We start from the raw sequence: 57,671 nt of genomic DNA on the forward strand, positions 1-57,671 counted from the left end.
GGGGCCAAAGTCGATCTCACCGACCACCCGGACGAGACCCTCAACCGGGACTGGCTGCTGGTCCAGGTCACCCACACCGGCCAACAGCCCCAGGCGCTGGAAGAGGAAGGCGGCACGGAACCGACCACCTACCACAACGCCTTCACCGCCGTGCCCGGCGACACCCCCTGGCGACCGACCACACCGCACCGTCCGCTGATGGACGGCCCGCAGATGGCGATCGTCACCGGCCCCGAGGGCGAGGAGATCCACTGCGACGAGCACGGGCGGGTCAAGGTCCGGTTTCCCTGGGATCGCTACTCACAGAACGACGAGCACAGCAGCGCCTGGCTGCGGGTCAGCCAGGGCTGGGCCGGGGGCCAGTACGGGTTCTTCACCCTGCCGCGCATTGGCAACGAGGTGATTGTCTCCTTTCTGGATGGCGACCCCGACCAGCCGATCATCACCGGCCGGACGCACCACGCGACCAACACGCCGCCGGAGACGCTGCCCAAACACAAGACCCGCACCACGCTCAAAACCCAGACCCACAAGGGCGAAGGCCACAACGAGCTGCGCTTTGAGGACGAGGCGGACCAGCAGCAGATCTACGTCCACGCCCAGAAGGACCTGGACCTGCTCACCGAAAACGACCGCACGGAGGTGGTCAAGAACAACCAGCACCTGACCGTTCACACCGACCGCACCCAGCAGGTCAAAGGCAATGACCACCTCACCGTGGACGGGGAAAAACGCGAAAAGGTCGGCAAGGACCACAGCTTCGACGTCACCGGCAGCCTGCACCTTAAAGCCGGCACGGCCTGGCTCACCGACTCCGGCCAGGAACTGCACATCAAGGCCGGCCAGAAGGCCGTGATCGAAGCGGGCATGGAAATCACCCTCAAGGCCGGCGGCAGCTTCGTCAAAATCGACCCCAGCGGCGTCGCCCTCACCGGTCCCGCCATCAAGCTCAACATGGGCGGATCGCCGGGCAGCGGCACGGGGCAGTCCGTGCAGGCGCCGGCCATGCCAAAGACGGTGGGTGTGTCCGGGGAAGCGGTGGAGCCGGAGGCATTGGCGGAGACGGATCAACGACCGATGGCGGACCGTGTCAACCGGGATGAGTTGTTCAAGGCGGCGTCATCGCGATCTACGGCCACCAAGCTGTGTGAAAATGCCCCCGACGAGGTCTGTGATGTCCATGGTTGATGATTCGCGCATTCCCGTCGGCCAGCCGACGTTCCGGGACGGTCTGGCAGGTTCGCATGTCAGTCCCGGGGACCGGTGCCTTCTCGTTGTCGACGCCGCCCAGTACGACTCAAATGAGGTATTGGCAACCGTCTACGCGAATGACGACGATCCTCACTGGTGCTGGCTCTTTGAGAACAGCACCCTCAAGGATCACGCAACAGCGGGACCACTGGTCGTGGAAACCACCGCGGATTCCAAGCTCGTCACGGCGGTGAACGAGCACTACGCTGACAGCGGTCTTCTGTACCTGTTCACGCGTCTTCCCACGACCGAAGCGCTGGCCGGATGGCGGACGGCCTTGCATGGAGACCTGCCCGAGCGAGGCTCCTGCGCACTGCGCTCGTATGATTCCCGGTTTCTGACGGTGATCAACAGAGTCTGGCCGGACTGGCTGGCTTCGCTGATACCGATGGACATGAAATGCCTCTGGTCAGTGGACTGGCACGACGATCTTCACTGGGTGCAGGGTCTTGTCTCAGCAGGAGACAAAGCGCGACCAGAGCCCGTATGGAACGAGCGGTTGGAAATGAGCCTGGGCTGGGCCGATGCCTGGAGTCGGATGCAGCAGCTGCCTGGATCGTCCTTCGAAGAGGGGCTGCGATTTATCCGGCATCAATGCGAGGCCATCGTGCCCTGTCCGGATCAGGACTCGGAGCTCATCGGTCAGTGGCAGGCCTATGTTGCTTATCAGACAACAGACGGCACGGAACGCCGTTCCCGCGGATTGAATGAAAAGGATGTCGAACCATGTCAACGGTAGAGCGATCGGAGTGCGCACCCTCGGCCAACATCTGGCTGGAGCTGATTGGCCAACAGTCCATGGCAAACCATCAATACCTGGTCGTTGAGCACGCTGAAGAAGGGGATTCCGAGACGCCAATGGCGGAGTGCCCTGATCATCAGGGGCGGCGTGGTCCGATTCTGCAGGCGTCGACCGGAAAGGTCAGAACGCGTTCCCTGATTCTCCGCCTGACAGGGGACAAGACCATTGATTTGCCGCTCACGGCGCCCGAGGACATGGGACCGCACGACCTCCGGCCACCCCAGCGGGAGCATCAGGATAACCTGATGGTGTCCGTTCATCCGACACTCTTCTGTGATGCGGGTGAACTCACACACCCCCGCCCGATCACGGGTTACGACGAGTCCGTTCCCGCGCCGATTCGGACGGGCTGGGTGTATGTCTTCTTCGGTGGCCGACTGTGGCGAGAGGTTGCCGTCATTGCCGATCCCGAGGCGACGCCCGTGTTTCAGGACAGCGATGTTGAGTCGGCACGGCAGACATCTGAGCCTGAGCATGAGCGTCTTGCGGTCGGTCCGGAACTGGACGTGCTCCATCTCCCCGCACGCATCCGGGGGAGGGATGTCTCCGGCAACCTCCAGCTCGCCTTCAGCGAGACCCAGTGGTCCTGGGATTACATTGAAGCATTGGAAACAGAGGACGATCTTCGTTCGGACCGTTGTCGCGATGCCCGGGCCATCAACGCGTTCGTTGAACGTCAGGCGGACGAGCTCTACAACGACTGGACCTACATTGACCACATGCGCAGCCTTCGGGGTCGCGATCACCCGGTGGAACGCGATGTCACCTGTCCGGGCCATTGGCTGCGGGATGTGGAAGGGACCAGAACGCAGGGCGATCAGCAGGAACTGGTGGAACAGCGCGATGCCATCGAGGCTGACGAGGATGTGGTGGAGGCCAGCTATTACGTGGGCGCGCCCACACTCTATCCCCGCTGGCGTCAGTCGCATCTCAACGGCGAGGCATTACCAGAAATTGGGGCGGGTGTTGATGTGCTGGCGCCACTTCGGGACCGGCACATCCTGACACTGCATCTTCGGGATCCGCTTTATGCGGCGCGACATCTGGTTGGGCAGGTCAATGCCTCCATGGCCCTGCTTCTGGACCTGGTGGACCACGTCAAGAAACGCCCCTTCGGCGTCACGGCCGAGTTGTTTCACAATAACTTCCGACGACAAACGTTGCCGGACGGCAGCACTAACCCGCTGTTCATTGAGGACGGCTGGCTCGATAACCGTCTGGACGAGAGCGATTCGGGCCGCCTGCTGCGGACAGTCTACGATGCGGAGCGGCGGGCCATCAGAGCCTTTGTCCGTGATGCCCAAATGGCATTGGTCCGGCTCCTGAACGATGGGCAGCCCGGCAACCTGACCGCCGTCCTACGGGATTTGTTTGCTTTGGAGATCGGCAATTCGGTTGCCGGCTATTTCCAGTCCGGGCCCATGCTTCAGGTGCTTTCACTGCCCGTGAATCGTGTTGACCCGCTGATCCTGCCTCAGGAATTCGATGCAAACAGTGGTGACGAGGCGGCCAGTCTCGCCCTGGCGATTGCCCGCGGTGAACACCTACTCGGCAAGCTGCTGTTGCCCTTCCAGGAAAACGTCGCCGAATGCCGGGCGGGTGATGCCACGGTGGCATCCCTGAAGGCCATGGCCGACGGGCTGAACGACCAGCAGAAAGAGCTGAGGGTGTTGGAAGCCAACGTCGTGCGGGAACTGGCGGCGCACCAGGACGACACCCAGGCGCCGGACGCTGCCGCCATAACGGGCGTCGCGCGGATCGGAAGTCATGCCTTCCAGTCGATTGCCGGTGAGCTGGGCCAATGGTGGCTGAGCACCGTTCAGAAAGAGCTCCAGCAGAAAGGCGCCGTGTTCACTGCAGAGGTGAACCGCATTAAGGGGGCGTTTGAAGGGTTTGCCGAGGCGGCTATCCCCGGTCGAACACAGGTCCAGCTTGAAGGTACTGAGGATGGTCGGGCCTTTGTTGTGCTGGAGGTCGTTGATGAGAGCGGGCAAACCCTGACCTCGGGGGCGGCGGCGGGAGCGTCCCTACGAGTGGCGGATGCGAATGCCTTTGACGGCACCGTCAAGCATCAGCCGGTTAAGCGCTGGTTTCACCAGGGCGCTACCAGTCCGATGGGCCTGCCGGGGCTTTTGGTGGTGTTCGATGTTTGGAATTTTCAGAATTCAGCTCAGAAACTAGAGACTCCGAACGCTCGAAATGTCGTGGGATTTTTGAGTGCGATGGCCGACTTAGGGATCAGCTCAGCGCAATTGGTTGCACTATTACCGAATCAACCCGAGCGGCTAGCATCCCAGGTGTCTGGCTGGAAACAGGACGCTAGGTGGTTTACCGCAATGAGCAATAAGGTGAAAGCCGCTGACGAACTGGCCGAGGAGGTTGTCCGCAGCAAAATCGAAGCAGCGGGCTGGGTCGCCGGTATGTTCACGACGGCCCTGATTGTGAGTGATTCGGTGAACTCTTTTCTGAACGGGCGCTGGGGCACGGGGTCCGCTCAGTTGATCCAGGCTGGCGGCGTGGCCACCATGACCAGTGCGGATGTTATTGCGGCCCGTGTGCTAACACCCATCGGCAGTCGAGCGGTCAAACATTCCTCAGTTCGAGCCACACAGGCTCTCATAGGACGAGCGATCCCGGCAGCAGCGCGATGGACTGGCACAGTGGCGTCCGGGTACGTCACTGCGCTTGGGTTTGCGATTTATGTGTTGGGGGAGGCCGCTTATTATCGTCTCAAGGACGACGACGTTAGTGAGTGGCTTCGGGCAGGGCCTTTTTCCGGAGACCGTGACGCGCAAACCGATGCGTTGAAGGATGAGTCGACAGCGTATCTGGAGTTGGTGAAAGCCATGACCCCGGTTGCCTTTACCCGTCTGCCGAGTCATCAGATGCAGGACTGGATGAAGCACCGTGAGCTGACCCAGTGGAGTGGTGAAGCCGAGAGTATTCTGACCTTTGCGAGCCCGGCCTTGGCCATTACCGGTGAGCCTAGTGAAGTGAAACTGGAGATTGAATACGAGCAGGTGCTTGAGCGACGCCTGGGGCCCAGCAAAGCCAGTGGCTGGAACACAGAAATACTGCAAACTCGTTCGGGAGTGATCGGAAAAGGGATCGAAGAGGCTTATGACGAACAGCGCCAGGCCATTGATTTCATGATTGGTGAAGCGCAGCTTCCCGGATTAAGACCCCGTGCGGGGAACGAACAGGTCACGACACGCTACAACGCCAAGGCTCTGGAACTGACTTATACCCTGCAGGTCTGGCAGCGGGACTCGCAGGACTATAAAAATGTAGAGATTACTCAAACGATGGAGAATCTGGATGTCCAGTGGAACAGCTGAGTCGTCTGCACCGGAGGGAAGCTACAGTGAGGCGGCGTTTCGGGCAGGCTCCATTCCTAAGCAAAAGCTACTGGAGGATCCTGGTCGGTTTGCGAAAGCGCTGGAGGGGGGAGACCTGATTGAGCGGCTTCCCTGGGGACATTATGCCCGGTTGAATATACACGAGCGCCCTAAATACGTGCGCTCCTATCAGGAGCGTCATACTGGGGGGGGGCAAAGCTTGGAGCCAGGGCGAGCGTGGACTCATGAGCATAAGCCAAAAGATTTAATCAAAACTCGTTGGCAGCTCGTGCTGATGTTTGCGGGCGCATTTGCAGATTACTCCATGTTTTGCTTTTGGATGTTCTGTGCCGTTGTTACTTTTTTGGCTGTTGCTGTACAGGCAGGCTTTGTTGAGGCACTAGTTCATGGGTCGTTCCCAATAGCGGGTATCGCACTCCTCCACCTCTTCTTCCGCTACCCCTTCACCTGGTTCCTCGAAAGCCACCCGGGCTTCATCGTCAAAGACCTCGGCTGTGGCTTCTTCCGCCCCACCGGCATGGTGAAATTCCGCACCTGGCGGGAGGAGACGTTCGAGGCACCATTTATCGAGTTCGATCCCTATATCTCGTTCCACGTTCAGCCGAAGGGGCCGACCAGTTGCAAGCTCCAGCTTCGGCACCGGTATACCGGCTGGCAGACGGTTGTGGCGTCGGTCCACTCCACCCTCAAGCACGAGCTTTACGCCCATTGGGACGAGCTGCAGCGGTACATGGACGTGAGCCAGCCGCTGCCGGACATCCCGGCGCTGGAGCCCTACCGTCATCTCGACCCGACCACCGCCGAATACGACGCGGCCGGCAAACGCGGCCGCCCGGCAGACTACTGGGCCACTCTGGATCTGGACTGGTGGGAAAAAGAGGGCTACCCCAAACACCAGCAGGCCATTCGCGATTTTCCCTGGGACACCCTGGAAGACCGAATGCAGTACAGCGTCGCCAACCTCAATGAGGCGGCGATGGTCTAGCCGAACGTCCTGATAGGCTGACAGTCAGGAGATGGCCCAAACGTGGATCCGAATGGGCCTTGGATGGAGAGACAAGTCATGGAAGATGGACTGGTATTGGCTGGCTGTGCTCGTTGGTGGCGCTGTTCGTGTTGTTGAAGTGGTTCAGCCGTGGGGATGTCTGGCCTGACCTGATTCTGCTGGTCATCGTCAGCCGGCTGTTGGCCTTTGGTGCGGTGGCCGCTTGGGCGTGGTCGTGATGGCCGAATTTAATAAAGACAGTCCCTATATCCCGCGACGCCCCGAAGCCGACGATTACTATCGCACCACCGATTACCTGTTTCGGGTTACGCCAGAGTCCGCCTATCCGGTTGATCCGGTCGATCAGGCACCGGCGGAAAAACCGATTTGGCGTCCCATTCGACAACCCTTGACGGCTCTGGAGCTGTATCCATGACCGAATCGAACGCGAAAGTGGCAGCCCCCCACGCGGGCAAAGTCGACGCCTTCCCAACCGGCCGGCTCACGTATCTGTCGCCCCGGCCTCTGCCCACGGGATATCCCCCCGTGGACCATGGCCATGCGATCGGTAAAGTGACCGGCCACTATCTGGACTTTGGTGTGGGGCACTCCAATGCATTTTCCTGGCAGCTTGTAATCGGCGGCTCGTTTGTGTTGTTTCTGATGTCGGCGGTAGTTGGCCCTCTACTCGGTTTTATTCTGGGGTATCACATCGATGGCTGGTCAGGCGCTAACATCGTGTGGCAGAAAACACAGGAGCCTGGGTTTTGGGTCGGTATTGGGGGCGCTTTACTTGTATTTTCAATTTCGATGTTGCCCGTCAGGAACACGTTCCAACAGGCTGAAAAAATCTATCCCACCCGGTTCCATCGCCAACGCCGAGAGGTGTGTTTTGTGCCTGAGGGTGAAGAGGACCCGATCTTCGTGCCCTGGGAACAGTTGCAGGCCTGGATTCTGGAGTCTCAGGGCGTGAGTGAGTACGGGGTGCGTCGCCAGTACGGGTTTGGCGTGGGCTTTCATCACCTAGAGACGGGGGAGCGATTCACGCTGGAGTTTGAAACCCACGGCCGCCCCCTGGCGATCAGCAACTGGGAGGCGCTGCGGGCGTATATGGAGTACGACGTCCACTCACTGGAGGAGATCCAGCCGCGGGCGGAGGGGATGGATTCGGAAGAGGCGCCGATGGAGGAGGGCGTTGCCTACTTCCACTACGCCCGGCGCAACCTGCGCCGCCGCCGTCAGGCCGGAGAGGTGGGTTGGATCCATACGTTCTTCTGGTACCTGTATCACCTGATGACCTTCTGGACGGTGCCAAACCGGCTGGTGGAGTGGGAGAACCGCAAACTGGCGCATCTGGTCAACCGTCGCCTGCCGCCGGCGATGGCCGAATGGTCCAAACCCCTGCCGGAGAGCGATTGGGCCAGACCGAGTGAGGAACTGGTTCGTCTGAGCGAACGGGTCCGAACGATTCTCAAGGCCCACCCCGAGCGGGACATTACCGAGGTACACGCGAGCGTGTATGAGCAGAGTGGTGACGCGGAGGCCTTGCGGGCCTGAGTGTTGGCTTTCCTAAAGTCCAAACACCAGCAGGCCATCCGCGACTTCCCCTGGGACACGCTGGAAGACCGGATGCAGTACAGTGTGGCGAATCTGAACGAGGCGGCGATGGTCTAGGCTGACCAGTGGGTATGGAGCCGCATGGATCAATGGGGCGTAGAGAGCCGCAACACACAGGGAGGCGTCAATGACACTGCGCGTGCTGACCTACAACATCCGGATGCTCGGTGCCCCGAGCAACATCAAGAACAAGGCCCGGGCGGATGAGATCAAGGACCGGATACGGGCGATGGATCCGTTGCCGGATGTGATCATTTTTCAGGAGCTGTTTGTGAACGCCGCCAGGACAATTCTTCTGGAGGGGCGTAAGCGGGGCTGGTTTGGTCCCCGTGAAGGCGGCCTTCTGGACGCCGGTTACACGGCAACCAATCGCCCGAACAAGCCGGGCCGGCTGCGCAACGGGGGTGTCATGATCCTGTCCCGGCATGGATTGGTGAACAGTGACACCGACGTGTTTGAACACGCCACCCTGGCTGCCCGCCGGCAGGCGAAAGGGGTTGTTCACGCAAGGGTCCGCAAGGACGGGCAGGATTATCATGTGTTCGGGACGCACACCCAGGGCGGCGGCTGTGGCGACAATGTGATTGAGGCACGGCGCAATCAGATCCGGGAGATGGGCCGCTATATCCGTCAACAGATCGGAAACAGTACCGACCCGGTCATTGTCGCCGGCGATCTGAACGTCGGTGGTTGCGCCGATATCGCCCTCACGGACGTTCCGGAGCTGATCCGGGAGACAGACCGGTCCGAGGTCACCGGTCCGGAGGTCCGGCATCTGCCACTACCGGACGGACAGGCCACCACGCTGGATGGTGAGGCGCTCGATCATTTCTTTGTGTCGGCACCGCATCATGCCCCTGAGCCGTCGACAGTCCGGCGGCTGGACTGGACGTCCGGCATCGCGACGCGCTCGCCGTTTGATGGGCGCACACTGGACGGCCACGACCGGCACTTCCTGTCCGATCATCACCCCGTACTGGCCGACCTGGTCTTCACTGATAGCGAAGAGCGCGCCTCGGGCCATTTGGCCGGCCGCGTCCGTCGGGGCAGCTGGAGCGACGAGCGGCGTTTTTGTGCTGCGTTGATCTTCACCCACGAGTCCGGCGACATTGAAAAGCGCGTGATGGCGTCCGACGGCCACTATGCGATGACGCTGCCCGAGGGGCGCTATCGGGTCGACGTTCTGACCACCGACGGGGAAACCCGGGTGACGGGAGACGGGTTCGTGGTGGTTCGCTCGGATGCTGAGAACACGACGTACAACATCCTGCTCGATGAGTCGTAATGGCGACCGTGTCCACGCTCCGATCGCCAAAAACCGCTACGCTCACATCATGAACAGGGAACGCTTCCGGCGGCCTCCTCGCCGCCGACCACCGCTCTGGAGGACGCTTATGGCGATGTTCACCGTCAACACGCATCGGTTCGATCCGTACCGGGATTTCAAGTTCACCGTGGTGCTGGATGGCAAGGTGATCCCGGGAGTGACCCGGGTCAGCCCGCTGATCCGGCGGACCGAAGCGCTGGAGAACCGCACCGGCACGTCACCGAGTCATCCCCGCGTCATGCCGGGGCAGACGCATTTCGAGCCGATCGAGATTGAGCGGGGGCTGACTCACGATCCGACGTTCGAGGAGTGGGCCGAATCGACGTTCTCTCTGCAGGGCGACGGGGCGGTGTCACTCAAGACCTACCGTCGTGACCTGACGATTCAGCTGCTGAACCTGCAGGGGCAGGTGGTGATGGCCTATCAGGTGTATCGGTGTTGGGTCAGCGAGTATCAGGCGCTGCCCGAGTTGGACGCCAACGGCAACACGGTGGCCATCGAGCGCATTGTGGTCGAACACGAGGGCTGGGAGCGGGATCGCGAGGTGACGGAGCCCGCCGAGACATGAGTCAGGGCGACCGGAGACGACTGGCCAGCCTCATCGACGCGAATGCGATTGACGCCGGCCGGATTGACCGGGCGCTGGCCGTCATCGGTATTCCGCCGACGGGCGCCGAGTGGGTCCGGTTTCTGGATCGCTGTCTGCTGTGGCTGGGTGTTCTGGCGCTGTCTGTCGCTGCTGTCTTCTTTATTGCCTACAACTGGGATGGCATGGGGCGCACCGGTCGTTTCGCCTTGCTGGAAGGCGGGCTGGTCGTGGTGATTGCCACGTATTGGACCCAGGCCCGGAAACCGCGTGTGGCGGCGGCGCTTCTCGCCATGGCCTGTCTTCTGGTCGGGGCGCTGCTGGCGCTGTTTGGCCAGACCTACCAGACCGGGGCCGATCCCTGGCAACTGTTTGCGCTCTGGGCGGCGGTGATCATCCCGTGGGTGGCCGTCGCCCGCAATGCCGGGCTCTGGCTGTTCTGGGTCGGCCTTTTGAATCTGTCGGTGGGGCTGTACTACGAATCCGGGGGCGGTTGGTTGTTCGGCGACTGGGGGCGGATCATCGCGGCCCAGTGGGCTCAGTTTCTGTTGAACGTGGCGGTACTGGTGCTCTGGGAGGGCGGATTGATGGTGACTCGTCGGGGGGCGCGCTGGCCGACCTGCGTGGTCGCCGTTTTTGCGGGCGTACCCGCGACCTGGCTGGCGGTGATGGGCGTTCTGTCTCTCGATCAGGGATGGGATGGCATCGTGGCCTGGGCGCTCTGGATGACCCTGTGCCTGGTCTTCTATCGGTGGGTCCGTCTGGATCGTTTCATGCTGGCCGGGTTCTGCCTCTCTGGCATTGTCGTGATCACAACGGCATTTGGCCGGTGGGTGCTTCAGGACACGGCAAGCGGTGGGTTCCTGGTGCTGGCGCTGTTCGTGCTGATTGCGGGCGCGGGCTCGGCCACCTGGTTGAAGGCTTTGAATCGGGAGGTCGAGGCATGATGCCTCTGGAAGATCGGCTCCGCGAGGCTGGCGTATCGGTTGCTGAACCGGAGGTGGGGAACCGGGATCCGGAAAGCCCCTGGTACATCCGTGGGTTGGCGGCCGTGTCCGGCTGGTTGGCGTCGTTGTTACTGATGGCATTTTTCGGTCTGTTTTTGACACAGGTGCTTGAGACGCCCCTGGGGTCGCTGATCACCGGTGTGTTGTTGGTTGCCGGCGCGTACTTTGTCATGCGAGCCGAGCACAACGACTTTCTGGAGCATGCCGGTCTGGCGATCAGCCTGGCGGGGCAGGGATTCGTGATCTGGTCCCTCTACCGTTTCCTCGGCGATGACTCCAGCGGCTTCTTTGCCGCCGTGGCCCTGCTTGAGCTGATCCTGACGGTGGTGATGCCTGTCACGGTGCACCGGTTTGTGACGACGGTGATCGCATCCCTGGCGGTGACCGCCTCGCTGGCGATGTGGGGTGAATGGTATCTGGCGTCGCCGCTCCTGCTGGTCGCGATGGTGCTCATCTGGTCGGTCGAGTTCCGTCGTCCCGGGCAGGTCCGTGCCCGTCAGGCCGTCGGTTATGGCATTGCCCTCTCTTTGATGGTCACGTCTTTTGGATTTTCCCGCGTGTCACCGATGGGCCTCGACAGTGTCGTCCGTCTTCAGGGGGAACCATTGATCGGATATTGGCTCGCATCGGCCCTGGCAGGGCTGGTTTTTGTGTCGATGCTCGTCCGGGTGGTTCGGGTGTTGCCGGAGTCGCTTTCGCCGGTCGCATTGGCTTTGGTAGGGGTGGGCATGATGGCCGCCTTTTTCGTCTCCCTGATGGTGCCCGGTCTGGTGGTGGGTCTGACTCTGCTGGTACTCGGCTTTGCCAGTGGGCACCGGGTTCTGCAGGGCCTGGGTATCCTCGCGCTGCTGAGTCATCTATCGGCCTATTATTATCAGCTCGATATTACCTTGCTCGACAAGGCGGGCCTGTTGCTGGTGGTCGGGGTGGTGTTGCTGGCCAGTCGCTGGGCCATGCGACGCCTTGTTGCGGCCTTGGAGGAGACTGCCCATGGATAGGTTCAGCCGTTGGGTGGCTGTGGTGGGGCTGGCGCTGGTTCTGGCCGTGGTCAATGTGGGTATCTACAGCAAGGAGCAACTCCGGGCCAAAGGTGAAGTGGTGTATCTGGCATTGGCGCCGGTGGACCCGCGCTCGCTCATCCAGGGTGACTATATGGCACTGCGGTTCGCGCTCACCCGGGCGATTCGTCAGGCTGTGCTTGCCCGGTATGAGCGGCATGCCCCGGAGCGTCAGGCACACGATGACGGTGCGGTCGTCGCGCTGGATGAGCGTGGGATCGCCCGGTTCGTCAGGTTGTCGGACGACGCGCCGTTGGCCCCGGATGAGCGTCGTATCGATTATCGCTGGCGCCAGGGCGAGGTGCGGGTGGCAACGGATGCGTTCTATTTCCAGGAAGGCACGGCCGAGCGCTATGAGGCCGCCGAATTCGGTCGTTTCCGGTTGAGCGACGACGGCGAGTTGCTGCTCACCGGCCTCGTCGATGAGAACCTGGAGCCGCTGACCTCCGGGGCGTCAGCGGCTCCCCTGTAACGTCGCCACCACCGAACGCCCTCCGGCACGGTCCCGGTGCTCGCAGAGATAGAGGCCCTGCCAGGTACCCAGGTTCAGGCGACCGTCCGTCACCGGAATGGTCAGTTCGGGGCCGATCAGTACCGTCTTGATGTGGGCCGGCATGTCATCCGGCCCCTCCAGCGTATGCGCATAGTGGGGCGCGTTCTCCGGCACCATCACGTTGAAATGCCGCTCGAGGTCGCCCCGTACATCCGGGTCCGCATTCTCGTTGACCGACAGCGACGCGGATGTATGCCGGATGAACAGGTGCAGCAGGCCAACGCGGCATCCGGACAGGTCCGGCGCACCCCGAAGGATGGCATCGGTCACCAGATGAAACCCGCGTGGCGCCGGGTCGAGTTGGATCGTTGTCTGCTCCCAGATCATGCTTGCCTCCTTCATCGCTGTGCCCCGATGATATCAGCCCGCCTTTCAGTCCCGGCGCTTGGGTGTCCAGGCCCAGGTCATCTGCGCCTCAATCGGCTCGCGGTCCTCGCTGTCGTAGAACGTCAGCGCGACAGCCACTTCGCCGCGGTCGTCCGTCACCATCCGCTGTCGCTGCTCTTCCGTCAGGTGGGCTACCACCCGCATGTCGCCTTTGGCCCGGCGGGTGTACTCGGCGTGCACCGTCTTGATGACCGGAATCTTGTCGTCCGGCACGTTCAGGCCCACCAGAAAGCCGGTGGCGGATTCGGCAAGCAGCAGCGAGGCCACCGCATGCACGCCCTTGATGTGGTTCTGGACGCGTCGGCGATTGGCGAGACGGATTTCGCAGTGCGACTGATTGAGGGATTCGATGCGGATGCCCGCGGTTCCGGTGAACGGGACGGCCTTGCCGAAGAACAGCGACAGCGCCCGGGGCCGCGCAAAAGCCGGGAGCTGATTGATGCGCTCGACCATGCCGGCGAGCCGGTTGGTGTGTGCCATGTTGAACTCTCCTGTCTGTGGTGAGCGAGCACCTTACCCGATTTCCCCGATGGACTGAACGGCCGGACCCGACAGGGTTCTGGCCCGGCCACCCATGGTGATGCCTGACCGCCTGTGGATAATGGGGCGCTTTTGAGAGAGTGTACGGGAGACTGGCATGGCAGGCGTGATCGCCCACGACGGTGCGAGACTGAGAGTGCGGGAAGTGGGTCGCGGCCCGGTGGTCATCCTGCTTCACGGGTTTGGGATGGAAAGCCGCCATTGGTTGCCCATCATCCTGCCACTGGCCCACCGGTTTCGCTTTGTCCTGCCGGATCTGCGCGGGTTTGGTGGCTCGTCCCACCTGAGCTGCAGTGAAGACTGCGTCCTGACCAGCCACGCCCGGGATCTTGATGCCGTGATCCGTCATTACAGCAACGGGGATCCCGTGGGGCTGGGCGGCATCTCCCTGGGCGCCAGCACGTCACTGCGCTACATGCAGCTGTTTGGTCTGCATGCCGTTCGTCACTATGTCCACATCGATCAGGCGCCTCGCATTGCCCAGGGCCCGGACTGGCCCTGGGGAATCTTCGGTAAGCAGGGCGCCCAGCGGTTGCAGTCCTGGTGGCCGATGCTTGAAAGGCTGGAGCGGACCGACCCGGAAACGCCGTTTGCGTCGCTTCCCATGGACCTGCGTCGCCAGTTCTACGACGATCTCGCCGGATTCATGCAAACCGCCCTGAGCAAGCGCTGGATGAAGTGGATGGCCGGGCGCCTCACCCGGGTTCCGGCACTGGCCCATCAGCTGGTGCCGGTTGATAACTGGTTCACGGTCTACCAGCACATGCGGGCCTATGCGGAGCGGGATTACGATTTCCGACCCTTTCTGTCGCTGGTGACCGTCCCCACCACGGTCGTGGCTGGTCGACACTCGGAAATGTACCCCTGGGAGGGGCAGGCCCGGATGACTGATCTGATGCCCCGCGCCCGGCTGGTCACGCTTGAGAAGAGTGGGCATGTGCCGCTGATCGACCAGCCACTGGCCTGCATGCGGACCCTCGCGAGGGCCTTTGCTCACGACTGACAGAGTGTCCATTGATCTTACACCGATGCCCCCTGACGCCGCCTGAATGGGGTTGCCAGAGTCAAAAAATTTTACAGGTAGTACATCTGTCCAATTTGTCGCACTTCTAACTTCTTGTTTTTCTGGACGGCCTTCAGTTGGCGCGTTGTTTGCGTTTCCAAGTGATGCCGAGCCCGGTGATGTCTGTCGTATCGGGCAAAGCTGACGGATTGAACACCAACCTGAACGAACAAACAAAAGGATGTGACGATGAAACGCATGAAACAGACACTGCTCCTGACGGGGCTCGTGTTCGCCAGCAGTCAGGCGGCCGCCCTGTCGATTACACCGACCAGCAGCGGATCCGATCTGGTCAACGAAATTCTTGGCTCCGGTGTCAGCGTTGATGGCGGCTCCATCAACTACATCGGTGCGGAAGGCCAGGCGGGTATCTTCACGGATGGCGTGTCGGCGGACATCGGCATCGACAGTGGCATCGTGATGACCAGTGGCCAGGCAGCGAACGCCATTGGGCCGAATGACAGTGATGGCGCAGGCTCCAACGTGGGTGGCGCCGGCGATGCCGATCTGGATGGCCTGGTCGGTGGTGGCACTCAGGATGCCAACGTGCTGGAGTTCGAGTTCGAGAGTACCGGTGGTGACCTCTTCTTCAACTATGCCTTCGGTTCGGAAGAGTACAACGAGTACATCGACTCGGCGTTTAATGATGTCTTTGCGTTCCTGGTTGACGGCGTCAATATCGCCACCGTCGGTCCCGATGACGACCCCGTATCCATCGATACGGTCAATTGCGGCGACCCCGTTGGCAGTGACGACGACAACTGCTCCAGCTTCAACAACAACGATCTGACCGATGGTCCTCCGTCGCTGAATATCCAGTATGACGGCATGACCGATGTCTTCACTGCGTCCATCCTGGGTTTGACTCCAGGGACCCACACCATGAAGCTGGCGATTGCGGACCGGGGTGATGGCATTCTGGACTCTGGTGTGTTCATCCAGGGCGGCACCTTCTCGGACGAGCCGACGCCGGTGCCGGAGCCGGGGACTCTGGCCCTGCTGGGTCTGGGGCTGGCCGGTCTGGGCGCTGCCCGTCGCCGCCGCGCCTGAATCCACCACAGACGCCTCTGGAAGCGCCCTTGCGGGGGCGCTTTTTTTATGTTGGTTGCTCAGACCGACCTGGCGGGTTCCCGCCATCCCCTCCGGATCTCTTTTGGATCTCTAAAGATTGTTTTAAAACGCTGGAAGCGCTCTCCCCCAATGCTCGCGCCAAATCCGAGGTGTGACCTGTCCGGGTCGCCATTTGATCTTTAGAGCTCGAATGATTAGGCTGTATTGAATACGTATTCAGGGAAATGAACATTTATTCAATACGGCGATTCACTCATGGCTAGAACCTCCATCGAAAGCATCCGGCGCCAGGAACTGATCGATGCCACGCTCCAGGTGATCGAAGAGCACGGTTTCCAGGCGACCACGATCGGCAAGATCAGTCAGGCGTCCGGTTTTTCGGTGGGGATAGTGAGTCACTATTTCGGGGGCAAACAGGGCCTGCTTGAGGCCGCCATGCGTCACCTGCTGTCGCTGTTGCAGCGTGACCTGTTGCGGTCGCTGGAGTTGCGGCCGAATGACCCCCGATCACGCCTGATGGCGATCGTGGATGCCAACTTCGCCGGCGCCCAGACGGAGATGCAGTCGGCCAAGACCTGGCTGGCGTTCTGGGCTCAGGCCATCCACCAGCCGGAACTCGCCCGGCTGCAACGGGTGAACGAACGCCGGTTGACCGCCAACCTTCGGTTTTACCTGCGCCAGCTCATTCCCGCAGACGAAGTGCGGGATACGGCGCAGACCATCGCCGCCCTGATTGATGGGTTCTGGCTCCGTGCCGCGCTGAGTGAGGGGCGACTGCGCTCCTCCGATGCTGAGCGGCTGTGCCGGAACTACATCGATCAGGCGCTGATTCGCTCAACGACATAACGACAGTGCGCAAATAAAGGAGACACCTATGAAACGCGTCACGACTGCCCTGGCCGGGCTGGTGCTGAGCACCTCGGCCGTCGCGGCCAATCAGGAATGTCAGACGGTTCGCTTTTCCGATGTCGGCTGGACGGACATCACGTCCACGACGGCACTGACCTCGGAAGTGCTGGAAGGCATGGGGTATGAGCCGGAAACCAAGGTGCTTTCAGTACCGGTAACCCTTCGTTCGATGAGCAATAATGACATCGACGTGTTCCTGGGGAACTGGATGCCGACAATGAAGGGCGACATTGAGCCCTATCTGGAGGATGGTTCAGTGGAGTCGGTCCGGACCAATCTGACCGGTGCCAAGTACACGCTGGCAGTGCCTGAGTATGTGCAGGAAGCGGGCGTCACCAACTTTGCTGACATCGCCGAGAATGCGGACAAGTTCAACGGTCGGATTTACGGCATTGAGCCGGGTAACGACGGTAACCGGCTGATCCAGGACATGATCGACCAGAACGCATTCGGGCTGGAGGACTTCCGTCTGGTGGAATCCAGCGAGGCCGGCATGCTGTCCCAGGTTAAGCGGGCAATCAAACGCGATGAGTGGATCGTCTTCCTCGCCTGGGAGCCGCATCCGATGAACGCCAACTTCGACATCGACTATCTTGCCGGTGGTGATGACTTCTTTGGCCCGAACTACGGTGGTGCGACCGTTCACACCAACGTCCGCGCGGGCTACCTCAATGAATGCCCCAATGTTGGCAAGCTGCTGAAGAACCTCGAGTTCTCCCTGCGCATGGAGAACGAAGTCATGGGCGCCATCCTGAACGATGGTAAAGACGCACGGGTCGCTGCCGAGCAATGGCTGAGCAACAATCCCGGTGTCCTCGACAAGTGGCTGGAGGGTGTGACCACGCTCAGTGGTGAGGCGGCGCTGCCCGCCGTCAAGAAGAGCCTGCAGTAATACGCCGCTGGCCGGCCGGTGCCTCCCACCGGCCGGCTGTTAACGGTGCTTTCCGACCGAGACTGTTTCAATGAGCTGGATTACCGAACACAAGCTTCCCTTCGGGGACGCCATGGAGGCGTTCGTCGATTTTCTCGTGGACCACGGTGGCGTTGTCTTTGACGCGATCTCCGAGAACCTGGGCGCGTTGATCCATGGCCTCACCGAAGGGCTCCTCTGGATTCACCCGGCGGTCCTGATCGCTGTGCTGACCGTGGCCGCCTTCCTAAGGCACCGTCGCTGGGGTATGCCCGTCTTTACCCTGCTGGCGTTTGGGCTGATCTGGAACCTGGGGTATTGGGAAACCACCATGGCGACGTTGTCGCTGGTGCTTTATGCGACCGTCATCTGCATCGCCATTGGCGTGCCGTTGGGCATCTTCGCGGCTCATCGCCCCTGGATCTACCGGCTGATGCAGCCGGTTCTGGATCTGATGCAGACCATTCCACCGTTCGTGTACCTGATCCCGACGCTGACGCTTTTCGGTCTGGGTGTGGTGCCCGGCGTCATCTCGACGGTGATCTTTGCCATCGCGGCGCCGATCCGGCTGACGTACCTCGGCATCTCCGAGGTGCCGAAAGAACTGCTGGAAGCGGGTAGGGCCTTTGGCTGCAAGCCGCGGCAACTGCTGTTCCGTGTGGAGCTGCCGGCGGCCATGGCCTCCATCGGGGCGGGTGTGACCCAATGCATCATGCTCTCCCTGTCCATGGTGGTCATCGCGGCCCTGGTGGGCGCGGAAGGGCTGGGCGTGCCCGTCGTCCGTGCGCTGAACACCGTGGATATCGCCAAAGGGTTCGAAGCCGGGCTGGCCATCGTGCTGGTCGCCATCTGGCTCGACCGTTTCTTCAAACAACGGCAGAGAACGGCAGGTTGAGATGATTGAGATTGAGAACGTCAACGTCGTGTTCGGCAAGCAGCCGGACCGGGCCCTGCCGCTCATCCGCAGCGGCGAAGGCCGTGATTCGATTCAGCGGGAGACGGGCCTGGTGGTCGGCGTTCAGGAGGCCAACCTGAAGGTCGAGAAGGGCGAAATCTGCGTCCTGATGGGGCTGTCCGGTTCGGGGAAATCCAGTCTGCTGCGCTGCCTGAACGGCCTCAACTCCGTGACCAGCGGTGCCATCCGAATCGATGACGATGGCGAGTCCATTGACTTCACCCGGGCCTCCGAGGCGGTGCAGCGCGATCTGCGCACGCGGCGGATCTCAATGGTGTTCCAGGGGTTTGCGCTGATGCCCTGGCTGACCGTTGAAGAGAACGTCGGCTTCGGTCTGGAGCTTCAGGGGCTGCCGAAAGCCGAGCGGCGCGAGAAGGTGCAAAAGCAGCTCGACCTGGTCGGTCTTACTGGCTGGGAAAAGCGCCGCCCGGATGAGCTGTCCGGCGGGATGCGTCAGCGGGTCGGCCTGGCCCGTGCGCTGGCCACCGAGTCGGACATCCTGTTGATGGATGAGCCTTTCTCCGCACTGGACCCCCTGATTCGTCAGCAGCTTCAGGACGAACTGCTGGCCCTGCAGGCCGAGCTGAACAAGACCATCGTGTTCGTCAGTCACGATCTGGACGAAGCGCTCAAGATCGGCTCGCGCATTGCCATCATGAAGGATGGCGAGATCGTCCAGCAGGGCCGCCCCCAGGACATCGTGCTGAATCCGGCCAACGAGTACGTGCGCAATTTCGTGGCCTCCACCAATCCGCTGAGTGTGCTCACAGTGGACGCGATCATGACTCCGGTCTCGGATCTGGCCCCGGACGATGACGGGCTGCTGCCCGTGAATGGCCCGTCGGGTGACCGGCTGGCCGTGACCGATCCGGTGGCACACAGCACCGTCCGTGTCCGGGGAGAGACGTGCGAGAGTCAGGCATGGCGGCCCGGGGACGCCATCAGCAAGCTGGCTTCGCGACCGACCCGGGTACCGGCACACACCCCCATGCGGGATGCGGTGGAAATCCGGTATCACACCGGCCATGGGCTGCTGATCGGGGACGATAGCGAGCTGAACGGGGTCGTCTTCGATCAGGAGCTGTACCACGCCCTGCTGAGCAAGCATCTGGATGATGGGTCGGCCGCCTGAGTGCGGGCGGGCCCATCCTGTCGATCACCAGAAGAAGGAACCGCAAGATGAGCTGGTTCAGGACACTTCGGACAACCGGCGGGATTGCCGTACTGGCAACCGCTATTGGAACAACGACCGCTTCGGCGGCCGTTGAGGTGACGCGTGGCGCCACCGCGCTGGAAAACGGCGATGCCACGGCCGCCGAGGACATCCAGCTGCGCAATGACGAGCTGGTGGCCTCCATCGCCGTGGACTCGGCGCCCCCCTGGGGTGTGGCCCCTGGTGGCATCATTGACGCGGCGCCGATCGTCGATGGCGAACCCCTGCGCGACAAGGTTTCGCTGATCGATTTCATCCCCAATAACTGGTCCAGCTGGCCGACCAGCTACCAGCGTTTTGAGGTGCTCGAAGACGGGCCGGACGAAGCGGCCATCCGCGTGACCCGGGACTGGGAAGAGGTCACCCTGACCACGACCTACCGCCTGGAGAGTGGGTCTGACCGGATTCACGTCGTGACGACAATGGACAACACCGGTGACAAGGCCTACGAGAGCATCCTCTCGGGCTACGTCATGTGGCCTGACGGCGGTAACCTCTTTGGCCCGGCGGGGATGCACGGCACGGAAGAAGGCGAGACGACCGATGCCTTCGCCGATTGGTCCGCCGCGTATGACGAGAACTGGGGGTTTGTCCTGCACGCCCCGTACATGGACCGGATCGACTACAGCGCCCGGGACCTGTACCTCAAGCACGATCTGGCACCGGGCGAGAGCCGCTCGTTTGAGGGCTGGGTTCAGGTGCTGGATGACGGCAGCCTGGCGCCGGCTGTTGAAGCCGAAGTGGCACGTAAAGGCCTGAAGGCTGGGGCTGTTTCCGGCGACGTGGCGACCGAATCCGGTGCCACAGTGGATCGGCCCGTGATTGTGGTCGAAAAGGACGGCGAGCCCTACACCTGGTCATTGGGCCGCAATGGCGCCTATCAACTTGATCTGCCGGAAGGCGACTACGAGCTTTATGCGACCGCCCGCGGGTTTGCCGATAGCGCACGCCAGTCCGTGTCGATTGGCAGTGAGCCGCTTGCCGTGGATTTTGACGATCTGAAAGCGCCGGGGCAGGTGGCGTTCGAGGTCACGGACAAGGCGACCGGTGAGCCGCTGGATGCCAAGATTCAGATTGCCGAGGGACAGACGCCGCTGGTCGGTTTCCTGGGGCGCAAGACCTTCTTCAGCGAGCTGGACGCGCCGGGCAAGCGCACGGTGTCCATCGCGCCGGGCGAGTATGTCTTTGAGGTGGCCCATGGCACACCGTTCCTCGCGACCAGCGAGAAAGTGTCCGTGACGGTTCCCAGCGGGGAAACGGTCACCGAGTCTGTCTCGGTCACGCGGACAACCACGCCGAATCACCGGGACTGGTTCGCCGCTGACATGCACCACCATTCCGACGTCCTGGACGGTTTCACCGGGCCGGAATACGTCGTGCGCTCCCAGTTGGCGGCGGGGCTGGACCTGACGCTGCTGTCCGATCACGACACCATGGCGAATCTCGACGAGATGGCGGCCCTGTCCGAACAGCGGAATGTTCCGTTCATCCCGTCCATCGAGATTTCCCCGTCCTGGGGCCACTTCAATGCCTATCCGGTTGAGATTGGTGCGGACTACGCGATCGATTCCGGCAAGGCACCGGTCCAGTCCATCATCGAGCAGCGTGACGCCCTGGGGGCCGAGGCGGTTCAGGTGAACCACCCCTACATCAAGTATGGGTACTACACCAACATCGAGAACGAGACGGCGACCGGTGGCTACTATCCGCGCCATGACCTGATGGAGGTCAATGCCGATGGTGAGTATGAGAAGACCCTGCGCAAGGCCTGGAACCACTGGAGCCGGGGTGAGCGGATCTATCTCAGTGCCGGCTCCGACGTGCATGACGTCTGGCAGTATGCCTCCGGCGAAGTGCGGGCCTATGCCCATGTGCCGGGGACGCTGGATGCCGATACGTTCGTCACCGCATTGAAGGGTGGCCACGCGTTCGTCACCTTTGGACCAATGGTGTATCCGGATCACACATTCGGGGATGACCTGAAGGTCGCGAAGGGCGAGACCGCCACGCTTGGTTTCGATCTGGAAGCGGCCAACGGCCTCAAGGCGATCCGGCTCGTCAGTGATGGCGGGAAGGTCGTTGAGAAGAGGGCGTTCGACGGTGCCGTCGAAGGGCGCGCCGAGTTCGAGGTCACGGCAACGAAGGATACATTCTATGCGGTGATCGTCGAGGATCAGGAGGGCAAAAAGGCCTATTCCAACCCCATCTGGCTGGATGCCATGAGCCATGTCCCGGCACCGGAAGCGGCTGACGCTGACGGCTGACCGGGCTGCCTGCCCCGTCCGGCCGGCGAACGAGCCGGATGGGGCGCGACTGTACCCGGGGCCGGTCTTTGCGACCCCGGAGCCTGCCTCTTACGACGGCTGATCCGTCTTGCCAATCTGCTCCGCTACCCGGATCAGTTCCCGGACGATGGTGGCCAGTGCCTGTTGCTGGTTGTCGTCCACCAGTTGTCCACTGTCACCGAATGCCTTCATCGCGCCCGGCACCGCCAGCTGGTTAGGTAGCACCTGCACGCCAATGTTGCTGAGCATCATCCGCAGCGGGACAAGACCGCGCAGTCCACCCAGCCCGCCCGGGGAAGTGGCTGTCAGTGCCGCGACCTTGCCCTGGAACGCCGATAGTGGCGGCTCGTCGGACGATGCCGGACGTGAGATCCAGTGCAGTGCGTTAACCAGAACCGGCGCGAGCGTGCTGTTGTACTCTGGCGAGGCAATCAGAAATCCGTGGTGGTCGCGGAAACGCTGTTTGAGTTGCCGGGCGGCCTCGGGCAGCCCCTCGCTGGACTCGAGATCGCCGTTGTAGATGGGCAGCTCATAGTCCGCCAGATCGATCCGGGTGACTTCGGCGGTCCCTTCTGACTCGGCGATGCGGGCAGCGGCCTCCGCCAGCTGTGCGTTGAATGAGCCGGTGCGCGTGCTACCGGCCAGGAAGAGCAGTTTCGGCGTCGTCATAGGTCGTCCTGTTGTTGATTGAGTCGGCTGTATCCTACGTTTTGCCGTGGGGTGGGTTCATCTCACGGGGACATCGTGTCCATGAATTCATCCAATGCGCTCAAGGCACCCGTTCTGTATTTTGTACCGCCCGGTTTCCCGGCCGCGGTCCTCATACACCCACCACTGACCGTCCCGGTGGTGGGGCGCTCCCAGAATATAGCGCACCTGCCCGGCACTCATGCCGGTTTGAACCCGTTCTTTCACGCGCAGGTGCCGCAGGCGCGTGGACTGGATATAGCCGGCAGGGCATCCGGTCTGGCCGGTTTCCGGGTCGGAGACGGTCTCGGGTTGGAAGGTGTCGATGTCCGTGCCCGTGTCGAGACGGCCGCCCACACGGGTCGTGGTGATGTCCACCGGTTCGCTGACACCGCCACAGGGCTGGTCGGAAAAGGTCGCCACACCGTCCCGGGTACACTGGTAAACATCGGCGACGAGTGGCATTGGGGAAGCCGCCAGCGTGACGGCCAGCATGATCGTTCGGTGCATCCTGCACTCCTTTTTGGTTCGTCCTTGAGAACAACGCTACTGTACGGATCCAGTGCGTCAATAGCGATGGACCCCATCTCGTTTCGATGGCGTCCCGGCGTTAGGATGTCGCAAAGCCGACGATGGAGATGTTAACAATGCGGTATCTGCACACCATGATCCGGGTCAGCGACCTGGACGAAACCCTCCACTTCTTCTGCGACCTGCTGGGGATGGTCGAAATCAGCCGTAAGGACAGCGAGCGGGGCCGTTTCACACTGGTCTTTCTGGCGGCCCCCGAAGATGAACAGCGGGCGCGCGACGACCGGGCGCCGATGATTGAGCTGACCTGGAACTGGGACCCCGAGGAATACACCGGCGGTCGCAACTTTGGGCATCTCGCTTACCGTGTAGACGATATCTACGCCCTGTGCGAGCACCTGCAGGCCAATGGCGTCACCATCAACCGGCCACCGCGGGATGGTCGCATGGCGTTCGTCCGCACGCCGGACCAGATTTCGATCGAGCTGCTCCAGAAAGGCGACGCGCTGCCGCCCAAAGAGCCCTGGGTCAGCATGGAAAACACCGGCACGTGGTAGGATAGGGCGCTTAGTGACCGTTCCGGAGCGCCACTATGGGCCTGCTTTTTGAGGAAATCGACACCCAGCCGTCGCCAATCGGCACGATTTCGCTGCGTCGGCGCCGCATCCCCGCCCTCGGTGATGACGACATCTACGAGGTGAAGCTCGGTGACGAGTTTCTCATGTCGAGTCTTTTCGTCGCGGCGGAAGAAGCACTGGCGGATCTGGGCCTGGCGGCGCTGGATCGCGACCATCTGTCGGTGGTTGTCGGGGGGGTGGGTCTGGGCTATACGGCCGCTCGCGCGCTGCGGGATTCACGGGTGACGAGACTGACGGTCGTGGAACTGCTGGGGCCGGTCATTCACTGGCATCAGTCCGGGCAGGTGCCTCTCGGCCCGGTCTTGAGCAACGATGAACGCTGCCGGCTCGTGGAGGGCGACTTCTTTGCCCGGGCCCGTGGTGAGCATGGCGGTCTGGACCCGGAATCGTCCGGGGTGGGTGTGGATGCCATCCTGCTGGACATTGATCATTCCCCCTCCGACTGGCTGGCGGATGGCAACGCCGCGTTCTACACCGAGGCCAGCCTGTCGCGACTGGCCGCACAGCTTCGCCCCGGTGGTGTGTTTGCACTCTGGTCCAACGAACCGCCTGAAACCGGCGTGCAGAAGCGGCTGTCGGAGGCGATTGGTCCGACACGGGCCGAGGTGGTGACCTTCTATAACCCCTTCCAGAACCGGGAGGCCACCAACACGGTGTACGTCAGCGCCCGAGAGGAGTGACATCCGCTAACCCAACCGCTACTGTCCGGACTGGACATGTGATGGCGAACAAGGAGTCCTGATGATGAGCGTGATACTGTTCCTGATCATTGGCGGCGTAGCGGGATGGCTCGCCGGACTGATCATGAAAGGGCGTGGCTTTGGCGTCCTGCCCAACATGGGCATCGGCATTGCCGGTTCACTGATTGGCGGGTTTCTGTTCAGCCTGTTGGGCCTGTCGTCCCACGGCCTGATTGGCTCGCTGGTGACCGCGACCGTCGGGGCCCTGGTGTTGTTGTGGGTCGTACAGAAAATCCGGAGTGGTTAGATGATCATCCCAGTAACCGCGGTATTCGCCGCCCTGACCGCCCTGCTGATGCTGTTTCTGGCCGCCCGGGTGGTGGCCTTCCGGCGTCGTCTCAAACTTGGCATGGGTGACGGCGGCGACCGTGACTGCCAGGTGGCTATCCGGGCCCACGCCAATCTGGTGGAATACGCCCCCATCATGCTGATTATGCTGGCGATCGGGGAACTCAACGGTGTCTCGGCGACCCTGATCTACATGGTCGGCATGATGTTCATTCTCGGCCGCTTTCTGCATGCCTGGGGCTTCATCCGCAGTCGGGGCGGCGCCCACATGGGGCGGATGGTGGGCGTGGCCCTGAACTGGCTTGCCATGCTGGCCATGGCAGCGCTGCTACTGATTAACGTGGGGCGCGTTGCTGCCTGACAGCGCGCGCCGGTACCCTGCGACGTTCAAGGATGACCGATGCTGATCCTGCCTGTTGAACGACGAATCGACTGGAAGCGCCCGCCCTGGGTGACTCTGGGCCTGATGCTGGCCTGCCTGTTTGTCTTTTTCTTCTGGCAATCGAACGATCCCCGCCTGATACACACCGCTATGGAAGAGTATCTGGAGGCGGACCTGGTCGAGGTGGAAGCCCCTGTCTATGAAACCTACCTGCAACGCCAGATCAATCTCGAAGGCGAAACGGACCGTGTTCACGAGCTGAAGGCGGTTCGCGATGCCATGGCATCGGACAATGCCCACTGGCTGGCCTCCCGGATGCTGGGGGATCAGGCGTTCTATCAGTACATGCTGGCGAATCAGGAGGTGATCTGGTCGCAGCAGCAGCGGGAAGCCTGGCGTTCGGTGCGTCAGCCGATTCAGCAGGACTACATCAGCCAGCTCAGCTCAAGCCGCCTCGGCCTGGTCCCGGCGGAACTGTCACTGGTGGACCTGATTGCTTACCAGTTCCTCCACGGTGGTATGGGGCACATCATCGGGAATCTGGTATTCCTTTTCATTCTGGGGTTCACGGTTGAGCGGGCATTGGGCCCCGGCCGGTACCTGGTGGCGTACCTGCTCTGCGGTGTGATCTCGGGGCTGGTATGGTCCGGGTTCCAGTGGGGGGCGCACACCCCGCTGGTTGGGGCGTCCGGTTCGATCTCCGGCCTGATGGGGATGTACGTGGCCATCTTTGGCCTCCAGCGAATCCGCTTCTTCTATTTTGTCGGGGTTTACTTCGATTACTTCCGGGCACCGGCGCTGGCCATGCTGCCGGTCTGGATTGGCAAAGAGGTCTATGACTACTGGTTTGCCGGCGCCACCGGCATTGCCTACCTCGCGCACGCCGGCGGTCTTGCCGGTGGTGCGGGGCTGGTGTGGTTGTTCGGCCGTAGTGTCCTGCAGGTCCGGGAGAGTTTCTTTGAGCCCGAAGAGGACGAGGAAGATCAGCGCTTCCGCCGGGCCTACGCCCGGGCGATGGAGAGCATCGGTCGACTGGACTTTGATCGCGCGTGGCAGCAGTTTGAGACCCTCCGCGAGCATTACCCGAAGCGTCCTGTGGTTCTGGAGCATCTCTATCAACTGGCCAAGCTTCGACCGCACGAGGTGCGTTATCGGGAGCTGGCCTGCGACATGATGGCGACCTATCTCGGCCAGCACCAACCCGAACGCATGATTGCGATCTGGGATGAGTATCAGAAAAAAGGGCAGTCTCACCATCCGCTTTCCGCCGAGGACCACAACCGGGTGTTTTTCGCCGCGTTGCGGTCTGGCGACCTGTCACGGGCGGAAAAGGTCTTCGAAAAGCTGCGTCACGCTGGCGATGAACTGCTGGCCTCGGAAGCCTGCCGCCTGCTGGCGGAGGAGTTCAGCAAGCGTGAGATGACGCCCAAAGCCAACCATTATCGTGGGCTCATGGATGCTCTGGGCTGATGCCTGTCAGCCCGGAGATGCGGTGTTCTGAAAGGGTTGCGGCGGCGTTCCCTGCAAGGGCTCGTGACGTTTGGCCTGGGCCAGGTAGGTATCGATGTCCGCCTGCAGGGGGTGCTCTTTGCAGCGCTTCTTGATGTAGTTCAGGAAGGCGGTGGCCTTCTCCCACCGATCAAACCCGTGAGCCAGCGACTGGGCGAGCAGCAGGCAGGCCGGTGCCAGCTGGTCACTGTCTGGATAGCGCTTGTGGCAGTCCTGTAACAGCCGGATGACGGCGGCGAACTCATCCCCGTGATACAGCGCGCGGGCGCAATCGACCTCAAGCGACGGGTCGTCGGGCCGGAAGCCCGGTTCGGCGGCAGACAGGCGTTCCAGCATGGCCTTGACGCCCGCCGCATCCCGCCGGTCCGCCAGCCATTGCAGGATGCGCGGATGATTGCGGTAGAGTTCACCCTCGTTGTCCATCGCGGTCAACAACCGGTAGAGCTGTTCCACCCGTTGCGGGTTCTGAGGCGCCTGTTTCAGGGCGCTTTGGATCAGGGACAGGGCCCGGTCGTACTCGCCGTCCTTGAGGTGCATGTCGAGGTCGGCATCGAAGCGCAGCCGGCGGTCCGGTTCCGGCAGGTCGATTTCGTCGCCTTCCGCGCTGTAACCCAGGGCATCCTGATACTGGTAGAGCAGGTAGCCCATCATGTGGAAGAAAATCAGCAGAAAGGTACTGCTGATGAAGCCGGCCGTCAGAGCCGCTACAGCCATTCCCATATGCTGGAACGCGAACTGCTGTGCCGCACCGCTGGCCATCGACAGCAGGATCAGGTGGGCATAGAGCACGAAATAGGGCCAGCCGATCCGGGCCATCAGTGAGCCCAGATTGATCGGGTTGACTGCCGGTAGGACGGACTGCTCCATTGCAAGAATCATGACGCTGGCTGGCAGTGCCAGCACCAGGAAGGCGATCATGACGATCGACAGAAATGCGCCGCCCACGAAGCCAGCCGCCCACACCAGGCCGCCCATCAGGAAAAAGACGGCGAGCTGCTGAAACGCCAGCGCAAACCCCTCGCCGGTAAAGGCCGTTGCCAGCGGTGGTGGTTCGAGGCGACCCTCGGCAGTCTCGCTGAGCGCCGTGTAGGCGTATTTGAACAGCGCCAGAAAAAGAAACAGCGAGACGATCAATGCCACCAGCGGCGTGGTGAGAATGGCCGGCACGAAGGTGCAGATGGCAATCACCAGCAGCGGGGCGGCGTGGAACGGGTAGCGGAAGAACTGCGGGATACGGTTCCAGAACGGCACGATCTGCTCGGATGCCCCCAGATACTGCAGGCGTTCCCCGCAGTGCGGGCAGAGCCCCTGACGCTGGCGAGGCCGGGCATCGGGCATGCAGCTGGAGCAATAACTGAGCTGGCAGTTGAGACATTGCCAGCGAGCCGTCGTATCCGGGTGGTAATGACAGTCCTGCTTCACGATGAGGTTTCCTTACCGCTGAGGAGAATCCGCATGATGCCAGATTCACCTGCGGGTCGTCCCGGGGGCGCGTCACGAATTGGGGTGGAGGCAGTCATGAACATGCGGGCTGCGGTATCATGGAAGCCGAGCCATTTCTCCCGAGTACCAACCTGAGGTCATGGTGAACGATCAACCCGAACTGACAAGCGTGCCCGAGGCGGGTCAGCCGCTGAGAGGGTACGACTGGCGCCGCATTGCCCGATTCGCGCTGGAGCACCGGCCCCGGCTGGTCCGGGCAAACCTCATTGCGATCCTGGCCACGGTGGTCAGTGTGCCGGTGCCACTGCTGCTGCCGGTGCTGGTCGACGAGGTGTTGCTCGAAAAAGACGGCCCGGTACTGCCGGTCATGAATGCCGTTCTCCCACAGGCCTGGCAGCTTCCGGTGATCTATATCGCGCTGATGGTACTGACCGCGCTGGCGATGCGGGTCATGGCACTGGCGTTCAATGTCCTGCAGTCCCGTGAATTCTCGGTTATCTCGAAGGACGTGGTGTACCGCATCCGTCAGCAGCTGCTGGACCGCTTGGGCCGGATTGCCATGTCCGAGTACGAAACCATGGGCTCGGGCGCGGTGACCAGCCACTTCATCACCGATCTGGACACCATTGACAAGTTTCTGAGCACGACCATTTCCCGGTGTCTGGTGGCGAGCCTGACCGTGATCGGGACGGCCGCCGTACTGCTGTGGGTGCACTGGCAGCTGGGGCTGATCATCATCCTGTTCAACCCGGTGGTGATCTTCTGCACCATGCTGATCGGGCGCCGGGTCAAGGAACTCAAGCGCCGCGAAAACCGGGCCTACGAGGTGTTCCAGGGGGCACTTACCGAAACGCTGGACGCCATCCACCAGCTCCGTGCCGCCAACCGGGAACGGCATTATCTCGATCACCTGACCGATCGGGCGCGCCATGTCCGGGATCATGCCGTCCAGTTTGAGTGGCGCAGCGATGCGGCCTCGCGAGCCAGTTTCACGCTCTTCCAGTTCGGGGTGGACACGTTCCGGGCCGGTGCCATGGTGGCCGTGCTGCTCTCCGACCTGAGCATCGGTATGATGTTCGCGTTCTTTGGCTATCTATGGTTCATGCTGACGCCGGTGCAGGAAATGCTGAACATGCAGTACGCGTTCTACGCCGCCAATGCGGCCCTGACCCGCATCAACCGGTTGCTGGACCTGAAGGAAGAGCCCCGGTACCCGGCCCTTGAAAATCCGTTTCATGACCGTCACACCGTCAGCCTGACACTCAAGGACGTGCGCTTTCGCTACGATGAGGAGCACGTACTGAACGGCGTGAATCTGCATGTGGCGCCGGGTGAGCGTGTTGCCGTCGTCGGCGCCAGCGGCGGGGGAAAATCCACGCTGGTGCAGGTCATCCTGGGGCTGTACACGCCCCAGTCCGGCGAGGTGCTGATCGATGATGTGCCGGTCCAGCGCATCGGTTTGCCCTGCCTGCGCGAACATGTGGCAACGGTGCTGCAACACCCGGCATTGTTCAATGACACCCTGCGCCAGAACCTGACACTGGGCCGCTCGTTCACGGACGACCAGTTGTGGGAAGCGCTGGCGGTGGCCCGTCTTGATGACACGGTCGCCGACATGGAGAACGGGCTGGATACGCTGGTTGGCCGTCAGGGGGTGCGCCTGTCGGGTGGTCAGCGTCAGCGTCTGGCGATCGCCCGTATGGTGCTCACCGATCCGTCGGTGGTTATCCTTGATGAGGCGACCTCGGCCCTGGACGCGGAAACCGAGTTCCAGGTTCATCAGGCGCTGGGGGCGTTTCTGGCCGGTCGGACGACGCTGATCATCGCGCACCGGCTGAGTGCCGTAAAACAGGCGGATCGGGCCTACGTCTTTGAAGACGGCCAGGTGATCGAAGAAGGCCATCACGATGAGTTGCTGGCCCGGGACGGACTGTATGCCCGGCTTTACGGCGATCACCAACACTGAGAGGGTGTCGTTCGCCGACCATGGTCGAATAAGTCGGTGTGCAGCGGGGCGTGCTAAGCTGATAAAGCCCCATGATGAGAAGAGACCCGCATGGCGCGCGGCCCGGCAGTCACCGGGTGGACCGTCACAATTGCGGCAATGAAGAATTCGGGTTTCACGCGGAGACGGGGGTGTGTTTCTATCGGGCATCCGTTTCCAACCGGATCATTCACGATACAGCGTTGACATGCTGTCGCTCCGGGCACGGCTTTCTCCGGGCGCGCCCGGGAGCGGAATGGAAGGAGGCTGAACATGTCGAATAAAGACAGTTTTCATTCCCTGAAGACGCTTGATGTCCAGGGCAAGACCTACCACTACTACAGCCTGCCCGAAGCGGGCCAGACGCTGGGCGATCTCTCTCGCCTGCCGTTCTCGCTCAAGGTGCTGACCGAAAACCTGCTCCGTCATGAGGATGGGGACACCGTTGATGAAACCCAGATCCGTGCCATGCACGACTGGATGAAGGAGCAGAAATCTTCCGCGGAAATCCAGTACCGCCCGGCGCGGGTGCTGATGCAGGATTTCACCGGGGTTCCCGGGGTTGTGGACCTCGCCGCGATGCGGAATGCGATGAGTGCGGCCGGGAAGGATCCGGCGCGGATCAATCCGTTGTCCGCCGTGGACCTGGTCATCGACCATTCCGTCATGGTCGACCATTTTGGCGATCCCTCTGCATTCAAGGACAACGTCGCCATCGAGATGGAGCGCAACCGCGAACGTTACGAGTTCCTGCGCTGGGGCCAGAATGCCTTCAATAATTTCCGCGTGGTCCCGCCGGGCACGGGCATCTGCCACCAGGTCAACCTGGAGTACCTGGGCAAGACCGTCTGGACGAAGGAGGAAGAGGGCAAGACCTTCGCCTTCCCGGATACGCTTGTGGGCACCGACTCGCACACGACCATGATCAATGGCCTGGGCATTCTCGGCTGGGGCGTCGGCGGCATCGAAGCCGAGGCCGCCATGCTGGGTCAGCCGGTGTCCATGCTCATCCCCGAGGTGGTTGGCTTCAAGATCACCGGCAAGCTGCGTGAAGGCATCACAGCGACCGATCTGGTGCTGACCGTGACCCAGATGCTTCGCGAAAAAGGCGTGGTTGGCAAGTTCGTCGAGTTCTATGGGGACGGCCTCAAGGACATGCCGGTGGCTGATCGGGCGACCATTGCGAATATGGCGCCTGAGTACGGTGCCACCAGCGGGTTCTTCCCGGTTGACGAGCAGACCATCGACTATATGCGTCTGACGGGTCGTGATGAAGAGCAGCTCGCACTGGTGGAAGCCTATGCGAAAGCGCAGGGTTTGTGGCGTGAGCCCGGGCATGAGCCGATCTACAGCGATACGCTGGAACTGGACATGGGCGATGTGGAAGCCAGCCTTGCCGGCCCGAAACGGCCTCAGGACCGGGTGGCGCTCAGCAACATGAAAGCCTCCTTCGAGTTGCTGATGCAGACCTCCGACAACTCGTCCGCCGGTGACGACGAGCGACTTCAGTCCGAGGGCGGCCAGACCGCTGTTGAGGTGGAGCAGAGCTACGAGCACGCCGACAGCCAGGAAGTCCATCTCAACGGTGAGACGATGCGGCTGGATCCCGGCGCGGTGGTGATCGCGGCGATCACCTCCTGCACCAACACCTCCAACCCGAGCGTGATGATGGCCGCTGGTCTGGTGGCCCGCAAGGCGCTGGAAAAAGGGCTGGTCACCAAGCCCTGGGTGAAAACGTCGCTGGCGCCGGGCTCCAAGGTGGTCACGGACTACCTGAAAGCCGGCGGCTTCCAGGACGATCTGGACAAACTGGGCTTCAATCTCGTGGGCTATGGCTGCACCACCTGCATCGGTAACTCCGGTCCGCTGCCGGAGCCCATCGAGCAGGGTATCCAGGATGGCGATCTGACCGTGGCCTCGGTACTGTCCGGCAACCGGAACTTCGAGGGCCGGGTGCATCCGCTGGTAAAAACCAACTGGCTGGCCTCGCCGCCGCTGGTGGTGGCCTACGCGCTGGCGGGTAACGTCCGGGTCGACCTGACGCGCGAGCCCATTGGCCAGGACCCGCAGGGCAACCCGGTCTACATGTCCGACATCTGGCCGTCGCAACAGGAAATCGCCGATGCGGTCGAGAAGGTGAAAACCGACATGTTCCGCAAGGAATACTCGGCCGTCTTTGATGGTGATGAGACCTGGCAGTCCATCGCGGTCCCGCAGAGCAAGGTGTATGAGTGGAACGATCAGTCCACCTATATCCAGCATCCGCCATTCTTCGAAGGGATGGGCGTGGAACCCGAACCCATGCAGGATGTGAAGGGCGCGCGCATCCTGGCGCTGCTGGGGGACTCGGTCACCACCGACCACATCTCACCGGCTGGTGCGATCAAGGCCGACAGCCCGGCGGGTCGCTACCTGCAGGGTCATGGCGTCGAGCCCAAGCACTTCAACTCGTACGGCTCCCGGCGTGGTAACCATGAGGTGATGATGCGTGGCACCTTCGCCAACGTCCGTATCCGGAACGAGATGCTGGACGGCGTCGAAGGGGGCTACACACGCCACGTCCCGAGTGGTGAGCAGATGGCCATCTATGATGCGGCCATGGCCTACCGCAACGAGGACACGCCGTTGGTGGTGATTGCCGGCAAGGAATACGGCACCGGCTCCAGTCGTGACTGGGCTGCCAAGGGTACGCGCCTGCTGGGTGTGAAAGCCGTCGTGGCTGAGTCCTACGAGCGAATTCACCGCTCCAACCTGATCGGCATGGGGGTTATGCCCCTGCAGTTCCCGGAGGGAGTGGATCGCAAGACGCTGGGTCTGACCGGCGAGGAGACCATCAGTCTGACCGGCATGGATGGCGACATCACGCCGGGGCAGGCGGTGACCATGGTCGTGGATTACCCCGACGGCAAGCAGGAAACCGTGACGCTGAAATCGCGGATCGATACACCTAACGAGGCGAAGTACTACGCCAATGGTGGCATCCTGCACTATGTGCTGCGGGAGATGATCAAAGAAGCGTAAGGGCGTCACCCAGGGGAGCCGGATCCTGCTTGTCCGGCTCCTGCATTCGTGCGACGCTGGGCCTTCACGAGGCTCAGCGTTTTTTTTAGGAACTGCCAGGAGAACGAACATGATCAAACAGACGGCTATGTGGGTAACGGGGCTGATGATGCTGGCCCTCGCAACGGTGGCCCACGCCGAAGCGCCGCTCACGGACCAGCGGGTCGAGAACCTGATCAATGCCATGGACAAGCTCCAGCCGATGATGCAGCAGGTGGGTCAGCGTCTGTCGTCACTGCCCAAGGAAGATCGCCCGCCGAAGCTGGACCCGCGTGCGGCTGAGTTCGATCCGCAGACCATGTCCAGTGGCATGGCGGATGCCCTGAAGAAAGTGGATGCCTATTCGGATGTGCAGCGGATTGCCAGTGAGAACGGGTTCGAGTCCGCAGACGAACTGCTGGAGGTTCAGGCCCGCGTCATGATGGGCTTCATGGCGATGACCCAACAGGCCATGATGAACAACCCGAACGTGCCGGAAAAAGCGCGCAAGCGCATGCAGCAGAAGTTCGGCAACATCGCTGACAAAGTGTCCGAGAAGGATCAGGACGTGCTGCGGCGCAACCAGCAGAAACTGATGCAGATGATGCGTGAGCGTCAGCAGCAGCGCCAGCAACCCTCGGGCGGCTCACAGAGCCAGTGATGGAACGGACAACGCCCATGGCAGACGGAAACGCCGACGACGTTCGGTCCAAACTGAATCTGGAGACGGCCCGGATACCGTGGAAAGAGCTTCAGACCTACTTCGCCAGGGGGCATGTGGTCTACGTGGCGCGCTCTCTGGATCTTCTGGCGGTGGCCGAAACGCTGACGGCTGACGACCGCTCCCAACTGGAGACTTGGATGAAGAACAGGGAGGTGGGCGACGTACCCGCCGATCTGGCGCATGGCTGGTATGAAGCGGACGCGTCCGTCTGGGCCGTCGTGGTCGCTCCCTGGGTTCTGGTTCAGGACAGCGAGACACGGAACTGACGGGTCATGAAACTCCACTACTTCCATGGCCGCTCACCGCTCCGTCATCTGGTGCTGAGCCGGGAAGACTGGCGGATTGAGCTGCACGTCAAACCCGTGGGAGACAATATCTGGGCGCTGGTCGCATTGAGTGGCGCCCGGGACAGCCAGCCTCAACGTCGCAAATGCCAGGGCCCCTACCACAGCGCCGGCCAGGCGGAAGCCGCTTTGAGGGGCGTGGCCGGCTCGCTGGTCGGCGATGCCTTTGAGCCCCGCCCGGGAGCCCATGCGGTCTGGAGCGTCCAGGCCCAGCGCGAGGCCCGCACCATCCGCCAGGAGCGTGCGGAAAGCGCCGGCGACTATGCCTTCGACCCCGATCAGCACGAGCCGCTGTTTTGAACCGTATCGGTCGAGGCGTGGTCACCCCTGCAGTGACTCGGTGTTGCCTGCCGCCCGATGTAACCGGCAGTCTCCAGAGTTCAGGTTTGTCAGCGCAGCTGGATGATCTGGCGACCCATCTGAACTATCATCAGGTCATGCGAAGCATCAGTGAGGTCCCACCCTGACAAATGGAACCGCAGAGACGTCATCAGCACTTCCTTAAGACCCTAAGAGGAGACTCATGCAGGTTCTGATCATTGAGGATGATCCACTGGTCCAGGGGTTGATTGCATCCATTGTCGAAGGGATTTACAACGATGTTCGGGTCTTTACCGCTGAGTCGGTTACGGAGGCTGAGGGGCAGTGGTCGCCGGGCGAATTTGTCCTGCTGATCTGTGACTGGCAGCTCCCCGATGGTTCAGGGCTGACGTACCTGAAGTCGATTCGTCAGTCGGACCCGGATGTCCGATTGCTGATGATCACCGCGCGCTCTGATCGACAGAGTGTTCTGGCCGCAGCCCGTGTTGGTATTGATGGATTTGTGACCAAGCCGTTTCAGGTTGAGGGGCTGCGGGAGCGACTGATCAGTATACTGCCGCCTGGGACAGTGTCGGCACCGGCGCTGAGTGTTGACGAGTGGTTGTCGGAAGCTCTGGGACACCCCCTCCAATTACCCTCCGATCTGAATCCCGCAGATGTCATGGCGTTGCAGGCACGCCGGAGCGAACTGACAATCGGTTTGCTGGCAACGCAGTGGCAAGGGGCCTCGGCATTGGTTGCGCGCCTGATGGACGCGGCGAATCGGCAGTCTCTGCGCCGGGCTGGCCAATCCACAGAGAGTCTCCGGGATGCCGTCGCCGAGCTGGGAGTGGAGAGATCCATGGATCTTGCGTTGAGTATGTCACTCGACATCGTGAACGCAATTGACGCGCCGGGACTGGTCGATAAAGCCCGTCAACTGGTCCAGGAAGGCGAGCGGCGCGCAAGCCTGGCCGCGGAGTTGGCTCGGCAAGTGGGTGTCGATGTCAGTCTCTGCAGAAGTGCCGGTCTGCTCAGCAACCTTGGAGAGCTGGGCGTTATCACCGCCCTGCAGCGTTTTATTCGGCAGGGAGGAGAGCTCCCTGACGATCGCGTTGACGCGCTCGTGGGTACCTGGAGCTCGGAATACGGCAACCGACTCAAGCGGCAGTGGCGTTTGCCGCTGGAGCTGCGCGAGCACGTCGGCGCGCTCTACGACCTGCGCGGTGATGCGGTCCAGGCGTCGCGGCTGGTCATGCGGTACACCGGGTTGCTCTTGAGCGAACGGAGCACAGAGCCGGAGCGATCGCATCTCGAGGGGCTTCTGGGGATTGCCCCAGAGTTTGGGGACACACTGGTTGCGCACCTGGGGAAAGACGATGGGCCGACCTGACGATGAGCATCAGCGTCTGCAGTCGCTGTATGCAACCGGACTTCTGAACACACCGTCTGAGGCCCGGTTCGATCGCTATACCCGGATCGCAACCCGGTTGTTTGATGTGCCGGTGGCACTGATATCCCTGGTCGACACGGACCGCCTCTGGTTCAAGTCAGCAGCCGGTACGACGAGGACGGAAATGTCACGTCGTGGATCGTTCTGCACCCACGCTATTCTGGCGGATGCACCGCTGGTCGTGGAGAATGCGCTCGAAGACGACCGCTTCTGTGACAATCCACAGGTTCGCCAAGCCCCCGGCTATCGCTTCTATGCCGGTGTGCCACTGCATGGTGAGAGTGGCCACCGGATCGGCACATTGTGTCTGCTCGATGACCGCCCCCGTGACTTCGCAGAAGAAAACCGGCAGCAGCTCATTGAACTGGCGGGTTGTGTGGACGATGAACTCAAGCGCTCTGCGGCGTCGCACTTTGAGTCCGTGATGGAACGGCTGGTGTTGATCCAGACCCAGAACCTGGATGATCCGGGTGAGCGCATCCGTCAGGGCGTCCGCCTGGGCTGCGAGTACCTTGGCCTTCCCATTGGCATCGTCAGTCGCATTGACGGTGACAGCTACACCGTCTTGACCCAGGTGTCGCCAGAGGATGCGTTGGTTGATGGCCAGACGTTCTCGCTGGGACAGACGTACTGCAGCATACTGCTGCGCCAACCCGATGTGCTGTCCATCGAACACATGGGCGAATCCGAGTATGCGGGCCATCCCTGCTATCAGGCCTTCGGTCTTGAGAGTTACATCGGCGCACCACTGACCGTTCAGGGTGCGCCGTACGGCACTCTCAACTTCTCGTCGCCGTATCCGCGCGTTCCCGGTGGGTTTTCGGATATGGACCGCAACCTGATCCGTCGGCTGGCTAGCTGGGTGAGTGCGATGCTGGATCACTGGCAGGCACGGGAATCGAGCCTTGCGGGCGAACGCCGCTTCCAGCACTTTTTTGACATGTCCCCCATCGGGCTGATCCGCAATGACTATCAAACCGGGCGATTTCTGGACGTCAACGAGGCGTTTCTGAGACAGACGGGATACGATCGTCAGACGTTGCTTTCCCTCTGTAATGAGGACATCACGCCCGAGGAAACCTACCGCGAGGACCAGCGACGCCTGGCGACCATCCCTGGCGACACTCAGTTCGGGCCTTATGAGAAAACCTTCATCCGTGCGAACGGCGACCACTATCCCGCCATGATGCACGGCGTTGTGATGCGCGAAGCTGGCGACCGGGAGGTGGTCTGGTCCATGGTGGAAGACATGACCGAGCGGCATCGGCTCGCGCGAATGCAGCGCCAGTTCGTTTCCACGGTCAGCCATGAATTGAGGACTCCGCTGACCAGTCTGAACGGTATTCTCAGGCTGCTTGGTGCGGGTGTTACCGGTGCGTTGCCGGACCGGGCGACGGATCTGGTCCAGAGGGCGGAGCGCAATGGCGAGCGACTCGCGGCACTGATCGATGACCTGCTGGATATGGAAAGACTGGTTGCCGGACGGATGTCGATTCATCCGGAGGTGGTCGATGTGGGTCGCCTGGTCCGGGAGGCGATTGACGGCAATCGACCGTATGCCGACCGATTGAACGTGACACTGGCGCCCAGGATTGAGGTCGATACCGCCTGGGTCCGGGTGGATCGACGGCGTTTTGATCAGATACTGACCAATTATCTGTCGAATGCCGCCAAGTTTTCAGGGGACTCCGGCGTTGTTGATATTGATGTGTGTCGCTCGGCTGACGGACTCGTGCGGATTGCGGTTGCGGACCGTGGCGAAGGGGTGCCAGCGGCTTTCCGGCCCCGCCTGTTTGAGGCATTTGCTCAGTCTGACAGTTCGACAAAGCGGTCCCTGCCAGGAACCGGACTCGGTCTGTCGATCTGCCGGGAGCTGGCTACCTTGATGGGTGGCGATGTGGGTTATGAGCCGCGCGACGGCGGGGGGTCGGTTTTCTATGCGCGATTTCCGGAGGTTGGACTCAATGACTCGTGATCGGGTGACAGAATGAACCTGGAGAGAATTCTCTGCATTGAGGATGAGGTCGATATCCGCACTGTGGTGGACCTCGCGCTGTCGACGGTTGGGGCCTTCACGGTCCGGCTGTGTGACTCCGGCGATGGCGCAGTGGATGCGGCCCGTGATTTTCGCCCCGATCTCATCCTCCTGGATGTCATGATGCCCGGTATGGATGGTCCTCAGACGCTGGCGGCCCTGAAGGGTGACCCCGAATTGTCCGGGATTCCGGTTGTCTTCATGACGGCCAAGGTCCAACCCTACGAGGTGGAGGAATACCTGCAGCAGGGAGCGATTGACGTCATTGCGAAGCCATTCGATCCGATGACGCTGGCCGACCGGGTGAGCACCATCTGGGCACGTTGGCGTCGTGAGGGCGTCGAATGAGGGATATGAAGGCCTACACGTGGAACCGGAAGCGGACGGCGCTTGGCGAATACCCATACAAGGTGTCCTCCGCCGGCGATCTGCCGGATCTGGATGAGAGCCTGAAACAGATTGGCGAATACCAGAGGCGTCTTCGGGCCAATGGTCGTCGATCGCTGCTACTGGTCGTGCATGGGCCGGACGCCAGTGGAAAAGACAGTCTGATACGGACGCTGGCCACCTACATGGACCCGACCGGTTTTCATGCCTGGTCCTTCAGTCGTCCCTCGGGGATGGAACAGCGCCACGACTTTCTCTGGCGCATTGTCCCCTGCCTGCCCGCTGCCGGTGAGGTCGCCGCATTCAATCGCAGTCACCACGAGGCGGTGATGGCCGAAAGACTGTGGCCCGTGCACGATCCGGACTCCTATGACTGGGCTGGGCGCTACGACGCGATTTGCGCCTTCGAGCGTCATCTGGTGCGTGAGGGTACTCAGGTCATCAAAATCTGGCTGAACGTTTCCGAGAACGAGCAGGCCAAGCGTCTGCTCAAGCGACTGGAGAAGGCCCGCAAGCGCTGGAAGTTCGATGGGGCGGATCTGGAAGCCTGGCGACGACGAGAGGATTATCACCAGATCGCCTCTGAGGCGATCACAGCGACCCACGCCGACGAGGCGCCGTGGTGGATCATCCCCGGCGACAATAAACCCGAGGCTCGGGCGCTGGTTGCCGCCGCCCTGGCCGAACGCCTCGCCACCATGGCCCCGGATTACCCGCCGCCGGATGAAGACGCCCTGAGCGCCTACCGCACGCTGCTGGCGGACCGCTATCGGAACGGGCGCTGATCAGGCGGCCTGTGGCCCGTTCTCAAAGAACGTCCGCAGACTGTTTTGGTAGGTGGTCTCCAGAACCGTCTCGAGTGACAGGTCTTTGACGTTGGCCACGTTTTCCGCGATGAAAGGGATATAGAACGGCGCGTTCTCCCGGCCGCGGTACGGGTCCGGTGTCAGGAAAGGCGAATCGGTTTCCAGCAGCAGCTGGTCAATTGGGGTCATGCGGATAATATCCCGCACGCTCTCGGCTTTCTTGAAAGTGGAAATGCCGTTGAAGCCCAGGGACCAGCCGTTATCCAGTGCGTACCGCGCCAGCTCCGGCCCGGAGGTGAAGCTGTGAATGACGCCGCGGCGCTTCTGGATGGTCTCGAATTCTTTCAGGATGGCGATGGTATCCTCGTCCGCCTCGCGGCTGTGGATGACGACCGGCTGATCGTGGTCGGCGGCAATCTGCAGCTGGCGGCGGAACACGTCCTGCTGGGTCGCGCGGTCGGAGTGGTCATAGAAATAGTCGAGCCCGATCTCGCCAATGGCGACGATTTTCTCATCACGGGCGTGGCGATTGATCTCGGTATCCACCGCGTCCGTCCAGGTTTCCGCTTCGTGGGGATGAATGCCCTGGGTGCCGTACACAAAAGGCGCACTATGGGTCAGTTCGCGCACGGTCGGCAGATTGTCCGGAGATACGGCAATGGTAATCACGCGCTCAATGTTGACCCGTTGCGCCTCGGACAGGGTCTCCGACAGTGGCCGGTCCTTGAGATAATCCAGGTGGCAGTGGGTTTCGATGATGGGCCGGTCAAAGACCGGAATGTCGCGACGCTTTTTCTTGCCCATGGTTGGTCCGGAATCATGCAGAATTTGGCAGAGTCTAACACTCTCAACGCAGCACTTCAGGCGACCCGATGATCAACGACACATGGCAGCACTGGCAGGCGCTCGACCGATGGCTGGGAGGCCTGGCGGACTTCTGGGCGGTCTCGCCGTTCATCACGCCCACGCCTGCCTGGTCGCGCCACGAGCCGTCGCTGGATGCCTGGTTGCTGGCCCTGTCCGATGAAGAGTGCGTGCATTTCGAGCAGTCGCCCGACGCACTGGCTGACGCACTGCCGGCTGGACAGGACTGGGCCCGTCAACGACGGGAACTGGTGGCACTGCCGTCATTGGCGATGGACAACCGGGCCTTGCCGGAGAAGCACGCGCCGGGCATGCCGGGCCGCAAACGGGAGCAGGCGGGTTGGTTTGCCGGCGCCGTTCAGCCAATGGCCGGGTCGGTCATGGACTGGTGTTGCGGCACGGGCCATCTGGCGCGAACGCTGGCGGCGGCATCGCCGGTCTCGGTGACCGGCCTGGAATGGCAACGCCGGCTGGTGCAGCGTGGCAATGCGATGGCACAGGAGCGGGGGGAACCGGTCTCGCTGTGGGCACAGGACGTGCTGGACACCACGTTCCCCTGGCCGCCGGTGGAACAGGCAGTGGCGCTTCACGCCTGCGGCGATCTGCACCGCACTTTGCTGTCGGGAGCGGTCGAACAAACGCTGGATCGTCTTTGCCTGTCGCCCTGCTGTTACCACCTGACCCAGGCCGATTCACCTTCCTGGCTTTCCCGGCGGGCCCGCGATCACGGCCAGTCCCCACGGCCTGACCGTCACCAGCGTCGTCTGGCGGTTCAGGAAGCCGTAACAGCGTCTGCGGGAGAGAGGCGTCGCAACGACCGGGCCCGCCTCTGGCGTCTGGGGTTTGATAGTCTGCAACGCCATGTTCGGGGAAGGGACGAGTACCTGCCGTTGCCGTCCATGCCACGATCCGTGCAGAAGGGCGACTTTGCCGGATTCTGTGCCTGGGCGGCCGGACGCAAGGGGCTGTCGTTGGCGGATGATGTGGATTACGCCGTCTGGCTGGCCTCCGGTGAACGCCGTCATCACGCGACCCGTCGCCGGGAGCTGCTCTGGCATCTGTTCCGCCGCCCCATAGAGCTCTGGCTGGTGCTCGATTATGCGCTGTTTCTGGAGGAACAGGGCTACCGCGTCCGCCTCGGAACCTTTTGTGACCGAACATTGACCCCGCGTAATCTGTTGCTGGATGCCGTCAGGGATCGGCGTACTCCACACGCTCCACGCAGCCATCACGAAAATACACCCGGGTGATCTCGTACAGGCGGCCGTAGTAGTCGGTGGTGTAGACCCAGGTTTGCTGGGGAACCGGATAGGTTTCCGGTGGGCGCCCGAAGGCCCGACGGACGTGATCCCGCGTCATGCCGCGAACCACCTCGTCACGGATCAGGTGTCGGCGCAGATTGGTGGAGGGAATGTGTTGGCAGGGGCTGGCGTCGCTGGTTGGTTCCGGCTCGCCCTCGCTGTCCGGGGAGGATGCCGTGTCGTCGGCGGGGTCGGACAGACCATCCGGCACCCGAAAGTCGCCACCCAGTGGCCGGGTGTTGAGTGGCACGGTTTCCGCGTCCTCACCGCAGACCGTGTCGGAATAGGTGCTTCCGCACCGGTAGACCTCGGCGAAGCCACCGGCGGGAAGACTGATCAGTAATAGCAGAAACGGTCCCGTCCGCAGGCCCATGGCCCTCTCCGCTCGGAACCGGCCGGCCCATAGCGGGCCAGCCGGGACAGGACCGCTCAGTCCTGTCGGTTAGCGTTCAACCTGGATGCGGGCTTCGACTCGACGATTTTCGGCTCGGCCCGAGGCGGTGTCGTTGCTCGCCACCGGCTCGCTTTCACCATACCCGGTCGCGCCAACGCGGCTGCTGTCTACGTTCAAGCGCTCGACCAGGCGATTCGCAACCGCTTCCGCCCGACGCTGGGACAGTGCCTGGTTGTAGCTGGCCTCACCCGCACTGTCCGTGTGACCGGCAATTTCGACGATGGTTTCCGGGTTGGCCTTTAGGAAGTCCGCCACACGCTGGAGTTCCGCATCGTACTGGTTGCCGATCACCGAGCTGTTGGTCGGGAACTGGATGTTGAGGGTAAAGGTCTCGACCGACTCGGTCTCACCGGTGCAGCCGGTGTTGTCCACCGTCGCGCCCGCGCTCGTTCCCGGGCACTCGTCCCGGCTGTCGACCACGCCGTCGTTATCGCTGTCGGTTTCGCAGCCGCGGCTGTCCACCGAGGCACCGGCCGGTGTGTTCGGGCACTGATCGGCGCTGTCGACCACACCGTCATTGTCGGCATCGGTCTCGCAGCCCTGGCGGTTCACGGACGCGCCGCTCGCTGTATTCGGACACTGGTCACGGTTGTCATTGACGCCGTCGTTGTCGCTGTCCATCGGCTCCGGTTCGGGTGCCGGCTCACTGTCTGCACTGCGCCCGAAGGCGAGACTGAAACCCAGCGACGCCTGAGTGTCAAAGGTGCTGTCGTCGATGCCGTGAAACTCGCGCACGTCAAACCGGGCCGAGAACCCCTCACTGAAGTTATAGCGGAAGCCGGCACCGGCGTTCACGCGGGTCTCCCGCGTGTTGAACGTGCCCAGCGTTTTGGTCCGGCCCGCATCGCCCTTCCATTCGGCATCACCAGCGCCGACGGCGACGTATGGGTTCCAGGTGTCATGGGGGTTGGCAAAGTAGTACAGGCCGTCCAGTCGCAGCTCCTGAAACCCGCTGTTGCCAGGTTGGTGCTGACGGTCCGCATTGGCCCGGGAAAAAGCGCCTTCCACCGCCCAGCGGTCCGTGAAGCGGTATTCGAGGCCGATATTGAAAGTGTCGGTTTCGCTCAGATCCCGGTCTTCGTCAAACAGCTGCATGCCGATCGACGGGTTGATGTAAATGTGCTGAGAGTGGTCCTCCGCTGCGAAAGCGGGTGTTGCCATCGCGGCGGCAAGGGCCGCAGCAGCGAGCGGTCGCATGTTGGCCATGCAGAATCTCCTGTTCCATTCGAGTTGGTGTTGATTCTTGTCGTCTTCCATCCGTCCGAATCCTGATGTGACCCGGGCGCATTTACCGACAATTTAAGCCATATCAGGACTTTTTTACAGGACGCTCGTCCCTTTTAACCGGTTCCCCCGAATGGGTGTCGCTGGTCGACTGAGAGGGGCCGGATGTTGGGGTCAGCGGCTGGGATCCGGGCGGAAATACAGATGGGCATTGTGTTTGGTGAAATCGAGGATCCGGCCATCGTCGAACCGCACCTGAAATGAGCGGTCTTCCTCAGTGGTGACCGTGCCGCCGCCGAGAATGGCGTGCGTCACCCGTTCGTGGTGCCAGATTGATGATGCGGCCTCATCGTCACCCTCCGCCTGATCCGCGTCAAAGGTCAGTCCTTCGCGTGTCAGGTAGCGATGACTGACCGGGGTGGCCGGATGTTGGCTCTGCAGTGTCGTCCCCGCCTCCGGCGCCTGGTCCAATTGCTGCCCTAGATCCTTGGAAAGGGGCAGCGACAACTCGGCGACAAAGCGGCTGGGGGCCTGATCACCGTCCAGGTGTGCGGGCCCGGATGCGGGAGGCCCGATCAGGTGCAGTTCGTCCTGTGCCCGGGTCATGGCCACGTAAAGCAGGCGGCGCTCGCTTTCGATCTGGTCCCGGGTCAGGTTGCCGTCCCGGACCCGGTGCGGCAGGTATTTCTCCTGCAGACCGGGGATCACGACCACCGGCCACTCCAGCCCCTTGGTGCGGTGAACGGTGGAGAGCCGGACACCGCCCCGGTTGGTCTGACGGGCCTGGTGGCGCAACTGGTCCAGGTGGGACAGCGCCTCCGGGGCGGCGACGTCCAGCGAGCGCAGATAGCGCTGGAAGCCCTGTACCGTGTCGATCCGCTCGTCTGCCGCCTCGTGGGTCATGGCCAGGCTGCGGATGCCCTCGAACAGGTCTGTGGCATCGGCGTAGCGGGCAATGAGCTGGTGGGCCGGCCCGCTGAAACCGTCGAGCGCAGTCAACGCTTCCCCGAGCCGTTTGAGCTTGCGGGCCGCCATCGCGGTCATGGATTCAAAATCGAGATTCAGCAGGCGTTGTCCCCAGTCGCGGTCGAAGTGCGCCAGGGACCTGGAAAGATCCCTCAGCTCGCTTTCCTTCAGGCCACAATGCGGAAATCTCAGCAGGCGGCGGGCAACCGGTTCACGACTTTCCGGCGGCAGGGCCGGAAGGTGGCCGGCGCAGACGCGGAGAATCTGCGTGATGGCCTCCACTTCATGGGTAAAGAGCGCGCCTTTGCCGCTGTCGATCTGATAGGGAATCTGGCGGGCCAGAAGCTGCAGTTCAATCGGCACGCTCTGACTCCAGACGCGAAACAGCACGGCCATGCGATCCAGTGCGTCCCGGCTCCCCTCAATGAGCGGGAGCAGCGCGTCACTGTCCTGTTGAGTCGGGTGATGGTGTACCCGGGTCGCCGGCGTGGCCGGGTGGGCGTGGCTCAGCACATTATGGCGCCCCTGGTTGTGGGTGATCAGGTGATTGGCCGCGAGCGTGAGCTGATGACCGTGGCGGAACGTCAGGCTCAGGGTCCGCTGCCGGGGCTGGTCGAACTCGTCCGTGAACCGGTGCAGGATGAACGCCGGCTCGGCGCCCCGGAACTCATAGATGGTCTGGTCCGGATCACCCACCACGGTCACCCGCGCCCGATCGCCGGCGACATAACGCAGCAGCAGGTGCTGGATCTCGTTGGTGTCCTGATACTCGTCCACCAGCACCAGATCCATTTTGTTGCCCACCAGCCGTTGTAGGGGCGGGTTCCGATGAATGGCGAGAACCGGCTCATAGAGCATGTCCGCGTAGCTGATCCGGCTGTGGCGTTTGCGCCACTGCTCGAAGCTGTGGAACAGGTCCACCAGATAACGGTGTTTCGCCGCATGGCCCTGTTCCTCGAAAATCTGTTCCGGGGGCTTGATGGTGGTCTTCACCTGATCGATGAACCCGGCGCCCATCTCCACAAATTCCTTTTTGTTGCGACGCACCTCATCCTGCAGATCTTCAGGCACGAGCTGGCGGGTGAGTTGCCAGACCTGGAAGTGGATTTCCTGCTCGCTCAGCACCTCACGGTTGAAGTCGGGCAGGTAGCCTTCGCGGACGAACCGTTGGTAGAGGCGGAATCCCATGGAATGGTAGGTCCGCACATCCGGCGGGCTCAGGCGGGTGTCGGGAGCGATGGCGGTGAGCTTGCGCTGGAAGTCCTCACGGGCCCGGCGGTTGAACATCAGCACGAGCATGCGCCGGGCCGCCTGGCCCTGATGCAGCAGGTAGTGGATGCGCCAGGCCATGGTCGTGGTCTTGCCACTGCCGGCCACCGCCGTTATCAGCGTGTGCTCGTCGTCAGCGGTAATGATGGCGCGTTGTTCGTCGGTCAGGTGGGGCGGCAGCGGGAATGTCATGGCGTTATTCTGGCATGGTGACCGGGGCTCATCCATAATGGCCCGTCATTTTCCAGGCGTCCTGATCGCCAACGCCGGGGCCTTTCTGGAGCAGGCGGTTGATGGTCAGGCGTTTTCAAAGAGAGGAGACCGGTGTCATGGCGGCATCAGCCGATCAGTCCTGCAACGTGCTGGGCGAAGTCCTCGAAGAATGCGGTCGCGATCCGGAAACCGGTTTTTACCGTGATGGGTGCTGTCGGGTCGGACCCGACGATTTCGGTGTCCATGCCGTCTGCGCGGTGCTGACCGATGAATTCCTGGCATTTTCCAGTGCCCGGGGTAACGACCTGTCGACACCGCGGCCGGAGTTCGGCTTTCCCGGCCTCAAAGCCGGCGACGCCTGGTGTTTGTGCGCCAGTCGCTGGCAGGAGGCCTGCGAGGCCGGCCGGGCGCCCCGTGTCCGTCTGCGGGCCACCAGCGAGGCGGCCCTTGAGGTGTGCGCCCTCGACGACCTCAAGCGTCACGCTATCGATCTGAACTGATTATGGAACGGTGGCAGCGCTGGTTACGGCACCGTGGTGAGCGCCGTCTCGTGCTGGTCGAAACGACCGGCGCTGAAACGGGGCGGCGCTGGGCCCAACGGGTGATGGCCGATTGCCCGTCGAACCAGGCGCTCTGGGTGGCGGACGAGCCGCCGTCGCTGCCGGAGGCCGTCGCCTGGGCATCGGCGCGTCGGGCCCGGCACTGGCTGGGTCGTGAATGCGATCTGCTGGTCTGGGATGGCTGGCAGGGCAATGATCCGGATGCTCTGGCGGCTCTCGCGGGCAGCCTGTCGGCCGGAGGGCTGCTGATCTGGTTGATGCCACCCCGGGCCGACTGGCCGAGCTTTGCCGATCCGGACTACCCCCGTACCGGTCTGCCCACCAATGGATATCATCCGTTTGCCCGACGCCTGGCGTGGTGCCTTGACGGTGATCCGGCGGTCCTCACCGTGACCCCGGATGCGCCCACGCCGGCACCGCCCCAGGGGTGGGATGGCGAAGGCTTTGAGCCTGGTCCGACGGACGACCAGTCCCGCGCGGTTGCCGCGATTGTCCGGACGGGGGAAGGGCGCCGCCGTCGGCCATTGGTGCTGCGGGCCGACCGGGGCCGGGGCAAGAGCCATGCGCTGGGCGATGCGGCGGCCCGGCTGCTGCAGGGACGCCGTGAGCGGATTGTGGTCACGGCCCCGCGTTTCGAGGCGGTGTCGGTTCTGTTCCGAGCCGCGGCGGCGGCATGGCCCGACGCGACATGGGAGGGGCATACGCTCTGCGATAGTGAACGGTCATTGCGGTTTCTGCCGGCGGACGCTCTGCTGCGAACCCGCCCGGAGGCGGGGCTTGTGATCGTGGATGAGGCCGCCGGACTGCCCCCCTCCGTGCTTGGCGCGATTCTCACCGGCTGGCCCCGCGTGGTCTATGCGACCACGGTTCACGGATATGAGGGCACGGGCCGTGGTTTTGACGTGCGTTTCCGGGCCACACTGGACCGGGTTGCGCCACAGTGGCAGGCCCTGTCACTGACCGAACCGGTTCGCTGGTCGGCCTCCGATCCGCTGGAACCACTCCTCAGCCGACTGTTCCTGTTGAATGCGGAAGCGGCTGCAGTGGTGTCCGATGCGTCCATCACGGTCCGACCGTGGAATCCGGCGGAATCGGATGAAACGACCCTGAACCAGGCCTTTGGCCTGCTCACCGATGCCCACTACCGGACGACGCCGGCGGATCTGCGGCAGTGGCTGGACGATCCGGAGGCCCGGACCTGGCTGGCCTGGCAGGGTCGGACAGTGGTTGGCGCGCTCTGGGCCCGGCACGAAGGCGGGCTTCCGCAGGCGCTGGCCCATGAGGTCGCGGAAGGCCGCCGACGCCCCCGGGGGCATTTGCTGGCCCAGTCGCTCGCCACACACGGCGGTAATGCCGAGGCTGCAATCGCGCGCTGGTGGCGAATTACCCGGATCGCGGTGCACCCCGAATGCCGCCGGACGGGGATTGGTCGACAGCTCGTAGCGGCGGCGGTCGACGCGGCCGGAACGGCCGGCGTGGATCTGGTCGGGACCAGTTTTGGCGCGACCGGCATGTTGTCGGCGTTCTGGGAAGCGACCGGGATGAGGCCGCTAAGGCTCGGCCTTCACCGTGACAGCAGCAGCGGGGAGCACACCCTGCAGATGGCCCGGCCGGTGAGCGAATCCGGGCGGTGTCTCGTTGACGCTCTGGCCAGTCGTTTTGCCGAGCACTGGCCGCTTTTGCTGGGGTTCGAGCTGGCCGATCTTGAGCCGGGACTGGTGCTGCGGCTCACCGGTGCCTGGGCGAGCGAGCGGCCCCTCAGTGAAGACGATCGGCGGGAAATCCGGGCCTATGCGAATGGGTATCGCCTGACGGCGCTGTCGCGCCTGCCGCTGATCCGCCTGACTCAGCAGCCTGGTGTGGCGGCCCGGATTGCCACCTCCGGAGAGGGAGAACTCTGGTGTCGTCGGCTGCTCCAGAACCACGACTGGACCCGGCTTCAGCAGGATGGGATCTGCGAAGGCCGACGTGACGGCGAATCCCGGCTTCGGCAGCAGGCGGCGGACCTGATGGATTGGTTGTGAATGTGACCGGTTCGATGTCCGATCGGAACGGCATCATGCAGAATGGGCCACCATGACACCAAGCCGTTTCATAAGCGGTCCCGAAGCGGCGAAACATCCCGGAAGCAGGAATCTCCCGTCATGCACCGTCCGCTCGCCGCTGCCACGATTGTCTCGGCCTTTCTGGTCGCTTGTGCCGGTCAGCCCCGCCCCGCCAACCTGGATGTCGCCCAGGTCAGCGACGCAAGCAGTCCCATCATCCAGGCGGCCGCCGCCGGTAATACCGAGCGGGTGCGGGTGCTGTCCGAGGGTGACGCGGCCCTGAATACCCGCTCACCGGAGACAACGACGCTGACCGCCGCTGCGGCGGGTGGGCATGGCGAGACGGTCTGGTACCTGCTCAAACGCGGGGCGAACCCTGATCTGGCTTCGCTCTCCGGTCGGACGCCGTTGATGGTCGCCGCCCGCGAGGGCAATCAGGAGGTGATCCGGATGCTGTTGTCGGCGGGGGCGGAAGTGAACCGTCAGGCGCAGAACGGCCATTCACCACTGTCCATGGCGGCGCTGAACGGCAACCTGTCGACGGCCAAAAGACTGCTGACCGCTGGTGCGAACGTCAACATTGCGCCGGGGGGGCGGTCGTTGCTGATGCACGTGATTGAGCGGGGCGACCTGCTGATGGCGGAGGCCCTGATCGCCGCGGGCGCCAATACGGAGTACCAGGCCGCTGACGGGCAGACCGCCCTGGATGTGGCTCGTCAGGTCAACAACCGGGACCTAGAGATGCTGCTGATTCAGGCCGGGGCGCGGTGAGAATGCGGGTCGGCCACGGAAATCTCGGAAACCGTCCTTCGGACGGTGCCAAAGGGGTTTGAACGTTTTAAAGTCAAAAGGTCTGGAAGTGGCCGACAGTCATTCCTTCTTCTTTCAAGCTTTAGAACTCTAAAACCTTCTGACGCTCGCTTTAAGGCGTTTCAGCGTCTTTCCGTGGCAGACTCCTAGCCTTCCAGATCCGCCAGCGGGTGCTCGTCCTCGGCCCAGGGGGATTCAAAAAACGCGTCCACCGCGTCTCTCGGGACCTCCGGGACAGACGCGTGCTGCCACCGCGGCGACTGATCCTTATCAATGACCCGTGCCCGGATGCCTTCCCGGAAATCCGCCTTTTCGCAGCAGCGCACGGCCATGATCAGCTCCATCCGGAAGACCTCCGCGAGGGATAGTTGCAGCCCTCTGTGGAGGTGTTCCCAGACCAACCAGGGTGTCATTGGGCAGCCGTTGGCCAGATTGCTCCGTGCCTGCTGCCACCACTCATCGTCGCTTTCCCGTTCGAGAATGGCGTCCACGATGTCCGTGAGCGAACCCCGCCGGGCAATGCGGGCGATGGCCTGTTCGTGAAGGGCAAGCTGGCTCTCCGGCAAGGTCGCCGGTCGCTCGTTGGTGACCGTCGTCAGTAACTGGTGGAGTCGGTTGTCATCGGCGATGACATTGCCGGTCCAGTCGATATCACGCAGCCGGTCAAGCAGCGTGTCCTGATCGGTGTGCGCCAGTGCGAAGTCCGCCAGTCCCTCCCGCAGTGCGTCGGTGGCATTCAGGCGGGCCCCGGTAAGCCCCATGAACAGGCCGAGGCTGCCGGGCATGCGGTTCAGAAACCAACCCGATCCCACGTCCGGAAACAGGCCGATGGTGACTTCGGGCATTGCCATCCGGGCGTCCGGGGTGATCACACGATAGCGACTCGCGGCGAGCAGACCCAGGCCGCCGCCCATGATGATGCCGTGGGCCCAGCAGACCACGGGCTTGGGGAAACGATGGAGCTTGTGGTCCAGCCGGTATTCATTGCTGAAATAAGCGGTTGCGGTCTGGGCGGGGTCGCCCTTCTGCATGTCATGGTAGAGTTCACGGATGTCGCCGCCGGCGCAGAACCCTTTGTCGCCGGCCCCCCGGAGCACCACGGCATGAATGTCCGGATGATCGGCCCAGTCGTCCAGGCAGGCGTTCAGCGCGTTCAGCGTCTCAGTGGAGAGGGCGTTGAGCGCTTGGGGGCGGTCGAGGGTGATCAGCCCGACCTGGCCACGCCGACAGGTGAGTGTCTCGGTCTGGATGGACATGGGGTGATGGGCTCCTGCTCCGGAAAATGCGATATGTCACAGGGTAAAGGGTCTCAGGCGCGCCCTGTTGGCAGAATGGTACCAAAGTCTGAGTGGATGGACGGGAGGAACCCGGCAATGATAGGGCGATACTGGATCATGCCAGCACTGGTGTTGCTGGTTGGCTGCGAGGGTCGGGCGATGGCCGGCGACGTTCAGGCCGGACGGGAGAAGGCCGCCGTCTGTGCCTCCTGCCATGGGCACAATGGCCTGGCCCCGATCGAACGTTACCCCAACCTGGCCGGTCAGAACCGGGCCTACCTCGTGTCGGCCCTGGAAGCCTATCGGGACGGGGACCGCCAGGGCGGACAGGCCACCTTGATGCAGGGGCCGGCCTCGAATCTCAGCGATGAGGACATCGCGGACCTGGCGGCCTATTACGCCAGCCTGCCTGCTGACGGCGGTTCCTGACCAAAGGGGCCTCGCCCGTCTAATCCGTCCCGGTGGACTGCGTGGTGGTATCGATGATCCGGTAGCTGGGCCGGTACGCGGAGCTGCCGGGGAGTTTCATGCGATTCTGCCGAACGAAGGCGGCCAGCAGGTCATCCAGTGGCCTGAGCAGTTCCGGATCGCCCGCGATCTCGAAGGGGCCCCGCTCCTGAACCTGACGGATGCCCTGTTCCTTGACGTTGCCAGCGACGATGCCACTGAATGCCTTGCGGAGATTGGCGGCGAGCAGATAAGTCGGCTGATCGCGGTCCAGTTGCAGGGCGCGCATGCTTTCGTGGGTCGGGTCGAATGGCTTCTGGAAGACCGGATCGACGGTCAGCATCCAGTTGAAGTAATACGCGTCCTGGTGCTCGCGCCGGAAGGCCTCGACGGACTCAACGCCGTGCTTCATCGCCCGGGCGACGGCCACCGGGTCATCGATGATAATTTCGTAATGCTCCGCCGCCTCGTCGCCCAGCGCATTCCGGATAAAGCGATCAATCATCCGGAAATACTCGGCGTTCTCCTGACGCCCGGTCATCACAATCGGGAAGGGGATGTGACGATTGTCCGGGTGCAGCAGGACGCCCAGCAGATACAGGATCTCCTCAGCGGTGCCAACGCCGCCGGGAAAGATGACGATGCCGTGCCCGGCGCGGACGAACGCTTCGAGACGTTTTTCGATGTCCGGCATGATCACCAGCTCATTGACGATCGGGTTGGGCGCTTCCGCGCCAATGATGCCGGGTTCGGTAATGCCAATGTAACGACCGCCGGTAACCCGTTGCTTGGCGTGACCGATGGTGGCGCCTTTCATGGGGCCCTTCATGGCCCCCGGGCCGCAACCGGTGCAGATGCTCAGGTTCCGCAGGCCCAGTTCGTGGCCCACGTCTTTGGTGTACTTGTATTCGTCACGACTGATCGAATGCCCGCCCCAGCACACCACCATATCCGGCTGGTGGCCCGGCCTGAGCACCCGGGCATTACGCAGGATGTGGAAGATCAGGTTGGTGGTGGTCTCACCGTCATCGCGCCGGAACCCGGGTGCTGCCGCCAGAATCGAGTGGGCATAGATGATGTCCCGCAGGACCGCAAACAGGTGCTCGCGGATGCCCCGCAGCATTTCACCGTCCACAAACGCACTGGCCGGTGCGTTGATCAGTTCCAGTTTCAGCCCGCGCGGCTGCTGGATCAGTCGCAGATCGAAATCCGCGTGCAGGTCCATCAGATCCTTGCAGTCGTCCGTCTCGGTACCGATGTTCATCACGGCGAGCGCGCACTGTCGGAACAGCCGGTAAAGCCCGCCCTCCGACTTGTCCTTGAGTCGGTTGACTTCGTGGCTTGAAAGAATTTCCAGGCTGCCCTCGGGAGAAACCAGGGCATTCACTGTGTCGTCGGTCATGATGGTGTGTGGGTCCTGCAATGCGTATGAGTAGGGCAGCGGCTTTGTTCGCCACTGCGCGACAGGGTAAAATAGCGCAGTTTTTAACCGGATCGAAAGGTGTCCATGAAGTTTCTGATTCGCCCCTTTGCCGAAACAGCGATCAAGAGTCGTCCCGTGCGTCAGCAGCAGGTGCGTCAGCTGCGCCGGAACGTCCGTCGGATCCTGGCGCGGCTGGATGATCGCGTACAGGTTCAGGGTGGCTGGGACCGTGTGGATGTGCAACTGCCGGACGACGGGCTGACGCGCGAGCAGGTCATCACCACGCTGCAGCGCGTCCCGGGCATCAGTAACATCCAGGTGATCCGGGAATACCCGCTGGACTGTTTTGAGACGATTGCGGACATTGTCGTCAGCAGCTTTGAGCAGCGTCTTGCGGGTAAAAGCTTTGCCGTCCGGGTGCGCCGTTCGGGCAAGCATGACTTCAGTTCGCAGGATCTGGAGAAATACCTTGGGGGCGCGCTGCTGCGGCGGACAGACGCACGGGCGGTCAATCTCAATCATCCCGACGAACCGGTGCGCCTGGAAGTGATTGGCGATTATTTCCACGTTGTGGACGAGCGGTTTGAGGGCATGGGCGGTTACCCGATGGGCGCGGTGGAAAACGCGATGACGCTCATCTCCGGGGGCTACGACTCGTCTGTCGCCACCTATCTGAATATGCGCCGGGGTATCCGGACGCATTTTCTGTTCTTCGATCTGGGCGGCACCGCCCATGAGACGGGTGTCAAACAGGTGGCCTGGCACCTCTGGTCGCGCTACGGCTCGTCCCACTCGGTGCACTTCATCACGGTGCCGTTCGAGGAGGTGGTGGGCGAGATCATGCGCTCCGTCAACAACCGCTACTGGGGCGTGACGCTCAAGCGGGTGATGCTCCGGGCCGCCTCGGCAATCGCGGGTGAGACCAACGCGCAGGCGCTGGTGACCGGCGACTCGGTGGCGCAGGTGTCCAGTCAGACACTGACCAATATCAACGTGATCGACCGGGCCAGTGAGCAGGTGGTCCTTCGTCCGCTGATCAACATGGACAAGGGTGAAATCATCCGCCTGGCCGGTGAGATTGAAACGGACGAATTTGCGCGGAACATGCCAGAGTACTGCGGTGTGATATCCAGCAAGCCGGTCACCCGGGCCAAGGTTCACCGCGCGGAGGAGGAAGAGGCCAAAATGGACCCGGCCGTGCTCGCCAAAGCCATTGAAGACCGGGTGGCGACGCCGATCCACCGCCTGATGGAGACCCTCACCACACCGGAAGAGGTGGAGCTGGTCCGTACCCCCTCACTGGATGATGTCATCATCGACGTGCGCCACCCGACCGAGGAAGAGCGCGCGCCCCTGCACCTGACCAACAACGAGATCCTGCATATTCCGTTCTATGAACTCAGCCAGCATCTGAGCGAGCTGGCATCGGACCGGCGCTACCTGCTCTACTGCGACCGCGGCACCATGAGCCGCATGCACGCCGGTCAGTTGCAGGCCGAGGGGCTGCCGAATGTACAGGTGTATGCGCCTTAAGACCCATTCGCCACGGAAAAACACAGAAAGCACGGAAACCGTCCTTCGGACGGAAAAAAGACGTTTGAATGTTTTAATGTCAGAAAGTCAGAAAGCGGCTGAGAATCAACCGGCTTCTTTCAGACTTTCTGACCCTCTGACTTTCGCCCGAAGGGCGTTTCCGTGGCCGATCCTGTCAGTCATCCAGCCCTTTCAAAAACGCCTGCAGGTTCTCCGACAGGTGTTCCAGGTCATAGCCTCCTTCCTGCACGACCAGGGTGGGCAGATTGGCCTGGTGGATGCGCCGTCCGAGACGGTTGAAGCCGTCGGTGGTGACGGACACCTTGGCCTGAGGGTCGTCCTTGTAGATGTCGAAGCCGAGGGTGAGGATCAGGGCATCCGGTTCGAACAGGCGGATGGCGGCCATGGCCTTTTCCAGCGTTTCGAAGAAGTGTTCTTCACTGGCGCCGTGTGGCATGGGTAGATTGACGTTGTAGCCTTCACCGCGCCCCTCGCCGCGTTCTTCCTCGTAGCCGCTGGTGACCGGATAGAAGTTGGTCGGATCACCATGCACTGACACATAGAGCACGTCGTCCCGGTCGTAGAAAATTTCCTGAATGCCCTGACCATGGTGCATGTCCGTATCGAGAATGGCGATCTTCGGAAACCGGCCGATCATTGCCTCGGCGGCGATGGCAGCGTTGTTCAGATAGCAGAAGCCGCCGGCGGCATCCCGGCGGGCGTGGTGGCCCGGCGGACGGCTGATGGCATAGGACAGGCGATCACCGGCCATCAGGGCATCGGCTGCGCCCAATGCGGACTGGGCGGACCAGTAGGCCGCGTTCCAGGTGCCGGCCCCGATCGGGCAGCTACCGTCGGCCTGGTAGCGCCCGGCTTCGGCGAGAATGCTCTTGAGTGCATTCGGTGAGCGCACAAAGATGTTGGACATCACCTCGTCGCCCCAGTCCTCGGGCCAGCGGTCATGGGCCGACTCGAGAAAACGCAGGTAGCCCAGATCGTGAACCTTCGCAATGGGGCCCGGTCCCTGATCGCAGGGCTCGCGGACATCCACCTCCATCTCGCCGAGTCCCTTCAGCATTTCCCGGGTCCGGTCGGGCACTTCCTGCGGCGAACGCATCTGGCCACGGGTGAAATAACTCTGCGGGTTGTGCTGGTCCTGTGCCGGATGGAAAAACGCTTTCATGCTCGGGCCTCCGCTGATGAGGTTGGGAATGGCAACCCTTTGAGTATAGGCACCCTTTTTCGTCCGCCTCAAGCGCTGTGATTGCGGTCTTCTACCTTGGTCGCAAAGCGCCTTCATGACTTGTCCGACGGGGTGAAGTCAGCCACTATGAACCCTGTTCCCAAAGGCCTCTGAGGCGCCCTGTCGAACAGGCGCTGACCGGAGGCTGCTTACCTCTTGCCGCGAAAAGGAGCCGATATGATGGAGTCACCGCTGCTCAAGCACCTGGATGGTTACATCGGAGGGGAGTGGGCCCGAACCGCATCCGGCCAGTCTTTTGAGGTCTTTAACCCGGCGACCCAATCGGTCATCGCGGAAGTGGCCTCCATGGAGGAGGCGGACATTCACCGGGCGATCGCCGAGGCGAAGCAGGCGTTGCGCCTGACGCAGCCCTATGATCTCGAGACCCGCCGGGGCTGGCTGGAGGGCATCCGCGATGCGCTGAAGGAAAACCGCGAGGAAGTCGGTCGCATCCTCTGCATGGAGCATGGCAAACCGCTCAAGGAAGCGCAGGGTGAGGCGGACTACGCGGCCGGTTTCTTCGATTATTGCGCGAAGTACATCGACCACCTGGCGCCGCACACGATTCCCGAGCAGCCCAAGAACGCCACCTGGACGATTCATTACCGGCCGATCGGTGTGTCGGGCCTGATCACGCCCTGGAACTTTCCGATTGGCATGATCGCCAAGAAGCTGTCCGCTGCGCTGGCGGCCGGCTCCCCGACGATCATCAAACCGGCGGCGGAAACGCCGCTGACCATGATTGCCCTGTTCTCACTCATGCACGAGAAGCTGGACCTGCCCAAGGGCATGGTCAATCTGGTGATGGGCAAGTCCAGCATGATCGGCCGCATCCTGTGTGAATCACCGGACGTGCCGATGATCAGCTTCACCGGCTCCACCGAAGTGGGCCGCACACTGATGCAGAACAGTACCGGCTGGGTGAAGAAGCTGGGCCTCGAACTGGGTGGCAACGCGCCGTTCATTGTCTTCGATGACGCCGATCTGGACGCGGCGGCCGATCATCTGATGGCCAACAAGTTCCGGGGTGGTGGCCAGACCTGCGTCTGCGCCAATCGCATTTTCGTCCATGACGACGTCGCTGAGGCCTTTGGCCAGAAGCTGGCGGAGCGGGTCAATGCGCTGGCCGTCGGCGACGGCATGAAAGAGGGCACGGACATCGGGCCGCTGATCAACAAAGGCGGATTCGACAAGGTGCGCCGCCACGTTGAGGACGCGCTGTCGAAAGGCGGTACTCTGGTGGCCGGCAAGCAGCCGGGTGAACTGAGCGGACAGGATCTGTACTACCCGCCGACAGTCATTGATGGCATCACCCGAGAGATGGCCTGTTCGCAGGAGGAAACCTTCGGCCCGCTGGTGCCCATGGCCCGGTTCCAGTCCGAGGACGAAGTGATCGATGCCGGCAACGACACTGAGTTCGGCTTGGCCGCCTATGTGTTCACCGGCGACGAGGCGCGAGCACAGCGTGTGATCGGCGGATTGCGGTTTGGCCACGTCGGCTGGAACACCGGCACTGGCCCGACTCCGGAAGCGCCGTTCGGCGGCATGAAAGCTTCCGGCATCGGCCGCGAGGGCGGTATCGAAGGCCTGATGGAGTACGTCGAGCCCCAGACCGTGCCGCGCGGGCAATAGGCGACCAACAGCGGGGCCTGCGGGCCCCGTTTTGTTTTGAGCCAAGGAAGCGCCCAAAAGCGAAAGTTAGAAGGTGTTAAAGTCGGAAAGAAGAAGGAATGCGTGCCGGCTACTTTCAGACCTTCTGACTTTAAAACGTTCAAACCCCTTTGCTCCGTCCGAAGGACGCTTTCCGTACTTTCCGTGGCCCACTCGATCCTCCGTCAGTGGTCCGCGACTTCCCTCTGATATACTCCCCCGTTCATTTTCGGCGAAGGCAGACGCTCGGAATGGACGACGTATCGCCCATCATCGATCCTCTTAATGACGCCCAGCGCGAGGCCGTGACCGCGCAGAACCGACATCTTCTGGTGCTGGCCGGTGCCGGCAGTGGCAAGACCCGTGTGCTGGTGCACCGTATGGCCTGGCTGATGCAGGTGGATCAGGTGCCCGCCACCGGCCTGCTGGCCGTGACGTTTACCAACAAAGCCGCCCGTGAGATGCGGGGCCGGATCAGCGAGATGATGAATCTCGGTGGCCACGGCCTCTGGTTTGGCACCTTTCACAGCATCGCCCATCGCCTGCTGAGGGCGCACTGGCAGGATGCCGGCCTGCCCGAGAATTTCCAGGTGCTGGACAGTGACGACCAGCTGAGGCTCATCAAGCGGGTGATGCGCGAGCTGGAAATGGACGAGAGCCGCTGGCCACCGCGCCAGGCACAATGGTTCATCAACAGCCGGAAGGACGAAGGTCAGCGCGCCGCGAACATCCAGGAGAATCCCGGGGATCATTTCACCGCCGAAATGCTGACAATCTATCGCCGTTACGAGAACCAGTGTCAGCAGAGCGGGTTGGTGGATTTTGGCGAGTTGTTGCTTCGTTCCCACGAGCTCTGGCTGCACCGGCCCGAGCTGACGGCCCACTACCAGCGACGGTTCCAGCACATCCTCGTGGACGAATTCCAGGACACCAACACCATCCAGTACGCGTGGCTGCGGGTGCTGGCCGGTGACCGGGTGCCCATGACCATCGTGGGGGACGACGACCAGTCCATCTACGGCTGGCGCGGTGCCCGCATCGAGAACCTGCAGCGTTTTCAGCAGGATTTTCCCGACGCGCGCCTGGTGCGGCTGGAGCAGAACTACCGGTCGACCCAGACCATCCTCAAGGCAGCAAACACGGTGATTGCCAACAACCAGGGGCGACTGGGCAAGGAACTCTGGACCGATGGCGAGGAAGGCGAGCTGATCAGCCTGTATGCGG

General features: G+C 62.3%; 52 protein-coding genes (1 of these 52 running past the window's edge). 40 read left to right on the top strand and 12 right to left on the bottom strand.

Features of this window, described 5'->3' with window-relative positions:
• The 11 genes from C8D92_RS08290 to C8D92_RS08340 all read left to right on the top strand — a co-directional run.
• Positions 1-1,188: type VI secretion system Vgr family protein (locus tag C8D92_RS08290; protein ID WP_116919059.1), on the top strand; the 1,188-nt coding region annotated here is incomplete at its 5' end.
• On the top strand, positions 1,175-1,990 hold the full coding sequence (locus tag C8D92_RS08295) for a DUF4123 domain-containing protein (RefSeq protein WP_165819256.1): 816 nt from the start codon (positions 1,175-1,177) through the stop codon (positions 1,988-1,990). The genes C8D92_RS08290 and C8D92_RS08295, both read left to right, overlap by 14 nt.
• Positions 1,978-5,391, top strand: coding sequence for a hypothetical protein (locus tag C8D92_RS08300; protein ID WP_116919061.1), 3,414 nt, complete (start codon positions 1,978-1,980; stop codon positions 5,389-5,391). The genes C8D92_RS08295 and C8D92_RS08300 overlap by 13 nt, the downstream gene beginning before the upstream one ends.
• Positions 5,392-5,755: 364 nt before the next feature.
• Positions 5,756-6,397: a hypothetical protein gene (locus C8D92_RS15590; RefSeq protein ID WP_133243121.1), complete on the top strand. Its 642-nt coding sequence runs from the start codon at positions 5,756-5,758 to the stop codon at positions 6,395-6,397.
• A gap of 238 nt (positions 6,398-6,635) precedes the next feature.
• The gene (locus C8D92_RS08310; RefSeq protein ID WP_116919063.1) at positions 6,636-6,833 is read left to right on the top strand and encodes a hypothetical protein; all 198 of its coding nucleotides are present in this window, start codon (positions 6,636-6,638) and stop codon (positions 6,831-6,833) included.
• Positions 6,830-7,954, top strand: coding sequence for a hypothetical protein (locus C8D92_RS08315; RefSeq protein ID WP_116919064.1), 1,125 nt, complete (start codon positions 6,830-6,832; stop codon positions 7,952-7,954). The genes C8D92_RS08310 and C8D92_RS08315 overlap by 4 nt, the downstream gene beginning before the upstream one ends.
• A 187-nt stretch (positions 7,955-8,141) precedes the next feature.
• On the top strand, positions 8,142-9,299 hold the full coding sequence (locus C8D92_RS08320; protein WP_116919065.1) for a sphingomyelin phosphodiesterase: 1,158 nt from the start codon (positions 8,142-8,144) through the stop codon (positions 9,297-9,299).
• A 109-nt stretch (positions 9,300-9,408) separates the two neighbouring features.
• Positions 9,409-9,909 (top strand): phage tail protein, encoded by a 501-nt coding sequence (locus tag C8D92_RS08325; RefSeq protein WP_116919066.1) that lies wholly within the window; start codon positions 9,409-9,411, stop codon positions 9,907-9,909.
• Positions 9,906-10,874 (top strand): DUF2157 domain-containing protein, encoded by a 969-nt coding sequence (locus C8D92_RS08330; protein WP_116919067.1) that lies wholly within the window; start codon positions 9,906-9,908, stop codon positions 10,872-10,874. The genes C8D92_RS08325 and C8D92_RS08330 overlap by 4 nt, the downstream gene beginning before the upstream one ends.
• A complete protein-coding gene (locus C8D92_RS08335; RefSeq protein ID WP_165819257.1) occupies positions 10,871-11,932 on the top strand; it encodes a DUF4401 domain-containing protein in 1,062 nt (353 codons plus the stop codon). The genes C8D92_RS08330 and C8D92_RS08335 overlap by 4 nt, the downstream gene beginning before the upstream one ends.
• Positions 11,925-12,464, top strand: coding sequence for a GDYXXLXY domain-containing protein (locus C8D92_RS08340; protein WP_116919069.1), 540 nt, complete (start codon positions 11,925-11,927; stop codon positions 12,462-12,464). Before C8D92_RS08335 ends, C8D92_RS08340 begins: the two co-directional genes overlap by 8 nt.
• Here C8D92_RS08340 and C8D92_RS08345 read toward each other — a convergent pair.
• Positions 12,447-12,872 carry a secondary thiamine-phosphate synthase enzyme YjbQ gene (locus C8D92_RS08345; RefSeq protein ID WP_116919070.1) on the bottom strand — a complete coding sequence of 142 codons (426 nt, stop codon included), beginning with the start codon at positions 12,870-12,872 and terminating at the stop codon, positions 12,447-12,449. The genes C8D92_RS08340 and C8D92_RS08345 overlap by 18 nt on opposite strands.
• Positions 12,873-12,917: 45 nt before the next feature.
• Positions 12,918-13,412 (bottom strand): DUF4442 domain-containing protein, encoded by a 495-nt coding sequence (locus C8D92_RS08350; RefSeq protein WP_116919071.1) that lies wholly within the window; start codon positions 13,410-13,412, stop codon positions 12,918-12,920.
• 157 nt (positions 13,413-13,569) lie between these two features.
• On the opposite strand from C8D92_RS08350, the gene C8D92_RS08355 reads away from it, so the two are divergent.
• From C8D92_RS08355 to C8D92_RS08390, 7 genes are all read left to right on the top strand, one after another.
• A complete protein-coding gene (locus tag C8D92_RS08355) occupies positions 13,570-14,475 on the top strand; it encodes an alpha/beta fold hydrolase (protein ID WP_095610969.1) in 906 nt (301 codons plus the stop codon).
• Positions 14,476-14,724: 249 nt separating this feature from the next.
• Positions 14,725-15,585 carry a choice-of-anchor L family PEP-CTERM protein gene (locus C8D92_RS15860; RefSeq protein ID WP_228151160.1) on the top strand — a complete coding sequence of 287 codons (861 nt, stop codon included), beginning with the start codon at positions 14,725-14,727 and terminating at the stop codon, positions 15,583-15,585.
• A 276-nt stretch (positions 15,586-15,861) separates the two neighbouring features.
• Positions 15,862-16,452 (top strand): choline-binding transcriptional repressor BetI, encoded by a 591-nt coding sequence (gene betI, locus C8D92_RS08370; RefSeq protein WP_095610972.1) that lies wholly within the window; start codon positions 15,862-15,864, stop codon positions 16,450-16,452.
• Positions 16,453-16,480: 28 nt separating this feature from the next.
• Entirely contained in the window at positions 16,481-17,407 is a 927-nt protein-coding gene (locus C8D92_RS08375) for a choline ABC transporter substrate-binding protein (RefSeq protein WP_095610973.1), read from the top strand.
• Between the two features lie 70 nt (positions 17,408-17,477).
• On the top strand, positions 17,478-18,320 hold the full coding sequence (choW, locus tag C8D92_RS08380; RefSeq protein WP_095610974.1) for a choline ABC transporter permease subunit: 843 nt from the start codon (positions 17,478-17,480) through the stop codon (positions 18,318-18,320).
• A 1-nt stretch (position 18,321) separates the two neighbouring features.
• Positions 18,322-19,512, top strand: a complete 1,191-nt coding sequence (gene choV, locus C8D92_RS08385) for a choline ABC transporter ATP-binding protein (protein WP_116919073.1) — start codon at positions 18,322-18,324, stop codon at positions 19,510-19,512.
• Positions 19,513-19,559: 47 nt separating this feature from the next.
• Positions 19,560-21,857 (top strand): CehA/McbA family metallohydrolase, encoded by a 2,298-nt coding sequence (locus tag C8D92_RS08390; RefSeq protein ID WP_116919074.1) that lies wholly within the window; start codon positions 19,560-19,562, stop codon positions 21,855-21,857.
• A gap of 90 nt (positions 21,858-21,947) precedes the next feature.
• Here the strand turns inward: C8D92_RS08390 and C8D92_RS08395 are convergent, their stop codons facing one another.
• Positions 21,948-22,547, bottom strand: a complete 600-nt coding sequence (locus C8D92_RS08395) for an NADPH-dependent FMN reductase (protein ID WP_095610978.1) — start codon at positions 22,545-22,547, stop codon at positions 21,948-21,950.
• A gap of 87 nt (positions 22,548-22,634) precedes the next feature.
• Positions 22,635-23,075: a DUF4124 domain-containing protein gene (locus C8D92_RS08400; protein ID WP_116919075.1), complete on the bottom strand. Its 441-nt coding sequence runs from the start codon at positions 23,073-23,075 to the stop codon at positions 22,635-22,637.
• Between the two features lie 137 nt (positions 23,076-23,212).
• On the opposite strand from C8D92_RS08400, the gene C8D92_RS08405 reads away from it, so the two are divergent.
• The 5 genes from C8D92_RS08405 to C8D92_RS08425 all read left to right on the top strand — a co-directional run bounded on the left by C8D92_RS08405 (position 23,213) and on the right by C8D92_RS08425 (position 26,614).
• Complete coding sequence (locus tag C8D92_RS08405; RefSeq protein WP_116919076.1) at positions 23,213-23,653, top strand: VOC family protein; 441 nt, start codon at positions 23,213-23,215, stop codon at positions 23,651-23,653.
• A 35-nt stretch (positions 23,654-23,688) separates the two neighbouring features.
• A complete protein-coding gene (locus C8D92_RS08410) occupies positions 23,689-24,414 on the top strand; it encodes a spermidine synthase family protein (protein ID WP_116919077.1) in 726 nt (241 codons plus the stop codon).
• A gap of 61 nt (positions 24,415-24,475) precedes the next feature.
• Positions 24,476-24,721, top strand: coding sequence for a GlsB/YeaQ/YmgE family stress response membrane protein (locus tag C8D92_RS08415; RefSeq protein WP_228151161.1), 246 nt, complete (start codon positions 24,476-24,478; stop codon positions 24,719-24,721).
• Positions 24,722-25,123: an MAPEG family protein gene (locus C8D92_RS08420; RefSeq protein ID WP_095610982.1), complete on the top strand. Its 402-nt coding sequence runs from the start codon at positions 24,722-24,724 to the stop codon at positions 25,121-25,123. It abuts the gene before it with no gap.
• Positions 25,124-25,162: 39 nt separating this feature from the next.
• The gene (locus C8D92_RS08425) at positions 25,163-26,614 is read left to right on the top strand and encodes a rhomboid family intramembrane serine protease (protein WP_116919078.1); all 1,452 of its coding nucleotides are present in this window, start codon (positions 25,163-25,165) and stop codon (positions 26,612-26,614) included.
• Positions 26,615-26,620: 6 nt separating this feature from the next.
• Here the strand turns inward: C8D92_RS08425 and C8D92_RS08430 are convergent, their stop codons facing one another.
• Complete coding sequence (locus tag C8D92_RS08430) at positions 26,621-28,075, bottom strand: hypothetical protein (RefSeq protein WP_165819258.1); 1,455 nt, start codon at positions 28,073-28,075, stop codon at positions 26,621-26,623.
• 163 nt (positions 28,076-28,238) lie between these two features.
• Here C8D92_RS08430 and C8D92_RS08435 point away from each other — a divergent pair, with 163 nt between their 5' ends.
• The 9 genes from C8D92_RS08435 (at position 28,239) to C8D92_RS08475 (ending at position 39,147) form a co-directional block, all read left to right on the top strand.
• Positions 28,239-30,062 carry an ABC transporter ATP-binding protein gene (locus C8D92_RS08435; protein WP_409456171.1) on the top strand — a complete coding sequence of 608 codons (1,824 nt, stop codon included), beginning with the start codon at positions 28,239-28,241 and terminating at the stop codon, positions 30,060-30,062.
• Positions 30,063-30,353: 291 nt separating this feature from the next.
• Positions 30,354-33,101 carry an aconitate hydratase AcnA gene (gene acnA / locus C8D92_RS08440; RefSeq protein ID WP_116919079.1) on the top strand — a complete coding sequence of 916 codons (2,748 nt, stop codon included), beginning with the start codon at positions 30,354-30,356 and terminating at the stop codon, positions 33,099-33,101.
• Between the two features lie 109 nt (positions 33,102-33,210).
• On the top strand, positions 33,211-33,780 hold the full coding sequence (locus tag C8D92_RS08445) for a hypothetical protein (RefSeq protein WP_095610985.1): 570 nt from the start codon (positions 33,211-33,213) through the stop codon (positions 33,778-33,780).
• A 17-nt stretch (positions 33,781-33,797) separates the two neighbouring features.
• Positions 33,798-34,109 (top strand): DUF2288 family protein, encoded by a 312-nt coding sequence (locus C8D92_RS08450; protein WP_116919233.1) that lies wholly within the window; start codon positions 33,798-33,800, stop codon positions 34,107-34,109.
• A gap of 6 nt (positions 34,110-34,115) precedes the next feature.
• The gene (locus tag C8D92_RS08455; RefSeq protein WP_095610986.1) at positions 34,116-34,487 is read left to right on the top strand and encodes a PA4575 family protein; all 372 of its coding nucleotides are present in this window, start codon (positions 34,116-34,118) and stop codon (positions 34,485-34,487) included.
• A gap of 223 nt (positions 34,488-34,710) precedes the next feature.
• Entirely contained in the window at positions 34,711-35,880 is a 1,170-nt protein-coding gene (locus tag C8D92_RS08460; protein ID WP_095610987.1) for a response regulator, read from the top strand.
• Positions 35,867-37,915, top strand: a complete 2,049-nt coding sequence (locus C8D92_RS08465) for a GAF domain-containing sensor histidine kinase (protein WP_116919080.1) — start codon at positions 35,867-35,869, stop codon at positions 37,913-37,915. Before C8D92_RS08460 ends, C8D92_RS08465 begins: the two co-directional genes overlap by 14 nt.
• A gap of 12 nt (positions 37,916-37,927) precedes the next feature.
• Positions 37,928-38,323, top strand: coding sequence for a response regulator (locus C8D92_RS08470; RefSeq protein ID WP_116919081.1), 396 nt, complete (start codon positions 37,928-37,930; stop codon positions 38,321-38,323).
• 5 nt (positions 38,324-38,328) lie between these two features.
• A complete protein-coding gene (locus C8D92_RS08475) occupies positions 38,329-39,147 on the top strand; it encodes a polyphosphate kinase 2 family protein (protein ID WP_243402406.1) in 819 nt (272 codons plus the stop codon).
• Here C8D92_RS08475 and C8D92_RS08480 read toward each other — a convergent pair whose 3' ends face one another.
• Positions 39,148-39,972: a TatD family hydrolase gene (locus tag C8D92_RS08480; protein ID WP_116919083.1), complete on the bottom strand. Its 825-nt coding sequence runs from the start codon at positions 39,970-39,972 to the stop codon at positions 39,148-39,150.
• A 68-nt stretch (positions 39,973-40,040) separates the two neighbouring features.
• On the opposite strand from C8D92_RS08480, the gene C8D92_RS08485 reads away from it, so the two are divergent.
• Positions 40,041-41,282: a methyltransferase gene (locus C8D92_RS08485; RefSeq protein WP_116919084.1), complete on the top strand. Its 1,242-nt coding sequence runs from the start codon at positions 40,041-40,043 to the stop codon at positions 41,280-41,282.
• Here C8D92_RS08485 and C8D92_RS08490 read toward each other — a convergent pair.
• The 3 genes from C8D92_RS08490 to C8D92_RS08500 form a co-directional block, all read right to left on the bottom strand.
• A complete protein-coding gene (locus tag C8D92_RS08490) occupies positions 41,224-41,706 on the bottom strand; it encodes a hypothetical protein (protein WP_116919085.1) in 483 nt (160 codons plus the stop codon). The genes C8D92_RS08485 and C8D92_RS08490 overlap by 59 nt on opposite strands.
• 69 nt (positions 41,707-41,775) lie before the next feature.
• The gene (locus C8D92_RS08495) at positions 41,776-42,993 is read right to left on the bottom strand and encodes an OmpA family protein (RefSeq protein ID WP_116919086.1); all 1,218 of its coding nucleotides are present in this window, start codon (positions 42,991-42,993) and stop codon (positions 41,776-41,778) included.
• Between the two features lie 192 nt (positions 42,994-43,185).
• Positions 43,186-45,438 (bottom strand): ATP-dependent helicase, encoded by a 2,253-nt coding sequence (locus C8D92_RS08500; RefSeq protein WP_116919234.1) that lies wholly within the window; start codon positions 45,436-45,438, stop codon positions 43,186-43,188.
• A gap of 137 nt (positions 45,439-45,575) precedes the next feature.
• Here C8D92_RS08500 and C8D92_RS08505 point away from each other — a divergent pair, with 137 nt between their 5' ends.
• The 3 genes from C8D92_RS08505 (at position 45,576) to C8D92_RS08515 (ending at position 48,835) form a co-directional block, all read left to right on the top strand.
• Positions 45,576-45,959: a DUF2237 family protein gene (locus C8D92_RS08505; RefSeq protein ID WP_116919087.1), complete on the top strand. Its 384-nt coding sequence runs from the start codon at positions 45,576-45,578 to the stop codon at positions 45,957-45,959.
• Positions 45,960-45,961: 2 nt separating this feature from the next.
• Complete coding sequence (locus tag C8D92_RS08510) at positions 45,962-48,043, top strand: tRNA(Met) cytidine acetyltransferase TmcA (RefSeq protein ID WP_095610996.1); 2,082 nt, start codon at positions 45,962-45,964, stop codon at positions 48,041-48,043.
• A 120-nt stretch (positions 48,044-48,163) separates the two neighbouring features.
• Positions 48,164-48,835: an ankyrin repeat domain-containing protein gene (locus tag C8D92_RS08515; protein WP_116919088.1), complete on the top strand. Its 672-nt coding sequence runs from the start codon at positions 48,164-48,166 to the stop codon at positions 48,833-48,835.
• Between the two features lie 185 nt (positions 48,836-49,020).
• Here the strand turns inward: C8D92_RS08515 and C8D92_RS08520 are convergent, their stop codons facing one another.
• Positions 49,021-50,130, bottom strand: a complete 1,110-nt coding sequence (locus C8D92_RS08520; RefSeq protein WP_116919089.1) for an enoyl-CoA hydratase/isomerase family protein — start codon at positions 50,128-50,130, stop codon at positions 49,021-49,023.
• 138 nt (positions 50,131-50,268) lie between these two features.
• Between C8D92_RS08520 and C8D92_RS08525 the strand changes: the two genes are divergently transcribed.
• Positions 50,269-50,580 carry a c-type cytochrome gene (locus tag C8D92_RS08525; RefSeq protein WP_409456172.1) on the top strand — a complete coding sequence of 104 codons (312 nt, stop codon included), beginning with the start codon at positions 50,269-50,271 and terminating at the stop codon, positions 50,578-50,580.
• A gap of 19 nt (positions 50,581-50,599) precedes the next feature.
• Here the strand turns inward: C8D92_RS08525 and ppnN are convergent, their stop codons facing one another.
• Complete coding sequence (ppnN, locus tag C8D92_RS08530; RefSeq protein WP_116919090.1) at positions 50,600-52,000, bottom strand: nucleotide 5'-monophosphate nucleosidase PpnN; 1,401 nt, start codon at positions 51,998-52,000, stop codon at positions 50,600-50,602.
• Between the two features lie 105 nt (positions 52,001-52,105).
• Between ppnN and thiI the strand changes: the two genes are divergently transcribed.
• Entirely contained in the window at positions 52,106-53,554 is a 1,449-nt protein-coding gene (gene thiI / locus C8D92_RS08535; protein WP_116919091.1) for a tRNA uracil 4-sulfurtransferase ThiI, read from the top strand.
• Between the two features lie 175 nt (positions 53,555-53,729).
• Here the strand turns inward: thiI and C8D92_RS08540 are convergent, their stop codons facing one another.
• Positions 53,730-54,737: a histone deacetylase family protein gene (locus tag C8D92_RS08540; protein WP_095611002.1), complete on the bottom strand. Its 1,008-nt coding sequence runs from the start codon at positions 54,735-54,737 to the stop codon at positions 53,730-53,732.
• A gap of 237 nt (positions 54,738-54,974) precedes the next feature.
• Between C8D92_RS08540 and C8D92_RS08545 the strand changes: the two genes are divergently transcribed.
• Both C8D92_RS08545 and uvrD read left to right on the top strand, forming a co-directional pair.
• The gene (locus C8D92_RS08545) at positions 54,975-56,429 is read left to right on the top strand and encodes an aldehyde dehydrogenase family protein (RefSeq protein ID WP_095611003.1); all 1,455 of its coding nucleotides are present in this window, start codon (positions 54,975-54,977) and stop codon (positions 56,427-56,429) included.
• A gap of 269 nt (positions 56,430-56,698) precedes the next feature.
• On the top strand, positions 56,699-57,671 hold the start of the coding sequence (uvrD, locus tag C8D92_RS08550) for a DNA helicase II (RefSeq protein WP_095611004.1). 1,196 nt of this gene lie beyond the right edge of the window; the window shows 973 of its 2,169 coding nt (coding positions 1-973); the start codon lies at positions 56,699-56,701; its stop codon lies off the right edge, out of view.

Source organism: Tamilnaduibacter salinus (assembly GCF_003096655.1).
GTDB lineage: Bacteria > Pseudomonadota > Gammaproteobacteria > Pseudomonadales > Oleiphilaceae > Tamilnaduibacter > Tamilnaduibacter salinus.

Coding starts and splice junctions, on each gene's coding strand:
- C8D92_RS08330 (WP_116919067.1), top strand. CDS start 9,906: ATGAGTCAGGGCGACCGGAGACGACTGGCCAGCCTCATCGACGCGAAT.
- C8D92_RS08475 (WP_243402406.1), top strand. CDS start 38,329: ATGAAGGCCTACACGTGGAACCGGAAGCGGACGGCGCTTGGCGAATAC.
- C8D92_RS08350 (WP_116919071.1), bottom strand. CDS start 13,412: ATGGCACACACCAACCGGCTCGCCGGCATGGTCGAGCGCATCAATCAG.
- C8D92_RS08420 (WP_095610982.1), top strand. CDS start 24,722: ATGATCATCCCAGTAACCGCGGTATTCGCCGCCCTGACCGCCCTGCTG.
- C8D92_RS08545 (WP_095611003.1), top strand. CDS start 54,975: ATGATGGAGTCACCGCTGCTCAAGCACCTGGATGGTTACATCGGAGGG.
- C8D92_RS08450 (WP_116919233.1), top strand. CDS start 33,798: ATGGCAGACGGAAACGCCGACGACGTTCGGTCCAAACTGAATCTGGAG.
- C8D92_RS08505 (WP_116919087.1), top strand. CDS start 45,576: ATGGCGGCATCAGCCGATCAGTCCTGCAACGTGCTGGGCGAAGTCCTC.
- C8D92_RS08390 (WP_116919074.1), top strand. CDS start 19,560: ATGAGCTGGTTCAGGACACTTCGGACAACCGGCGGGATTGCCGTACTG.
- acnA (WP_116919079.1), top strand. CDS start 30,354: ATGTCGAATAAAGACAGTTTTCATTCCCTGAAGACGCTTGATGTCCAG.
- C8D92_RS08295 (WP_165819256.1), top strand. CDS start 1,175: ATGTCCATGGTTGATGATTCGCGCATTCCCGTCGGCCAGCCGACGTTC.
- C8D92_RS08500 (WP_116919234.1), bottom strand. CDS start 45,438: ATGACATTCCCGCTGCCGCCCCACCTGACCGACGAACAACGCGCCATC.
- C8D92_RS08520 (WP_116919089.1), bottom strand. CDS start 50,130: ATGTCCATCCAGACCGAGACACTCACCTGTCGGCGTGGCCAGGTCGGG.
- C8D92_RS08515 (WP_116919088.1), top strand. CDS start 48,164: ATGCACCGTCCGCTCGCCGCTGCCACGATTGTCTCGGCCTTTCTGGTC.
- C8D92_RS08510 (WP_095610996.1), top strand. CDS start 45,962: ATGGAACGGTGGCAGCGCTGGTTACGGCACCGTGGTGAGCGCCGTCTC.
- C8D92_RS08340 (WP_116919069.1), top strand. CDS start 11,925: ATGGATAGGTTCAGCCGTTGGGTGGCTGTGGTGGGGCTGGCGCTGGTT.
- C8D92_RS08455 (WP_095610986.1), top strand. CDS start 34,116: ATGAAACTCCACTACTTCCATGGCCGCTCACCGCTCCGTCATCTGGTG.
- choW (WP_095610974.1), top strand. CDS start 17,478: ATGAGCTGGATTACCGAACACAAGCTTCCCTTCGGGGACGCCATGGAG.
- C8D92_RS08400 (WP_116919075.1), bottom strand. CDS start 23,075: ATGCACCGAACGATCATGCTGGCCGTCACGCTGGCGGCTTCCCCAATG.
- C8D92_RS08345 (WP_116919070.1), bottom strand. CDS start 12,872: ATGATCTGGGAGCAGACAACGATCCAACTCGACCCGGCGCCACGCGGG.
- C8D92_RS08355 (WP_095610969.1), top strand. CDS start 13,570: ATGGCAGGCGTGATCGCCCACGACGGTGCGAGACTGAGAGTGCGGGAA.
- C8D92_RS08445 (WP_095610985.1), top strand. CDS start 33,211: ATGATCAAACAGACGGCTATGTGGGTAACGGGGCTGATGATGCTGGCC.
- C8D92_RS08525 (WP_409456172.1), top strand. CDS start 50,269: ATGCCAGCACTGGTGTTGCTGGTTGGCTGCGAGGGTCGGGCGATGGCC.
- C8D92_RS08480 (WP_116919083.1), bottom strand. CDS start 39,972: ATGGGCAAGAAAAAGCGTCGCGACATTCCGGTCTTTGACCGGCCCATC.
- C8D92_RS08490 (WP_116919085.1), bottom strand. CDS start 41,706: ATGGGCCTGCGGACGGGACCGTTTCTGCTATTACTGATCAGTCTTCCC.
- choV (WP_116919073.1), top strand. CDS start 18,322: ATGATTGAGATTGAGAACGTCAACGTCGTGTTCGGCAAGCAGCCGGAC.
- C8D92_RS08405 (WP_116919076.1), top strand. CDS start 23,213: ATGCGGTATCTGCACACCATGATCCGGGTCAGCGACCTGGACGAAACC.
- thiI (WP_116919091.1), top strand. CDS start 52,106: ATGAAGTTTCTGATTCGCCCCTTTGCCGAAACAGCGATCAAGAGTCGT.
- C8D92_RS08485 (WP_116919084.1), top strand. CDS start 40,041: ATGATCAACGACACATGGCAGCACTGGCAGGCGCTCGACCGATGGCTG.
- C8D92_RS08425 (WP_116919078.1), top strand. CDS start 25,163: ATGCTGATCCTGCCTGTTGAACGACGAATCGACTGGAAGCGCCCGCCC.
- C8D92_RS08325 (WP_116919066.1), top strand. CDS start 9,409: ATGGCGATGTTCACCGTCAACACGCATCGGTTCGATCCGTACCGGGAT.
- C8D92_RS08315 (WP_116919064.1), top strand. CDS start 6,830: ATGACCGAATCGAACGCGAAAGTGGCAGCCCCCCACGCGGGCAAAGTC.
- C8D92_RS08495 (WP_116919086.1), bottom strand. CDS start 42,993: ATGGCCAACATGCGACCGCTCGCTGCTGCGGCCCTTGCCGCCGCGATG.
- C8D92_RS08460 (WP_095610987.1), top strand. CDS start 34,711: ATGCAGGTTCTGATCATTGAGGATGATCCACTGGTCCAGGGGTTGATT.
- C8D92_RS08540 (WP_095611002.1), bottom strand. CDS start 54,737: ATGAAAGCGTTTTTCCATCCGGCACAGGACCAGCACAACCCGCAGAGT.
- C8D92_RS08300 (WP_116919061.1), top strand. CDS start 1,978: ATGTCAACGGTAGAGCGATCGGAGTGCGCACCCTCGGCCAACATCTGG.
- C8D92_RS08310 (WP_116919063.1), top strand. CDS start 6,636: ATGGCCGAATTTAATAAAGACAGTCCCTATATCCCGCGACGCCCCGAA.
- C8D92_RS15860 (WP_228151160.1), top strand. CDS start 14,725: ATGAAACGCATGAAACAGACACTGCTCCTGACGGGGCTCGTGTTCGCC.
- ppnN (WP_116919090.1), bottom strand. CDS start 52,000: ATGACCGACGACACAGTGAATGCCCTGGTTTCTCCCGAGGGCAGCCTG.
- C8D92_RS08320 (WP_116919065.1), top strand. CDS start 8,142: ATGACACTGCGCGTGCTGACCTACAACATCCGGATGCTCGGTGCCCCG.
- C8D92_RS08415 (WP_228151161.1), top strand. CDS start 24,476: ATGATGAGCGTGATACTGTTCCTGATCATTGGCGGCGTAGCGGGATGG.
- C8D92_RS08410 (WP_116919077.1), top strand. CDS start 23,689: ATGGGCCTGCTTTTTGAGGAAATCGACACCCAGCCGTCGCCAATCGGC.
- betI (WP_095610972.1), top strand. CDS start 15,862: ATGGCTAGAACCTCCATCGAAAGCATCCGGCGCCAGGAACTGATCGAT.
- C8D92_RS08335 (WP_165819257.1), top strand. CDS start 10,871: ATGATGCCTCTGGAAGATCGGCTCCGCGAGGCTGGCGTATCGGTTGCT.
- C8D92_RS08375 (WP_095610973.1), top strand. CDS start 16,481: ATGAAACGCGTCACGACTGCCCTGGCCGGGCTGGTGCTGAGCACCTCG.
- C8D92_RS08465 (WP_116919080.1), top strand. CDS start 35,867: ATGGGCCGACCTGACGATGAGCATCAGCGTCTGCAGTCGCTGTATGCA.
- C8D92_RS08395 (WP_095610978.1), bottom strand. CDS start 22,547: ATGACGACGCCGAAACTGCTCTTCCTGGCCGGTAGCACGCGCACCGGC.
- C8D92_RS08470 (WP_116919081.1), top strand. CDS start 37,928: ATGAACCTGGAGAGAATTCTCTGCATTGAGGATGAGGTCGATATCCGC.